At 60.0% G+C, this 57671-nt stretch carries 38 protein-coding genes and 1 tRNA gene (1 of these 39 running past the window's edge); 15 read left to right on the top strand and 24 right to left on the bottom strand.

What is annotated here, in order from left to right; genetic code table 11:
* The 14 genes from HMPREF1022_RS17855 to HMPREF1022_RS00165 form a co-directional block, all read left to right on the top strand.
* A protein-coding gene (locus HMPREF1022_RS17855) for a hypothetical protein (protein ID WP_147568422.1) crosses the window boundary here: on the top strand, positions 1-187 show its 3' end. The gene continues 233 nt to the left of window position 1, outside the view; only the last 187 of its 420 coding nucleotides appear in the window; its start codon lies beyond the left edge, outside the window; it ends in the stop codon at positions 185-187.
* A 59-nt stretch (positions 188-246) separates the two neighbouring features.
* Complete coding sequence (locus HMPREF1022_RS00225; RefSeq protein WP_008683717.1) at positions 247-1044, top strand: thioesterase II family protein; 798 nt, start codon at positions 247-249, stop codon at positions 1042-1044.
* A 45-nt stretch (positions 1045-1089) separates the two neighbouring features.
* Complete coding sequence (locus HMPREF1022_RS00220) at positions 1090-2847, top strand: ABC transporter ATP-binding protein (protein WP_232221508.1); 1758 nt, start codon at positions 1090-1092, stop codon at positions 2845-2847.
* A complete protein-coding gene (locus HMPREF1022_RS00215) occupies positions 2840-4558 on the top strand; it encodes an ABC transporter ATP-binding protein (protein WP_008683713.1) in 1719 nt (572 codons plus the stop codon). The genes HMPREF1022_RS00220 and HMPREF1022_RS00215 overlap by 8 nt, the downstream gene beginning before the upstream one ends.
* Before the next feature lie 103 nt (positions 4559-4661).
* Positions 4662-10373, top strand: a complete 5712-nt coding sequence (locus tag HMPREF1022_RS00210) for a non-ribosomal peptide synthetase (RefSeq protein ID WP_009301360.1) — start codon at positions 4662-4664, stop codon at positions 10371-10373.
* A 165-nt stretch (positions 10374-10538) separates the two neighbouring features.
* Positions 10539-12686 (top strand): TonB-dependent receptor, encoded by a 2148-nt coding sequence (locus HMPREF1022_RS00205; protein ID WP_009301359.1) that lies wholly within the window; start codon positions 10539-10541, stop codon positions 12684-12686.
* Between the two features lie 76 nt (positions 12687-12762).
* Complete coding sequence (locus HMPREF1022_RS00200; RefSeq protein ID WP_009301357.1) at positions 12763-16236, top strand: non-ribosomal peptide synthetase; 3474 nt, start codon at positions 12763-12765, stop codon at positions 16234-16236.
* On the top strand, positions 16236-19283 hold the full coding sequence (locus tag HMPREF1022_RS00195) for a type I polyketide synthase (RefSeq protein WP_009301355.1): 3048 nt from the start codon (positions 16236-16238) through the stop codon (positions 19281-19283). The genes HMPREF1022_RS00200 and HMPREF1022_RS00195 overlap by 1 nt, the downstream gene beginning before the upstream one ends.
* A 77-nt stretch (positions 19284-19360) precedes the next feature.
* Positions 19361-20704 carry a branched-chain amino acid transport system II carrier protein gene (locus HMPREF1022_RS00190; RefSeq protein WP_009301353.1) on the top strand — a complete coding sequence of 448 codons (1344 nt, stop codon included), beginning with the start codon at positions 19361-19363 and terminating at the stop codon, positions 20702-20704.
* 11 nt (positions 20705-20715) lie between these two features.
* The gene (locus HMPREF1022_RS00185) at positions 20716-21984 is read left to right on the top strand and encodes an aromatic amino acid transport family protein (protein ID WP_009301351.1); all 1269 of its coding nucleotides are present in this window, start codon (positions 20716-20718) and stop codon (positions 21982-21984) included.
* A 135-nt stretch (positions 21985-22119) separates the two neighbouring features.
* Positions 22120-23493, top strand: coding sequence for an MATE family efflux transporter (locus HMPREF1022_RS00180; RefSeq protein ID WP_009301349.1), 1374 nt, complete (start codon positions 22120-22122; stop codon positions 23491-23493).
* Positions 23494-23665: 172 nt separating this feature from the next.
* Positions 23666-24355: a MotA/TolQ/ExbB proton channel family protein gene (locus HMPREF1022_RS00175; RefSeq protein WP_008683695.1), complete on the top strand. Its 690-nt coding sequence runs from the start codon at positions 23666-23668 to the stop codon at positions 24353-24355.
* Between the two features lie 2 nt (positions 24356-24357).
* Positions 24358-24819, top strand: a complete 462-nt coding sequence (tolR, locus tag HMPREF1022_RS00170) for a protein TolR (RefSeq protein ID WP_009301346.1) — start codon at positions 24358-24360, stop codon at positions 24817-24819.
* Positions 24820-24821: 2 nt separating this feature from the next.
* The gene (locus HMPREF1022_RS00165; protein ID WP_009301344.1) at positions 24822-25508 is read left to right on the top strand and encodes an energy transducer TonB; all 687 of its coding nucleotides are present in this window, start codon (positions 24822-24824) and stop codon (positions 25506-25508) included.
* A 412-nt stretch (positions 25509-25920) separates the two neighbouring features.
* Here the strand turns inward: HMPREF1022_RS00165 and HMPREF1022_RS00160 are convergent.
* The 24 genes from HMPREF1022_RS00160 to HMPREF1022_RS00050 form a co-directional block, all read right to left on the bottom strand.
* Positions 25921-25996 (bottom strand) — tRNA-Val (locus tag HMPREF1022_RS00160).
* A gap of 45 nt (positions 25997-26041) precedes the next feature.
* Positions 26042-28657, bottom strand: a complete 2616-nt coding sequence (locus HMPREF1022_RS00155) for a PEP/pyruvate-binding domain-containing protein (protein WP_009301342.1) — start codon at positions 28655-28657, stop codon at positions 26042-26044.
* 1 nt (position 28658) lies between these two features.
* Positions 28659-29039, bottom strand: coding sequence for a response regulator (locus HMPREF1022_RS00150; protein ID WP_008683684.1), 381 nt, complete (start codon positions 29037-29039; stop codon positions 28659-28661).
* A 205-nt stretch (positions 29040-29244) separates the two neighbouring features.
* Positions 29245-30987: a sensor histidine kinase gene (locus HMPREF1022_RS00145; RefSeq protein WP_008683681.1), complete on the bottom strand. Its 1743-nt coding sequence runs from the start codon at positions 30985-30987 to the stop codon at positions 29245-29247.
* The gene (locus HMPREF1022_RS00140) at positions 30978-33620 is read right to left on the bottom strand and encodes a PEP/pyruvate-binding domain-containing protein (protein WP_009301340.1); all 2643 of its coding nucleotides are present in this window, start codon (positions 33618-33620) and stop codon (positions 30978-30980) included. The genes HMPREF1022_RS00145 and HMPREF1022_RS00140 overlap by 10 nt, the downstream gene beginning before the upstream one ends.
* Before the next feature lie 373 nt (positions 33621-33993).
* The gene (locus HMPREF1022_RS00135; RefSeq protein ID WP_009301339.1) at positions 33994-35490 is read right to left on the bottom strand and encodes a FliI/YscN family ATPase; all 1497 of its coding nucleotides are present in this window, start codon (positions 35488-35490) and stop codon (positions 33994-33996) included.
* A 48-nt stretch (positions 35491-35538) separates the two neighbouring features.
* Positions 35539-37134 (bottom strand): FliH/SctL family protein, encoded by a 1596-nt coding sequence (locus tag HMPREF1022_RS00130; protein WP_009301337.1) that lies wholly within the window; start codon positions 37132-37134, stop codon positions 35539-35541.
* Positions 37135-37270: 136 nt separating this feature from the next.
* A complete protein-coding gene (gene fliG, locus HMPREF1022_RS00125) occupies positions 37271-38266 on the bottom strand; it encodes a flagellar motor switch protein FliG (protein ID WP_008683673.1) in 996 nt (331 codons plus the stop codon).
* A gap of 186 nt (positions 38267-38452) precedes the next feature.
* A complete protein-coding gene (locus tag HMPREF1022_RS00120; protein WP_223299978.1) occupies positions 38453-38671 on the bottom strand; it encodes a flagellar M-ring protein FliF in 219 nt (72 codons plus the stop codon).
* The gene (gene fliF, locus HMPREF1022_RS00115) at positions 38652-40298 is read right to left on the bottom strand and encodes a flagellar basal-body MS-ring/collar protein FliF (RefSeq protein ID WP_008683669.1); all 1647 of its coding nucleotides are present in this window, start codon (positions 40296-40298) and stop codon (positions 38652-38654) included. The genes HMPREF1022_RS00120 and fliF overlap by 20 nt, the downstream gene beginning before the upstream one ends.
* 401 nt (positions 40299-40699) lie before the next feature.
* Positions 40700-41146, bottom strand: a complete 447-nt coding sequence (gene fliE, locus HMPREF1022_RS19035) for a flagellar hook-basal body complex protein FliE (RefSeq protein ID WP_008683665.1) — start codon at positions 41144-41146, stop codon at positions 40700-40702.
* 25 nt (positions 41147-41171) lie between these two features.
* Entirely contained in the window at positions 41172-41612 is a 441-nt protein-coding gene (gene flgC / locus HMPREF1022_RS00105) for a flagellar basal body rod protein FlgC (RefSeq protein WP_008683663.1), read from the bottom strand.
* Between the two features lie 13 nt (positions 41613-41625).
* Positions 41626-42039: a flagellar basal body rod protein FlgB gene (gene flgB / locus HMPREF1022_RS00100; protein WP_008683661.1), complete on the bottom strand. Its 414-nt coding sequence runs from the start codon at positions 42037-42039 to the stop codon at positions 41626-41628.
* Between the two features lie 214 nt (positions 42040-42253).
* Positions 42254-42781, bottom strand: coding sequence for a 3'-5' exonuclease (locus HMPREF1022_RS00095; protein WP_008683659.1), 528 nt, complete (start codon positions 42779-42781; stop codon positions 42254-42256).
* The gene (locus HMPREF1022_RS00090) at positions 42778-43203 is read right to left on the bottom strand and encodes a hypothetical protein (RefSeq protein WP_008683657.1); all 426 of its coding nucleotides are present in this window, start codon (positions 43201-43203) and stop codon (positions 42778-42780) included. The genes HMPREF1022_RS00095 and HMPREF1022_RS00090 overlap by 4 nt, the downstream gene beginning before the upstream one ends.
* 307 nt (positions 43204-43510) lie before the next feature.
* Positions 43511-43999: a thermonuclease family protein gene (locus HMPREF1022_RS00085; RefSeq protein ID WP_009301331.1), complete on the bottom strand. Its 489-nt coding sequence runs from the start codon at positions 43997-43999 to the stop codon at positions 43511-43513.
* Between the two features lie 209 nt (positions 44000-44208).
* Entirely contained in the window at positions 44209-46440 is a 2232-nt protein-coding gene (gene feoB, locus HMPREF1022_RS00080) for a ferrous iron transport protein B (protein ID WP_009301329.1), read from the bottom strand.
* A 148-nt stretch (positions 46441-46588) separates the two neighbouring features.
* On the bottom strand, positions 46589-46864 hold the full coding sequence (locus tag HMPREF1022_RS00075; RefSeq protein WP_008683651.1) for a DUF2325 domain-containing protein: 276 nt from the start codon (positions 46862-46864) through the stop codon (positions 46589-46591).
* Positions 46865-47030: 166 nt separating this feature from the next.
* Positions 47031-48320 (bottom strand): sensor histidine kinase, encoded by a 1290-nt coding sequence (locus HMPREF1022_RS00070; RefSeq protein ID WP_009301327.1) that lies wholly within the window; start codon positions 48318-48320, stop codon positions 47031-47033.
* Positions 48287-48610, bottom strand: coding sequence for a winged helix-turn-helix domain-containing protein (locus tag HMPREF1022_RS18755; RefSeq protein WP_232221506.1), 324 nt, complete (start codon positions 48608-48610; stop codon positions 48287-48289). The genes HMPREF1022_RS00070 and HMPREF1022_RS18755 overlap by 34 nt, the downstream gene beginning before the upstream one ends.
* Entirely contained in the window at positions 48553-49005 is a 453-nt protein-coding gene (locus HMPREF1022_RS18750; RefSeq protein WP_009301325.1) for a response regulator transcription factor, read from the bottom strand. Before HMPREF1022_RS18750 ends, HMPREF1022_RS18755 begins: the two co-directional genes overlap by 58 nt.
* A gap of 150 nt (positions 49006-49155) precedes the next feature.
* Positions 49156-50583 carry a TolC family protein gene (locus HMPREF1022_RS00060; RefSeq protein WP_009301323.1) on the bottom strand — a complete coding sequence of 476 codons (1428 nt, stop codon included), beginning with the start codon at positions 50581-50583 and terminating at the stop codon, positions 49156-49158.
* Positions 50583-52520 carry a MacB family efflux pump subunit gene (locus tag HMPREF1022_RS00055; protein WP_008683644.1) on the bottom strand — a complete coding sequence of 646 codons (1938 nt, stop codon included), beginning with the start codon at positions 52518-52520 and terminating at the stop codon, positions 50583-50585. Before HMPREF1022_RS00055 ends, HMPREF1022_RS00060 begins: the two co-directional genes overlap by 1 nt.
* Positions 52520-53752 (bottom strand): efflux RND transporter periplasmic adaptor subunit, encoded by a 1233-nt coding sequence (locus tag HMPREF1022_RS00050; RefSeq protein WP_008683641.1) that lies wholly within the window; start codon positions 53750-53752, stop codon positions 52520-52522. The genes HMPREF1022_RS00055 and HMPREF1022_RS00050 overlap by 1 nt, the downstream gene beginning before the upstream one ends.
* Before the next feature lie 601 nt (positions 53753-54353).
* Between HMPREF1022_RS00050 and HMPREF1022_RS00045 the strand changes: the two genes are divergently transcribed.
* Positions 54354-57671: filamentous hemagglutinin N-terminal domain-containing protein (locus HMPREF1022_RS00045; protein ID WP_009301320.1), on the top strand; the 3318-nt coding region annotated here is incomplete at its 3' end.

Raw genomic sequence — 57671 nt, 5'->3', positions numbered from 1 at the left:
GGCGCCGCAACGGCAAAGGAGGGCTGACACCCCGAGTCCATTCGGTTACTGCCGTCCAGACACCAGGCAGTCACAAAAAACCAAGTTTTGTTCGCACGATAGGTCATTAGACATTGAAAGTCAATTTCATTTACACCTCAAGATTATTTCCTCTCTCCCAAACTGGATATTTTTATTGCCCTTTTGAGCAGAGGGAAGCGGCATTTTTGGGATAAGCCTACTAAAAACACAAACAGCAGGATACCTATGTCCCTTACCAAGACGTCTGCCTTTCCGGGCACGGCTTCGGACAAATGGCTGACCCAGGCGCCGGACGAGAACGACCAGGCCGCAATCATCGCATTCCCATACGCAGGCGGAGGGCCATCCGTATTCCATGGGTGGGACAAGTCACTGCAACCTTACCGTTTGCGCCTCTGTCCGGTGTCCCTGCCAGGCAAGGAAAAACGCCGTGCCGAAAAACTGCCCGACGACATTCATGAACTGGCACAGAGCATTGCCGCATCCGTTCTTGCCCACATCCATAAGCCCTATGTCATGCTCGGCCTCTGCTACGGGGCCGGCCTCGCCTACCTGACAGCCCAGCTCACCACCGCAGCCGGACGCCCTCCCGTGGGCATCATCGTTGCGGGCGGCAGGGCCCCGCACACTCCCCCACCTGTACCCGTCAGCGGCATGACAGATGATGATTTTATCAGCACATTGCACCGGCTTGGATTTATTTCCGATATTGTGCTTAGCAACAGAGAACTTCTCGATCTATACTTACCAATGCTTAAATCAGATTTTATAATGGACGAAAAATTTATTTTACCATATCCAAAATGCAAATTTTTATTCCCAATATCAGTATGTTATGGAGAAAAAGATGCAATAACTCCTGAGCATGATATCCTTGAATGGAGTATATACACGAGCAATCTGTTCATGGCTCAAAAATTTAAAGAGGATCAGTTATTTTTCGCAAAAGAATATGACAGATTCATTGAGTACATTGTTGAAAAAAGTCTTTCTCTTGTTGAGAACCCCAATTTTATAGAATAATCAGGGAGAGAAAACATGTCTTGCATATGCGCTATACGTCATCTCATGAAACTGGCACCCGAAAGCGTTCCTCCTATGCGCCAGGCCGTCTTCTTCGCCGCAGCGGCGGCGTTTTTTTATCCTATTCCCATCTTTATGGCCTGGATGGTTTTCCGCAGCCTGCAAAACGGTACGAGCAACAGTTTGCTGGCGCTTTTTTTCGCCATTGCAACTATTGCTATCATCCTGGTCTTCATTTGCAGGGCGCGGTGCACGGCCTTTGCGCATAAGGCTTCTTTCATATTTGGGACAAAAATCTGTGCGGTATTGATGGACCATTTGGGAAAAATCCCCCTGCACTGGTTTTCAAATAAAAGTACTGGAGAATTAAAGAAAATTCTTAAACATGACATCGAATTAATGGAGTATTTTATTGCTCATAACATATCTGACAGCATAGCCTGTGTCTTACTTCCCATACTGTGCATATGCATCCTTTTCTTTATCAATACAACACTTTCCTTTGTAATCCTTTCAATAATAATAATTGCAATATATATTCATTATATAACATTTAAACTCATGAAGAATACAACTCTTAATGATGAATATTTCAAAACAGTATCAATACTTCATTCTGATACAATAGAGTTTATACATGGAATGCAGGATATAAAGATATTTAACAGAACAAATGAATCATATCGAAGAATGGACGATGCAATAAAAAATTTCAAAAAAATACAAATAGATATACAAAAAGTTTTTTTACACAGGTGCATGTATTTTCTTACCATAACCGCAATGGCCTTTGTTATTACAGCCATGGCAGGCGCCTATTTATACAAGTCCGGTTACATTCAGCTTGATATCATGCTGTTGTTCATAATGGTGGGGTGGATATCCTTCGTCCCTCTTACGCGCATGCCCCGCTTCATCACTTTTTTGTGGAAGGCGGGTGTCGGTTACCATGGCATGAAACAGCTTCTGGACGTGCCGGAAGAAGTACGGGGCGACCGCAAATACGACAGCTCCATCGTGCCGGACCTCAGGGTTGAAAATCTGTCAGTGAACTATGACGACAAACCTGTGCTGAAAAACATAAGCTTTGAGGCCAGCGCATCCGCCATAACCGCCATTGTCGGCTTTAGCGGTTCCGGTAAGAGCACTCTGGTCGCGGCCCTTGCAGGCATGGAGCGCCTGAGTTCCGGCCGAATCACCGTGGGCGGCATAGATCTGCAGGAGTTCGCAAGCGGCGAGCTCGGCAAACTGATGGCTCTGGTTTTTCAGAATCCCTTTATTTTTTCGGGAACAGTAAGGGAAAATCTCTGCCTTGGCCTGGACAACCCTTCACAGGAACAAATTGAAGCCGCCGCCCGCATGGTCCAGTGTGACAAATTCATTAAAAGCCTGCCCAACGGTTACGACACCCGGATCGGTTCCGGCGGCGAAGTCCACCTCAGCGGCGGCCAGCGCCAGCGGCTGGCCCTGGCCCGCATGGCTCTGCATAATGCCCCGGTTGTTTTGCTTGATGAGGCCAGCGCTTTTGTCGATCCCGAAAGCGAGGAAGCCATTCAGAAAGGACTGTCAAATTTTCTGAAAAACAAGACCGTCATCGTCGTCGCGCACCGGCTGTCGTCCATCGCCCATGCCGACAACATCATCGTGCTGGACAAGGGAGCCATTGCAGAAAGCGGAACCCATGCGGAGTTGCTACAGCAGAACGGCGTATACAGCCGCATGTGGGATGCCTGGCAAACCACACGCTCGTGGGAACTCTGTTCTCCTTCTGAAAAAAACAGCTCCGGGGGCAAAGATGCTTAAGAATATACTTGCCTTTATCCAGGGAAAGCAAAAGCCCCTGTTACAGGCCATTGTACTGACTTTTTCCGTTCAGGCAGTACAGACCGCAGCCTATCTTCTGGTATTCTTTTTAATGCTCTATCTGACGTCAGATCCCACATACATCGGCATTCATGCATTCAGCCTCGCTCTGCTCCTGCTCGCGCTGGGGTACTACTTTGTCAGCTTCGCGGCATCATCCGCTTCGCTGAAATCGGGCTATGATATTGTCGCCGACATAAGGGTTCGCCTTGCCGCCCATCTGCGCACACTGCCGCTCTCGTACTTCAGGCGCACCAACAATGCCAAGATCAGCGGCTGCTTTCTGCACGACATGGTCGACGCTGAGTCCATTTTTTGCGTATACATTCAAGAGATGGCCGCCTGCATAGCCATTGTTCTCATGCTGGGAATCGCCACGGCATTCGTGACCGGCCCCCTGAGCCTCATCCCCCTGGTGGGGATTGCAGCCTCTTTGCCCATCCTTTACAGGGCCTACACCGCCACCGGCTCAAAAACGCAGGGGTTCCTGGACAGCAGAGCTCTGGCGGACAGCACGCTCCTGGAATACCTCGGCGGCATCGCTGAGCTCAAGGCCAACGGCATCACGGGACGCGGCTTTACGCCCTGGACAATGGCCAACGCCCGCTTTCGCAAGCTCGCCCTTGAGCTGGAAATCAAGGTCGGCGACCTGTGCCGCTCCTATATCTCTCTGTTGGATATAGTCTTTATCGCTACCGTGGCTGTCGGCGGGTGGGCCGTTTCCACTCACAGGGCTGATGCTGCCGTACTGCTTTTCATCCTTCTTATCAGCGGCAGGTTTTACGAACCATTGCAAAATATTGGCGTCTTTTTGACGGAATTCAGATTCGCTACGGAATCCTTGCGCCGTATTACGTCGATTTTTCAGGAAAAGAGCTTACCCCAGTTGCCCGGCTACACGCCACCAGCTGATCTGAACATTACTTTTGACCGTGTATCATTCTCCTATGGGCAACGCCAGGTCCTGAACGATATATCATTTCACATGCCTCAGGGTACGGTTACCGCCCTTGTCGGGGAGTCCGGAAGCGGCAAAACCACCACAGCCAACCTCCTGCTGAGATTCTGGGATGTCAGCGGCGGATCTATCCGTATCGGCGGAACCGATATTCGGACGTTTTCGCAAAACGATTTCTACAAACTGTTCAGCGTGGTATTTCAGGATGTATACCTGTTCAACGATACCGTGCTGAACAATATACGCATGGCCTCTCCCCAGGCGAGCGAAGAAGAAGTGATGGAGGCGGCCCGCAAGGCTCACTGCCATGAATTTATCATGGAACTGGAAAACAAGTACGACACCATGGTCGGGGAAGGCGGGGCTCGCCTTTCCGGCGGCGAGCGCCAACGCATTGCCATAGCCAGAGCCATTTTGAAAAACGCTCCCCTACTGGTGCTTGATGAGGCCACAGCCTCCGTGGACCCCGAAAACGAGCTCCTGATCCAGGAGGCGCTCAAGACCCTCGTCAAGAACAAGACTCTGCTGATCATCGCCCACCGGCTGTCCACCGTGCGCGGGGCGCATCAGATACTCGTGCTCAAGGAAGGCGGCATTGCTGAAAAAGGAAGCCATGAGGAACTAATGCGCCGCAAGGGCATTTACTATCAATTCTGGCAATGCCAGGAACGCCTGAAGTCCTGGAGCATTTAGCCGCGACCGGCCATGGGAGAATCATTCCATCGGCCCAGGCACTTAATGAAAATGAAATTAAAATTCTTTTCTATAACATCAAAGATTACTTCCCGAGGTCGTCATGGACTTGCCCCCCAATATTGAAGAGGTTTTCCCCGTAACTCCGCTCCAGGCCGGTATGCTCTTCCACGACCTTAAAGAGCCGGGCGCCTCTGTCTATATCCAGCAGTACGCCTTTGCCGTCAGGGGTCGCTTTGACATGCGAAAACTGGACGCGGCCTGGATGCTGACGCTCCAAAGGATCCCCTCCCTGCGTACTTCCTTTCACTGGGAAGGACTGAGCAAACCCCTGCAGGCAGTGCATGCCAAGGTTGACTACAGATTTCACCATGAAGACCTGCGCGCCCTGCCTCCGGATGGACAGGAAAAAAGACTGCGCCGCTTTATGGAGGAAGACCGGGCCGTGAGCTTCGCACTCGACAGACCTCCGCTGGTTCGTTTGGCATTCCACCACCTCAAGGATGACCATCTGCATATGCTGCTGACATTGCATCATATTGTGGCGGATGGCTGGTCAATCGGTGTGCTTTTCGAAGAGTTTTGCAAAGCCTATTCCTGCGGATCTTCTCCACTACCGACCGGCAGAGGCAACCTCCCCTCCATGCGCGCATATGTGGCCTATCTGGGAGCCAAAAACAACGAAACCTCCTTGCGCTGGTGGGCCGCCAAACTTGACGCCGCCCAATGCCCTCCCCTGCCACGGAGGAAAAAACATCCCCGGGGCGACGGAGAAGAAGTGGATCAAAGCGGCATGCCGGGCAGGCTGGAGCATTCACTGACTGAGGACGAAACGGCGTTTCTGACACGATCCGCCGCCGGGCTGGGCCTGACCCTGAACGTCTTTTTTCAGGCGGCATGGGCGCATGTTCTTTCCGTAAACTCAGGCCGTGCCGACGTGCTTTTCGCCTCAAGCTTTGCGCTCCGCCCAGCCGAAATTCCCGATGTTGAAAAAATCTTCGGCCCGCTGCTGAACGTTCTTCCCATTCGCATTGCCTTCAACGGGCAGATATGCCGCGACTGGCTGCAATCCATCCAGAATGACATGATTGAAGCAGCCGAGCACGGCCATGTGTCAGTCACCGCATTGCGTGAACTCTGCACCGCCAGTGCCGACGGCAGTTTTATCAATACCATGACCGTATTCGAGAATATTTCCGGCCAAGGCAACGGGGAACTTCCCTTTGAGATGACCGTTGAGGAAAGCTTTGAAAAAACCAGTTACCCCCTGACCGTCATGGGCTTTCCCGAACATACGCTTCGCCTGGCGCTCATCTATGACCGTCGACTTTTTTCCGACTTCGATGCGGAAACCATGCTTCTGCAAATGAAGGAGTTCATGCTCGCCCTGGCGCATGGCCGGGATCTCCCTCTTTCCCAGATCACCACCGCTCTTTCCGCAGCCCCTGCGGACAAGGCCGTTATACTTGCCGGGGAGGAGCATATTTTTCCCCCCTTTGATCCCTGGCTTGTTTTTGATTCCCTGGTGAAACGGAAAGAGGACGAACCGGCCCTTATACTGGCGGCAGATCCGGCGGACAAAAAAAGTGGCAAAAAGCGGGATATCATTGTCAGCTACGGCGAACTGCACAAGAAGGCGGATCATATTGCCGCCCTGCTTCATGGCCGAGGATTCGCCGCCGGAGACAAGGCCGGAATCCGCGCTGTACCCGGCGCGGACATGATCGCCGCCATGCTGGCCGTATGGCGGCTGAACGGCGCATGGATGCCCCTGCCCCCAATCTATCCTGAAAGACAATCAGTGAGAATAATTGAAGATTCCGGGATAACCGTTCTTATTGCCGGACAAGGCCTGTGGAATGACCGACACATGCCCGGCTCCTTGAACAGCGTTCTCTTTATTGACGGTTTCGACAGCGACACCACGGACGATGCGGGACACTCTCTACCCTCGCATATTGCGGCAGACCAGAGGGATGTGGGCTGCTTACTGTATACCTCCGGCTCAACGGGGCGGCCCAAAGGGGTTTGCCTGAGCCACGCCGGTCTCGGCAACCGCCTTCAGTGGATGTGGAAAGAGTACCCCTGGCAAAAAGGCGAGCGGGCCTGCGCCAAAACGACCACTGCTTTCGCAGACTTTTTCTGGGAAATTTTTGGCGCTCTTTTGGCGGGCACGCCCGTGGTGATTCCCAGCGCCGACTCCGCCAAGGACATTGCCTCTCTCGCGGAACTTGTCCACGAGCATGCTGTCAGCCGTCTGGTCATCACGCCCTCGCTGCTTTCCGCCCTGGTGGGCTCCGGACTGTTCGGCAGGTGGATGAACCGTCTCAGCCTTTTGTCCTGCAGCGGCGAGTCCCTTTCACCGAGGCTGGTGGAAAGCATACTCGCCCAAGTTCCGGAAGTGCGCCTCCTGAACCTCTACGGCTCGACAGAAGTGACGGCGGACGCGACCTGGCATGAAGCTTCCGCTTCCGGTAGCCTGGGCGACACGGTCTCCATCGGCAAGCCCATTGCGAACACCCTTGTCGCCGTCGTGGATGAAAACGGACGCCCCCTGCCACGCGGGGAAGAGGGAGAGATTCTTGTTTCCGGGGCCTGCCTTGCCACAGGCTACCACAATAACGAAGACATGACCCGCAAGTGCTTCCGCAAATTTCCGGCACTGGAGGCATTCAGTCCCGGCGCGACATGGTTCTCCACCGGCGACCTGGCCCATATAGGTCAAGATGGCCTCCTCTATTACAAGGGCCGCAAAGACAGGCAGGTCAAGATACGTGGCGTACGCGTGGAGCCTGATGAAGTGCGCCACATCCTTGAAAAGCACCCCGCCGTTTCAGAGGCCGTTGTCTACGGCGTTCTTGACAGGACGGAACAAAAACGGCTTGTGGCCTATATCGCTCCTGACAGCCGCCGTAATGATCATGTCAATGCCGGTACAAGCCATCTTGAGCAGTGGAAGCATCTTTACAACGCGACTTATGAAAAGATCGCGCAAAAAGGCAACTTCACCGCAGACTACCATATATGGGTCAGCAGCTATACCGGCCTGCCGCTCACGCGGGAGGAAATGGACGAGTGCATGGCTGAAACCGTGCGTTCCATCACGGCATTGAATCCGGAGCGCATTCTTGAGATCGGCTGCGGGCAAGGTTTTCTGCTCTTCCCCCTGAAGGCCGTCTGCCGCCAGTACACAGGCACGGACAATGCGCCGGAAGCCTTGCTGCGCCTGTCCCAGGCCCTGGAAACCCCGTGGCGGGACGGGCAGGCATCCACAAAGGGCGTTTGCCTGTACGAAGGGCATGCGCACGATCTTTCCATGATCAGGGACGAGCCCTATGACACTGCGGTATACAATTCCGTTGTTCAGTATTTTCCCGACAGGAAATACCTGCTCACGGCCCTGGAACAGGCCATAGGAAAGCTGGGCCACGGCGGAAGGATATATCTTGGAGATCTGCGCAATTATGATGCGGAAGATATTTTTCGCTACAGTCTATTGATACATAGCCACAAGGACCAGCGCGGCACGGAAAACGAGTTCCTGGTTACGGACGTGCTGAGCCGTACGGCCAGGATGAAGAGCGGCGAAAAAGAACTGCTGGTGTCTCCGCGCTTTTTCCATCAACTGCCCGGCAGCCTGCCTCGCGTCCGCGCGGTGGAAACCATGCCCAAGCGCGGACATGCCGACAACGAACTGACACGGTTCCGCTATGAGGCTTTTCTTTACCTGGATACCATCCCGCTGCGCGAATTTTGCGGCAGCTCCGTCCAATGGGACGCGGCAAGGCACGGGCGGCGGGAACTTGCCCGAATGGTCCGCCAGGCCACGCAAAAGGGGATGGATTTATGCGTCCGGCGCATGGCCAACGCGCGCCTGACCCCTTGGCTGCGTTTCAAAATGGCGCTTGAAGATGCCGTGGCTTCAGGCGAAATGTTCTCCTCCATGTCCATGCTGTTACAAAAAAGCGAAGCTCATGAAGAAAGTGCGGGATTTACCCGCGAAGCCCTGCATGATCTTGCCCAGGAAACGGAATGCGAGGTGGATGTCCATTTTGCTTCTGACGGACTTTCCATCGACGCGCTTTTCCGTCCCAAGGGCAGCGGCAAAGCCGCACTTCCCCTTTCCGGCGCTGATGATCGCACGGAAGGCCCGCTATCCAACTCTCCCGTTGAGAACCGCGTACAGATCAACTTGCGCACAGAGCTTGAAAAATATCTTGAGGAGCAATTGAGCGCTCCCATGAGACCGGAAATATTGCTGTTTTCAAAATTCATACCCAAAACCCTCACCGGGAAAATTGACGTCAAGCAACTGCCCAATCCCTTCCGCCAGGAACAGGATGCAAAGGGCAGTCTGCCGCAAACAAGCGAAGAGAAAAAGCTGGCCGAGATATGGCGCGGCCTGCTCGCAGTGCGGCATGTTTTCAGGGAAGACGACTTTTTCAGGCTGGGCGGGAACTCCATCTCCATTACGCAACTGGCTTTTATATTGCGAGGAGAATTCGGCAATCATGTGAACTTCAGGGATCTTTACCAGGTTCCCACCCTTCGCGACATGGCCGCCTATCTTGCCGGAAACGTGAAGCCCGGGTGCGTCGAGGGCCTGTCCGACGCCCATCTCAATATCCCCGAGGGGCTGCCCGAGGAAGACATTCACATGGCTGACGCCGCTGTGCCGGACTCCCTGGCGGCTCATCCCCTGCTCCCCGGCCAGCGCATCCTTGTGACAGGCGCTCCTGGAGCCATCGGGCTTTGGGTGTTGTCTCATCTGTTGGAGCGGCGCGATTGCACCATCCTTTGCCTGGAAGAGCCGGAAGGCTCCACCGGCAATGCCGGTCCGCTGGAGTGCCTGCAACAGCGCATGCGCGAATCCCATTGCTGGCACAGCGACTACGCGCGCCATCTGCGCATGGTTCACGGGCGGCTGGGCGAGGAGCGTTTCGGACTGGGCGAGGCAGAGTGGGCGCGCCTGGCCGACAACATCGATCTTGTTGTGCACAGCGGCCTCAAGGTGAATCTGGCGCAAAGCTATCGCAACCTGCGCCGGATCAATGTGGCGGGCACAAAAGAGGCCATTGCGTTCTGCTGCGCGGGCCGGTGCAAGCCTCTGCATTTTATCAGCAGTCTGTCCATTGCCGACCACAGTGCGCGTGAAGAGAGCAGCATCATCCGGGAAGACGATGATTTCACATCCAACAAGGGACTTTCAAGCGGCTATATCCTCAGCAGATGGGTTATGGATGCCATGGTGCGCAGGGCCGGGAACCGGGGGCTGCCGGTAGCCATTTACAGGTTCAACACCGTCGGCGGCGACACTGTCAGCCATCATTGCGATACGACGGAAATTTACTGGCGGCTCCTGCGGGTCTGCTGCCAGATGGGTCTTGTGCCTGAAAGCCGTCGCCTTGTGGACATTGTTCCCGTTAATGTGGCGGCCTCTGTCGTTCCAAGCATAGCGACCCGCGCGGGAAGCTACGGCCGCGCCTTTCATATCTGCAATCCGAGACCGGAACCGTGGGGCTGCTGGACAGACTACCTGAACCGCCTGGGCTACAACGTTTCACTTGTGCCCTCCTCGGACTGGGTACGGCATCTCAATCGGGAGGCGGAAGGCAGCAATGACGACAATCTGCGAATACTGCTTTCCATGGTCAGGCAGGACGGCGGCGACAGCATAAAGCCCCTGCGCATCGACATGAGCAACACCCTCGGCATGGCCGCACCGAAAATTCCCCCGTTTTCCTTTGAACTTTTTAAAAAATACCACAGCGTTATGCTCAGGGAGGGATGGCTTCCCAATCCCGGAGCGCAATAGGATAATTTTTTTACATTTCCGGGGGTGCTTTTTTGTATTGCTATCCATATCCTTGAACAGGTTGACGTGTGTTTGGGCAGTTCTGTGTCCAAACACACGTATTGGGGGTGGACGCACGTCGTCCAATTGAAAAAGAAATTCATTTTTATTTCTAAGGAGGAACCCATGTCGCCAGCCAAGAGCAAACTTGGCAACTACTGCCTGTACCTTATGATCACCGCATGCCTGTGCGCTGCGCCAGTCGTCGCCATGGCGGAGGAAGACGACGCCAAAGAACCCCGGCAAAATTCGGGCACGGATGAGGCAAAAACCAATAATGCCACGCCGTACGGACTGCCGCCGGTTATCGTGACGGTGGATAAAAGAAAAACCGAGGTACAGAAGACGCCCATGACCTTGACCGTGCTGGATTCACAACAGCTTGACGACAAGGGCGTCACCAAGATTGACGACGTGTTGCGGCGCGTACCCAACCTCTCCGTCAACCGGGGCATGGGCGGCATGAACTATATGTCCTTTCGCGGCGCGCCCACGGTCATCCCCACGGAAACCAACCCACTGGTGATCTATGTGGATGGCGTTCCCGCGGACACTTTTATGAACATGGACGCCTCTCTTCTGGACATCGAACGGGTCGAAGTGCTGCGAGGTCCGCAGAGCGTCATGTACGGCAAAAACTCCTTCGGCGGCATTATCAACGTCATCTCCAAAAAGCCGGACAATACTATCAGGGGGAAGGTCTTTACCCGCGCCGAGTCATATGAGGGCTACGCCCTCGGCGGAACCGTGAGCGGCCCTCTGAAAGAAGACCTGTTCTATATCTCCCTGTCCGCCATGCATGATCAGTCGGAAGGCTACATGGACGTCTCGGGCCGCGACAGAAGCAATACCAGTCAGAAAGACAGGTTCAAGGGAACGCTTCGCCTCACGCCTACAAAGCAGGTTGATATTTCCCTGCACGGCGACTACACCCGCTCGCGCGAGCGGCCCGCCTACATCAAGGGAGACGAACCGACTCTGGACTCCTTTTCCACCAACAAGGACTACTCCGACAGCGACACCCTGAACCTGGCCCTGACCGCCTCGGTGGACATGGACTTCATGACCTTCAACTCCGTAACGACCTATCGCACTGAAACCATAGACTTCCAGGCATATCTCAATCCGGTGATGCCTATGGCGGACACCTCCGGCCGTAATATCGTACGCAAAGAAGTCACCCAGGAATTCCGGCTCAATTCCCCTGAAGACAGTAAAGTGCAGTGGCTGCTCGGGCTGTACGGAAGTTATACCGACCTGGACATCAAAAACATCTACGCCAATTACATGCCCATGTATGGCTTCGACAACATATCACTGAATCAGCCCTTCAAGCAAACCACTCAGGAAATAGCGCCCTTCGGCCAGATTGACATTCCGCTTACGGAATCGGTCCATGCCATCGCCGGATTGCGCTGGTATAACGCCTACAAGTCCGCCACCATCAAATATGAGCCCAACAGCGACATGCAGGCGCTTTTCGGTTCCAAACCCATGGAGACCAGCCCGGACAAGAGCTGGAGCGAGCTGCTGCCCCGTTTTGCGCTCACCTGGCAGATAAACCCCAGCGACATGATCTACGCGGGCGTGAGTCGCAGTGCCGTGCCCGGCGGCTTCAACTACGGTGCTTCCACGCCGACCGAGCTCACCTACGATTCCCAGACCGCCTGGAACTATGAAATCGGCGCCAAAACCGGCTGGTTTGACAACAAATTCCTGGCAAATCTGAGCTTGTTTTACTCGACCTTCGAAAATCTCCAGATCATGGAATACAACCCCACCCTTGCCGCGTATGTGGCGAGAAACGCCGGCAGGGCTTCCAGCTACGGCGCAGAACTGGACCTTACCTGGAGGATACTCGAAGGCCTCGAATTCGATCTGAGCGGCGGCTATACCTATGCGCAGTATGACGACTACAGAACAATGGATACCACGACCGGCAGGGACGTCTCCTATGACGGCAAGCGCATTCCCTACACGCCGACCTTTTCCGGCACCGCCGGGTTGCAGTACAGGCATTCCTCAGGAGTCTTCGCCCGCATGGAAGCCATCTATGCCGACAAGCTCTACTGGGATGACGCCAATGACTATTACCGTGATCCCGTAACCGTCTTCAACGCGCGTCTCGGATATGAAGGGGACAACTTCGACATCTATCTGTACGGAAAAAATATTTTCGGTACGCGTTACCTTCAGTCCTATGCATCCACAACGTCCATAGGCGTCATGGCGCCTCCGCAGACCTTCGGCGTGGAGCTGGCCTACCGCTTCTGACCGCATTGGGAACCCGCCGGGGAAATCCGGCGGGTTCCTGTCAACGACGCTTTCCTTCCCGCCATGGAGGTTCAACGTGACCATATCCGGGAAAAATCTGCGGGCTCTGTCCCTTGAGGAACTGGCTGCCCTCGCGGCTTCCATCTACCCTCAAAAACAGGCCGCCGCTGAAAAAGGTCCGGCCGAACCGCATGATGCGCCGCCGTGGGAAATGATCCCGGAGAATGAAGGCGCAAACGGGCTTTCTCTTGCTCAGGAGCGCCTCTGGTTCATGGATCGTCTCTCCCCGGAAAATCCTTTCTACAATATCCCATTCGGCCTTGAAATTACAGGAAGCTTGAATCATAGGGCTTTCTGGCAGGCATGGCTTGCGGTCATTGCCAGGCATGAATGCCTCACAAGTGTCTTCCCCGCCACGCCGGACGGCACGCCGGAACTGAAGCATATTGATGCGGAACAATGCGCCCTGCGCATGGTCGACATACGAGCCTCCGACCGCGCGCAGCGGCAAAAAACGCTTCGGGAAGCCATGAAAAAAGAAGCTGCGACCGGTTTTTCCCTGGCTTCCGGCCCTCTGGCGCGCGGCACGCTCTATCAACTTGAGGATACCAGCCATACACTGCTTTATACGTTTCATCATATTATTTTTGACGGCTGGTCGCTGGCTGTCTTTCTTGATGAACTTTTCGCCGTCTACGAAGGCATATGCACGGGAAACGTCCCGGACCTGCCGAAACCGCCAAGCTATGCGCGCTTCGCCCGATGGCAGCGGGCCGGCATGGACGGGCCGCATGCCCGGCAGGAAAGAGATTGGTGGAAAAAGCACCTGGACGATCTGCCCAGTCTGGAAGTGCGCCCAGATTTCCCCCGGCCCGACGTGCAGAGCTTCAAGGGGCATACCCTTTCCTTTTCCGTACCGCACAAAGTCAGTTCCGCCATCGACGCACTGGCCCACCGGCATGGAGCCACCCCCTTCATGGCCTGGCTGGCAATATACGCCCTTATCTTGGGCCGCATGTCCGGACAGTCCTCCTTTGCCGTCGGCAGTTCCATATCCGGCAGGGAACATCCGCTGACAGAGCGGATGGTAGGATTTTTTCTGAACAATCTTGTGGTCAGGACGGATATTAACTCCGACGCGGACTTTATCTCCCACCTCCGGAACATCCGGCAAAGCGTGCTGCTCTCCCTTGAGCACGCCGGGTTGCCCTTCCAGTTTATCGCCGAGGGCCTGGGACAGAACCTCGACATAAGCCGCAACCCTGTATACCAGGCGGCCCTCACCTACCAGAACGCGCCTATGCCGCGCAATCTGCCTGCAGGTCTTGAACTGCGCTCCATCTTTGTTCCCTCAAACTCGACCCACCTGGATATGGAGCTGCTTGTCGAGCCCGGGACGAAAGGACACACCCTCTACCTGACCTATGCCACGGATATTTTTTCCCTTCAGACCGCAAAGGCCGCCTGCCGGGCCTTGTCCGTCATGGCGGAAAAGTTGGCATCCGATCCCGCTCCCCCCTTGCGCGTGCTGCTGCGTGACCCCGAAATTTTTTCTTTTCCCTTCAGCGGTCATGAATCCGTCATTTCCGGACCTGAAAAGCCCCATGCATTTCGGGATGTCTGGAGCAGGTTTATGGGCTGCGTCCACACCCGCTTCGAATCCGTGGCCCTGAAAATCCGTCCACCCAGGCATGCGGATGCGCCGGAACAGGATATCACCTATGCCCGGCTTGCGGCCATGGTTGACGGCGCGGCACGCCTTCTGAGCGGACAGGGCCTTGGTCCCGGAAAAATCGTGGCCCTGATGCCAGCCTCGCCCCTGGATCTGATTGTCGTCATGCTCGCCGTATGGCGCACGGGAGCGGCCTGGGTTCCTCTCGACCCCGACCATCCGTCCACCCGCAACAGAGATATTATTTTATCTTCCGGCGCATCCATTCTTGTTGCCGTCCCCGAGCATCTGGAAGCCCTGTGCCGGAGCGGATTGCCCGATGGGGCCGTCCGCCTGCTGCCCGCTCCCCTCCGGTTGGATTACGCCGCCCAACTCCCTCCGCCTCCGCCCGCGTGCACGACCTCCGCCGAAGACCTGGCATGCATTCTCCACACCTCCGGCAGTACGGGCATTCCCAAGGGGATAGAACTTACGCACGGAGCCATGGCCCATCGGTGGGAATGGATGTGGCGTCGCCTGCCCTGGCAGGACGGCGACCTGGCCTACCTCAAGACGTCTCCGCTTTTTGTGGATTTTTTGTGGGAAGTTTTCGGCGCGCTGCTGGCCGGAACGCCGCTTCTGATCACAGACCGCGCCCCGGCCCGGAATGTGCCCGCCATGGTGGAGGAAATGGAACGCCACGGGGTAACGCAGATCGTCCTTGTCCCCTCCCTGCTCTCAGCCATGACGCGGGTCCCGGGAGGAATCGCGGGAAGACTGCCCGGTCTGAAAACCATTCTGAGCAGCGGCGAACCCCTTGCCCCGGAGCTGGCGGTTTCTGTCGTCAGGGCCATCCCCGGTATTCTCATCGTAAATCTCTACGGCTCCACCGAAGTCATGGACGCCACGTATTTCTGCATATCCGGGGACAATGCGGAAGATGTCGCCGCCATGAAGGACGTGCCGCTCGGCGTCCCCATTGACGGGACCAGTGTGGCTCTTATGGACGATTTCTCCCTGCCGGTCGCGGCCGGAAGCACGGGCGTCATTCATATCGCCGGGCCGAGCCTGGCGCGGGGTTACAGGACGCCTGACCATAACAGAGCCTTCCTGCGCCTTGACGGCGAGGACGGCCAACGCCGCTGGTTCCGCATCGGTGATCTGGGCCGGATAGATGAGAACGGTAACCTCCACTATCTGGGACGCAGGGATCAGCAGATAAAAATACGCGGCGTTCGCATCGAGGCCGATGCAGTCAGGGATGCTATGCAGGCATACGTGGGCGTGCAGGAGGCCGTTGTCGGGATTTGGAGTGACAGATTCGGGCATCAGCGTCTGGCCGGTTTCATTATCATGGAAAATCACGTTCCGGAAGAACAACAGGACCGCTATGCGCAGGAGTTACGCGGTTTTTTGCTCGAAAGGCTTCCAACCGTAATGGTGCCGGACAATATAAGGGTGGTCGCCCAGTGGCCCCGGACGCCCTCGGGAAAAATCGACAGGCAAACTCTTCTGAAATCTCTGGAGACGGAAAATACGGAACGTCCGTCCGGTATGCCGACGATCGGGGACAGCGTCAAAAGGACTCTTGAAAGGTTGTGGCGGGAAGCCATCGGCCTTCAGAACATCTGCACGGAAAAAAACTTTTTTGAAGCCGGCGGCAATTCTCTTTTACTCGTCCAGCTTCACGAAAGCATCCAGAAAGAATTCCACACGGAGTTCCCCCTCACCGAGTTGTTCCGACACCCCACGATTGAAAGTCAGGCGGCCCTGTTGCGCAGGCGTGAGGTAGGCGGAAGGCCTCAGGCATGCGCGCCCGCGCAGGGGCAGCCGCCTTCCGGCATGCGGGCGCGCAGAATCGCCGCGAGAGCGGCTTCTTTCCGGCGGGAGCATTACTGATGGACTGCAACAAAACACAAAATGATTTTCTGGCCGTGGTGGGCATGGCCTGCCGTTTTCCGGGCGCGGCCTCGCTTGAGGAATTCTGGGAAAATCTTCTGGCCGGTCGGCAGGCCATGAGCCCTGTCGGTGAACAGGCGCTCAACGCGGGTCCGCATAAAAACGTCTGGCGGCTTCCCGGATATGTCCGCATGTGCTGCCGCCTTGAGGATGTGGAGTTCTTTGACCCGGACTTTTTCGGCCTTTCCACGGCTGAAGCCGAAATTATGGACCCGCAGCACCGCCTGCTGCTGGAGACGGCCTGGCGCGCGCTGGAAAATTCCGGCGACACGCGGCCCGACGCCGAAAAAAAGCGAACCGGCGTCTATGCCAGCGTCAACATAAGCTCATACATGCTGGGCAACCTGTACAGCCACATGCTGACGGGAACGCTCGATCCCTTTGAGGTGCTGCTCGGAAACGACAAGGACTATCTCGCCACCCGCATAGCCTACAGACTGGGGCTGCGCGGCCCAGCCGTCAGCGTCCAGACCGCCTGCTCATCGTCGATGGCCGCCCTGCATATGGCTTGCCAGGCGCTTGTTTCCGGCGAGTGCGACAGAGCCCTCGCCGGCGCGGCGACAATCCCCCTGCCCGCCGAACTTGGCTATATGTACATACCCGGCGGCATGCGCTCGCCGGACGGCCGCTGCCGACCTTACGACGCAAACGCCGCCGGAACGATCTTCGGCAGCGGCGTCGCGGCGGTTGTGCTGAAGAGGCTGGAAGACGCCGTGGAAGCCGGAGACGGAATCTGGGCCGTCATACGCGGCAGCGCCATCAATAACGACGGGCGGGAAAAAGTCAGCTTCACGGCTCCCAACCTGGCCGCCCAGGCCGCCGTCATACAGGAGGCCATGCTCATGGCCGGGGTATGCCCGTCCGACATGGCTTTTGTGGAGGGGCACGGCACAGCTACACCTCTGGGGGATCCGATAGAAGTGGCGGCCCTGCGCGCGGCCTATGCCGGTCATGAGAAAAAGAGCGCTGTATATCTGGGTTCTGTCAAGGGCAACGTGGGGCACCTTGACGCCACTTCCGGCATGGCCGGATTCATCAAGGCAGCGCTCAGTCTGCACCACGGCGTATTTCCCGGCACCGCCAACTTCACCCGCATCAATCCCCGCTTCGGCGACGGCATCGCCCCGTTCGAGGTCAACGCGGAGCCGCGTCCTCTTGACGACGACCCGCAAAACCGTATCGGCGGAGTCAGCTCATTCGGATTCGGCGGCACCAATGTGCACATGATCCTGCAGGGCGCACGGCAAAAAACGTCCACCCCGGTATCCTCCCCGCCCGAGCCCCAGCCTCTCTTCCTGTCGGCGGACACGGAGCGGGAAATGGAGAGGCTTGAGCAGGCCCTTTCCACCTGCCTTCAGCGTGAAGAGCCAAGCCCTCCCCCACTGCGGGACCTCGCCTTTACCCTCGCCACCGGGCGTCGGCACGGGCGTTTACGGCGCATTGTCACAGGCCAGGCCCCACAGGACGTTCTCGCCGCGCTCGGCAATCATGATCGCTTTCCCGTAAAAAGCGCGGACGGCAAAAAAGAAATCTGCTTCCTTTTCCCGGGCCAGGGTTCGCAGTCGCCCCACATGCTGCGGAGTCTTTACCGGCAAAACCCGCGCTTTCGTGAACTGCTGGCCGAAAACCGCAGGCATATTCTTGCGGCGGGGGGTCCGGACATTCTCAATCTGCTGCGCGAGAGCTGGGATGACGAGCCGGGTTCTTTTGGGCGCATCACACGGACCGACATGATGCAGCCGGTTCTTTTCGCCCTTGAGCTTTCCCTGGCCACCCTGCTCGAGGAAGCGGGAGTCCGGCCTGCATGCCTGCTGGGACACAGTTTGGGCGAAATTGCCGCCGCCTGCTTCGCCGGAGTGTTCACGCCGGTGGACGCGGCCCGGCTGGTTACAAAACGCGGAGCCCTGATGCAGCAGGCCCCCGAAGGAAGAATGCTCGCGGCCCTGCTGCCGCGCGAAAAGTTGAGCCTGGCCCTTGGCCCCCTTCTGGACCGAATGGAAACAGTCGTCATCAACAGCCGGTCCAATTGCGTGCTTTCCGGGCCGGAGAATATTCTGGAGCAGGCGCGGGAGGCGCTGGAATGCGCAGGCGGGGCCGGTATTTTCCTGCGCACGTCCCATGCCTTCCATTCCTCCGCCATGGACGGCATTCTCGAAGTTTTTGAGACTGTTGCCGCTTCCATCCCCATGAACGCCCCGTCCATTCCGGTCATCAGCAACGTCACCGGCCGCTGGGCGGGAGATGAAATGGCGTCGCCCCAGTATTGGGTACGCCACATCCGCTCCTGCGTGCGATTCGACGCATGCCTCGAGACGGCCTTCGCCACCCCGCGCATGGCGCTGGAAATCGGTCCGGGCAGTGTGCTGTCTTCCCTTTTGCGGCAGCATGTCGGCCCGGACATTATCGCCTTCCCTCCCTTTGCCGAAGACGGCGGGCATCAGGTCCCGGCATCGATAGCGGAAGAATTGTGGCTCAACGGGGCGGACATAGATTGGCGGGGCATCCGCGCTGACGCGCGCCGCTGCCCCCTGCCGCAGCTTCCCATGCGGAAAAGGCGCATCTGGATCTCCCCGGAAGAAACGCCCGCTGTCCACCCCCCGGCCGAACCCGTCGAACATGCCGGAATATCCCAGCCGCAGGGCGGGGAAAGCCGCGCCGGGGCGCGCCGGATGGAAGATGTCATTGCCGCCATCTGGGAAAAAATATTGCGCATGCACCCGGTGGATCGTGACACGTCCTTTATCGAACTTGGCGGCAACTCCGTGCATGTGCTGCATATGATACGCCTGGCACAGGAAGAGGGCATCACCTTCAGCATGAAGGACGTGTTTGAGACAAAGACCGTCAACGCCCTGTGCCGACGCATTGATGAAACGGGGAAAATCCCCTCCGCCCCGTCTTCGCCCGGCACGCACGCTTCCACCGACGACATCGACAGCCGCGACATGGCCGTACTGCGACGCGTGTTCGACGCCGGGCAGGCCTGATCTTTTTCACAACAAGGCGATATTTCAAATAAAACCAGCAGCAACATTCACTCCCTGCCCCGTATGGCGGAGGTAGCATGGGCAAAATACCACGCGCCAAATTGTCTTTCCGCGCTCTCCTTCTGGTCTCGGCGACCATCTTTTCCCTGCATTTTGGGGCGGCTTCCATGCTCTGGCCCACAACCTGGGGGCGGGATTCCGGCCTGAGCTACCCCGTGGCCTTCATGGGCTTTTTCCTTTCGGGCATTTTTCTGCCATGGCTGGGATATCTGGCCGTCAGCAAGGGCAAGGCCACATTTTACGGCCTGACGCGAAACGTCGGCCGCAAATTCTGCCTGATCTACGGCGGCATCACTGTATTGGCTCTCGGGCCGCTCTTTGCCGTGCCCCGCATGAGCGCGGCATCCTGGGACGCCGTCAGCAGGCTTTTTTCCATAGAGGCCGGGGGTCGCGCCTTTCTGCTGTCCATATTGTTCATGCTTGCCTTTTACCTTGTGACGCTGTGGTTCTTCTATCAGAAGGGCGCCATTGTTAACCGGGTCGGGAAAATACTTGTTCCCGTCTTTCTGCTTATGGAAATCATTATCATAGCGGTCTCCATATACATGCCTGTCGGCGAGGCCGCCGGGAAAAACTATGCGCTTCACCCGCTGGGCTACGGATTCATCAACGGCTACCAGACCATGGACCTTATCTGCGCCATCATGTTTTCGGGCTTTATCATCTATGACCTGCAAATGCGTCTGGGCAACGATACGCGGTCCGTCAATCGCGCTCTGGCCGTGGCGGGCCTGTTGGGCTTTCTGATCATGGCCTGCGCGCAATTCGGCGAGATGTACAGAGGCAGCACGGCCAGCAGCGTCTTTCCCGATCTGAGCTATGCCAAACTCTCAGCCACCCTCGCTTTGGTGCAACTCGGTGTGGCGGGAGGCATAGTCTTCAATTTTTGCCTTTTCATGGCCTGCCTGAGCACAGCCATAGGACTGCTTGCCGGAACGGCTTCCTTTATCGAAGAGGCTTCAGGGGGGAAAATATCCTACAAAACTGCCTCCCTGCTCTGCTTTCTGACGGCATTCATCGTCAGTTGCGCCGGATTTGAAGCCATATTCACCTGGGCTACGCCAATACTGCAATTCATCTATCCGCCGTGCATAGCTCTGGCCCTGTGCCATGCCTTTCTCAGCAGATTTACAGGAGGCCTCAGAGCCGCCTGCTACGCGGCGGCCCTCTGGGGGATCGCGGACGCCGCGGCTGAATACCTCAAACTCTTCGGCGTCCAAGATCCGGGCCTGCTTCTGGCGCTGGTTCCCGGATATGAATACGGGCTGGCCTTCATATGGCTGACGGTCGCCGGATGGCTGTGCGGGCAAACGCTCGAATATCTGCATGCCCGCGCGCATGAAAACGTGCCCGCAATATAGGAGGCTTTCCCTTGGAAACCCACGTGCGGCCATATGTAGGTTCTGCTTTGGACAGCAAAAACATCCCTGTTCGTGACTCCGGCCTCTCCCTGCACAAACTCACTCTTGCGGAAAGCATAGGAATCATCGTCGGCACCAATATCGGCGCAGGCATACTGGGACTGGCCTATGCCTCGCGCAAGGCCGGTTACTTGCCCCTGCTGCTCTGGCTTGCCGTCGCCGGTATTTTTACATGCATTTCCATGCTGTATGTCGCGGAAATATGCCTGCGCACCAAGGGCAACCACCAGCTCAGCGGACTTGCGGAGCACCATCTGGGCAGGGCGGGCGCATGGCTGCTTTTCGCGGGCGTGGCGGCCAACAGCTACGGCGCGCTGACGGCCTACATAGCAGGCAGTGGAGAAATCATGAACAGTTTCTTCGGCTCAATGGGCGTCACCAGGCCCATCGGCAGCCTGCTGTTCTTCATCCCCGCCGTCATCATACTGTACACGGGCCTGAAGGCTGTGGGCAAAGGCATAACATTGATTAGCGGCTCCATGGTGCTGCTCATCGCCACTCTCATTGCGGCGACCATCACCCATGAAAAATCCACCCTGCAAAACCTGTGGCAGGCGCAATGGCCGAATATGCTGCCGGTTTTCAACATTGCGGTTTTCTGTTTTTCAGCCCAGTACATGGTTCCTGAAATCGCCCGCGGCAACAAGGACACGCCCCGCAGGCTCGCTCCTGCCATCATCGCGGGAATCGCGGGCAGCTTCATCCTGCTGGCCGCGGTGCCCGCCGCCGTCATCAGCCTGGACGGCATGGAAAATCTGAGCCAGGTGGCGACCATCACCTGGGGAACCACGCTTGGCGTATGGGCGTACTACACGGCCAATGTTTTCGCGCTGCTGGCCATGCTGACCTCATACTGGGGCCTGAGCGGCAGCCTTGTAAGCAATATTTTTGACCACTTTATGATCGGAAGGGACACCATCCCGGCAAAGCGTCTTTTCGTGCTCACCCTGGTCTGCATTCCTCCCTTTTTCATGGCATATTCCAATGCCGCGAACTTTGTGGACGCGCTTTACTTCGCCGGAACCTTCGGGGGCGTGTTTATAGCCACCCTGCCCATATTCATGCTGAACCGCGCGCGCAAGGCCAACCCCGAGCGCCTGCCGTGGCAGTGCGGCTGGTATGCCTGCCGCCCGGTGCAGGCCATCATTCTTCTGCTGTTTCTGGGCAGCGCCGTATACGCCGTGGCGGCGGCCGCGGGCTATATCCCACCGGCATGGTAGCCGGACGGCCGGGAACCCGTGACGCTTTTGTACATATTTTCTGCCGAATGGAGCAGTTTTAAGAAGCCGGGACGGATAGACTTGTTCAGATTGGCTGGGAATGACAGCATTCAACCCGTTTTTTTGGAGAACATGATGCCCTATTTCAGAGCCCTGCGTCAGGAAGCTCCGCATATTTTCAAAATATTCGGACCGTTGCTGATCTCCCAGTACGCCCAGATCGCCAACGGCATCATTGATACGGCCATGGCCGCGCGCTTGGGAACAGTCGAGCTTGGCGGCGTGGCTGTCGGCGTGGCCATCTGGATGCCCGTCTATATGTTCGTGATCGGCATACTCATCAGCGTGTTGATCCTCGTGGCGCAAAGTCACGGCGCGGGAAACCGGGACGGCGCGGTGGTTCTGGGCCACCAGGGACTCTGGATGGGCGGCGTTCTGGGGCTCGCGGCCTCGTGCATCATCATCCCGCTTTCGCAGTACGCCGCTTGGTTCGGCGCGGACGCCCAACTCATGCAGACCTCCCGCGCGTACATATGGTCCGTGGCCTGGGGGCTTCCGCTGGGCGGCATGGCCGTCAGCCTGCGCTTTTTCTGTGAAGGGCAGAATGTCGTCTTTCCCGTCACGGTCATGGCCGTCATCATTGTGGGCTGCAAAACCATTCTCAATTACGCCCTCATGTTCGGCAACCTTGGAGCACCGGCCCTGGGAGTTCAGGGCTGCGGCCTCTCTTCGGCCATATCCATGGGCCTTCTGTTGCTTATGCTCGCCTTTTATATCAGCTTTTCAAAGCACTTCGCCGCAAGACGATTTATGCGCCACATCCAGTGGCCGCGCTTTCAGACCATAAAACAATTTTTCAAGCTGGGGCTGCCCGTTGCTTTCGGTATAACATCCGAATATCTCGTTGCCTCCGTCATCACCATTTTTATCAGCACAACAACAGTTACAGCCGTTGCGGCCCACCAGGTGGCCTTCAGCTGCATGATGCTGTTTTTCGCCACCCCCGCAGCACTTTCCATGGCCGCCTCAATACGGGTGGGCAATTTGTGGGGAGAAAAGCACGTCGCGGAATCACGCGACGCCATCAAGGGCATCATGGCCCTGAGCGTCATCATCGGACTGGTTTTTACTGTTCTTATGCTGGCAGGCGCCCCCAGTCTCGCATACATGTTCTCAAAAGACACGGCGGTAGCCCTTCTGGCGGCTTCGGCCCTGCGCTTCGGCGCCTTCTTCCAACTGGCCGACTCCATGCAGGTCTGCCTCAACGGCGTATTGCGCGGAGTGGGGGATACCACAGCTCCCTTTGTAATCACGGCAATCGTCTATTGGCTTTTCTGCATACCGGTCGGCTATGTGCTGTCAGGCATGCCACTCCCCTGGGGTCTTGGACTTTCTCCCGATCTGCTGGGCATACGGGGCTGGTGGCTGTCTCTGACCATAAGTCTTTTTATCGTGAGCTTTCTTCTCGCGCGAAGGGTCAGGCACACTTTCTGGCTGGTCGCAAAATGAAACTCCGTGCAGACAAACCGCTCTCACCGGATTTTACGGCCATTGCGGGCAGACCGGCATAGCACCTTCGCAGACGCCATGCCGGTCATGCGGCTGCGTGTCGGGTGAAACGGCTTGTCCTTTTATGAAAAGAGATTTAAATTTCAATTTCATATAGAGGGGGAATGACAGAATGGATTCCTTGATTCACGCAGTACTGCAAGCGACTCTTATTTCCAAATTCGTCTTGGTACTGCTGCTGGCCATGTCCATCGCCAGCTGGACATACATGTGCGGCAAATGGTTGACGCTACGCGCTGCGCAGCGTCGTGCGCATGAAGGCCTGTCAGCCTTCGACAAGGCCGGCGAGCTGAAACGGGCGCTGCCCATAGTCGCAGCTGACGAGCGCTCTCCTCTCTACGGCATCACCCGGCGCGCGGTACGCGAATACAATCGCATTACCCGCACTGGAGATACGGAACGCCTGCTTAACGACAACGTTCGCCGCGCCCTGCATTTCGGCATTGCCGAGGAAATTGCGAAACTCAAGTCGTCCCTGGCCCTGCTGGCCACTGCGGCCAACACCGCTCCTTTTATCGGTCTCTTCGGCACGGTATGGGGCATTATGCATTCTTTTACCGCCATTGCCAAAATGAAGAGCGTATCACTGGCAACGGTCGCTCCAGGAATCGCGGAAGCCCTCATCGCCACGGCGGTCGGCCTGTTCGTGGCCATTCCCGCGGTATGCGGCTATAATATGTTTCGGGCCAAGCTGACCGGCATTGAGGGCGTATGCATCAACTACGCCGGGCAATTGCTCAACCGCCTGCAGCACGAAGCCGCCGAACACGGCGACGGCATCAGCTTCGCAGGAAAGGACTAGGCATGGCCGCTTCCTCTGACGACGATTTCGTGGCCGACATCAACGTGACTCCCTTTGTGGACGTCATGCTGGTTCTGCTCATCATCTTCATGGTCACGGCTCCCATGATGACCGAAGGCCTGGACGTGGCGCTGCCCAAGGTGGAGTCCTCCGAGGTACTGCCCACCGAAGACGATCACCTCATTCTGACGATCAAAGCCGACGGAGCGCTGTTCCTGGACGAATACGAAACGGGCCTGGCCGATCTGCCCGATGTGCTGGCCGTCCAGGTCAAGGGACAGGACCGGCAGCTTTTCGTGCGCGCTGACAAGGACGTACCCTACGGCATGGTGATGCAGGTCATGGACCGCATCCGCGGAGCGGGCATCGCCGATGTGGGACTGGTCACCACATCAACGCCGGTCGAAGAGCCCCCGGCGACTCCCGCAATGCCGGTTACGCCGACAGCCAGGGGAGGGAATTAGCCATGCGGACCGCAACCCGCGGCACAGCCCTGGCCTTCTCGCTGGGCATGCACGCCCTGCTGCTGGGCGGCTTTTTGCTGCTGGCGCGGGATGTTACCACCAGTACGGAAAGAGTCTATCGCGTGGCTCTGGCTGAACTGGCCCCAACCCCCAGCCAACCGGCACCCGTACAGGCAGCTCCCGAACCGCCCGCACCGCCTCCGCAGCCCCCGGAAGAGCCGCAACCGCAACCCAAAGAAGCGGTACAGGAAGTCCTAAAGCCGCTTCCCAAACCGGACGTGAAAAAAATCAGCCCCAAAAAGCGTGAAAAAGCAGCGCCCAAGGCGAAACCCGCCCCCACGCCCGCAGTCTCCTCCGCGCCTGCCGGACCCGTCCCCCGCAATGTGGGAGGGCTCAGCGCATATGACAACGACGCGCTGGACCAGCGGCCCAGCATCACCCGCCGGGTGGCGCCGGAATATCCCACCAAGGCGCGCCGCATGAACGTGCAGGGGACTGTAACCGTGCAACTGGTCGTGGATACCGCGGGCAAGCCACGCAACTGCGTTGTGGTCAAGGCGACCCCCGGCGGCTACTTTGAGGAAGCCGCCCTCGATGCCGCGCGCAGCATGCGCTTCGTCCCGGGCAAACTCAAGGGGCAGCCTGTGAATACGCTGGTCCAGCTGCCTTTTGCCTTCCGGCTACGCTGAACCTCCGGCAGACCTGTCAGACGAGAGACATACAGATAATGCCTATGGTCAGCAGGATTATGCCAATAGGTTTACGGCGGGAGATTTTCTGGTGGAAGGCCAGGAGGCCAATGACAAGCGCCCCGAAAATGCCGAACACGCACCATTAGGCATAGGCTACGCCGAACGGGATATCCGGCTTTGAGCTGCGCCCGATAGGCGAAAACCTCGCCCGCCCGCTCAATCTGCTCGATACGGTCTGCTCCCAACTGGCGGATTTTAACCTGGTACAGAAAACAAGCGTACCGGCATATGCGTCAGCCAAAGATATAGAAAAGCCCCTGGCAATCATGATTGCCAGGGGCTTGTGCCGTCTCATCACCCTAAAACAACAGGAGCTTGTGGTTTTACTCCCAAGCTCCTGATTTATTTATGGTAGGCAGTACAGGACTTGAACCTGTGGCCCCCGCCTTGTAAGGGCGGTGCTCCACCAGCTGAGCTAACTGCCCGTGATGCGTCAACGGCCATAGTAATATGGCAGGGGCCGGGCGCTGTCAATGCGTCTGTTTTTTCCCGGCGTTCAGGGACGTTTCGGCCAGGGCGGCCATATCCCCGGCCAGCTTTTCCCTGAGTGCCTCGGCCCTGGCGCTTTCCAGCATGATCATGTCCACCTGGCGGCTGTGAATCAGCAGATAGCCCAACAGACGTGTTTTCTTCAGAGTCTCCACAGCGCCGAAGCCTTCGGCCACGGCAAAAAGCGAATCATCCTTGACGTCCGCGCGGAAGCCGTGCCCTTCCAGCAGCCCCGCCAGCATCCGGGCGCGCAGGCGGCGGCGCTCTCGGTCCGCCGCGCCGCCCTTGAACTGGAAGTTTACGAAGTTTTCATGGCTGTCTTCTCCGGCCAGGCATTCCACGGTGCAGAAATGATAGCCGTAGCGCGCCTGCAGAATCATGTAATGCTCGCCGATGATAAAGAAGTTGCGTTCCGCCATGGTGGTGGGCGCGGTGCTTTCCAGTTCCGGATTCATGGCGCTTTCAAAAACCACGCTCATAAAGCCTGCGGCCCCGCTGACGGGCGGCCCGGCCCAAGGCACGGCCACCATGCCTTTCCAAAGGGCCAGCATGGGCCCACTGGCGATTTCGGACAAATCCACCACCGGGCCGCTGACCTGCCGGGTGAAACCGCCGCCCATGTCCACCACCCAGTACTGCAATTTGACACCGGCCTTGAGCTGCTTGCCCATGCGCCGGCCGACGCCCGCATCGTCGTCGAACATCAGCCGCACCGCCTTTTCATGGCAGAACCGGGTGATATCGTGCAGGCTCCGGCAATGTTGCGGCGCGAATTCCGGCGCGTCCGGGTCCAGCAGATGCAAGGGAGTCATGAGCCGGGCCAGCGCCTCCAGACGCAGATACACGGGGCTGCCCGCCATGAGGTTGGGCGGCGCGCTCACGGACGGGATCAACTGGGCCTGACGCCCGGCCAGAACCACATTGCGGTCCGCATCCAGGGTCACGTCACCGGCTTTTTCCAGGAGGCCGCAGGCGTCCGGCAGGCTGAAAATGGCGGGCAGACGGTATTCACGGGCCACGGAGGCCAGATGCCCGGCCATGCCGCCGGTTTCGCTGACCAAACCGGAGGCCCGCGCCAACAGCGTGGCCCAGCGGGGATAGGCCCGCTCCACCACCAGCACGCCGCCTTCGGGAAACGAGAGCATGTCCGCTTCCTTGCGGGCCACAAAGGCCGGTCCCATGCCCACGCCGGGGCTCACCGGCACGCCGCCGCCCGCCAGCACGGTCAGTCCCGGCGGCAGTTCCGCCGCCTGAACGCCCGGATTCCGCCCCCTCTCGGCCTCGCGCTCACCGTAGGCTTCGTGCCCCCTGTAGGCTTCGTGCAAAGGCCGACTCTGCAAAACCACAATGCGTCCATCCCCGGCTTCCAGGGCCCATTCCACGTCCTGCGGTTCATTGTAATATTCTTCCAGGGCCAAGGCCACGCGGGCCAGTTTGGCGGCCTGGGCGTCGGTGAGGCTGGGTGCGGCTTCCGCATCCGCCGGATGCTTTTCCAGCAGATGCGGCGGATTTTCACGGCTGAATGCAAAAACATCAGGCGTGACCGCCCCGTCCACCACGGCCTGGGGCAGACCGGACACGGCGTTGAGCACGACCCTCTCCCGCCCCTGGGAGGCGGCCACCGGATCACGGCTGTAGGCCACGCCGCCCGCCGCAGCCCGAACCATGGCCAGCACGCCCACGGACATGGGAGCCGCGTCATCCGGAATGCCGCGCTGATAGCGGTAACTCATGGCCGTGACCGCATATTTGCTGGCCACGATTTCCTTCCAGACTTCGCAGGCCTCTTCGGGAGGCACGTTGAGTTCCGAACGATACTGCCCGGCAAAGGTCACGCCCAGGGCATCCTCGCCCACGGCGCTGCTGCGCAGCGCCAGAAGCAGGTCGTCCCCGGCCCGCGCTTTCATGGCCGCCACGGCTTCGGTAATGGCCGCTTCCAGGTCCGGAGGCAGAGGCGCCGCCAGCACGCATTGCTGTAGGGCCGCGGACAGGCTGAACACTTCGTCCAGGCTGCGCATGTCCGTGGCCTGAATACGGCGCTCCAGCTCGCTCTGCAGGCCATTGTACGCCATGAAACGATAGTAGGCTGCCACCGTCACCGCAAAGCCGTCGGGCACAGCCAGGCCCACATTGGCGGCCAGCTCGCCCAGATTGGCCATTTTACCGCCAACCCTGGGCAGATCGGCCAGCCGCACCTCGGACAGAGGCAAGATCAGCGGCCCTTGCGCGAGATGCTCCGGCTGGGCCAGCAGGCGTTCCATGTCCCCCCGGATGCGGTCAAAAGCCTCCTGCAGGCGGACGTAGCCGTTGTCGGACAGAGCGTTCAGCTCGCGCACCATTTGGAACACGGCGGTCACCGCGCGGGTGCTCACGGCGCGCACATAGTCCATGCCGAAGGCTTTGGCGCCGCCGAGGCGCTCTTCCACATCGCTCATGGCTTCCAGGGCGCTTTTGTTGGCTGAAAGCAAACGCCGGAAACGCGCGCAACGCTCACGCAGGCGGGCTTTGAATTCCTCCTCGCGAGCCAATGCGGCCGAATCAGGCGCGGGCGGTTCCCCGCGGCCCAGCCAGCGGCGCAGGTGCTTCAACATGGTCATATCAGGCAGCGGAACGGGCCGCTTCCTCCATTTTGATGATCAATTCGCTGATGGACACGGGCTTGAGCATATAGTCGTAGGCGCCCAGATCCATGCCCTGCACGGCCACGCCCATGCAGGCGTGCCCGGTGAGCAGGATCACCGGCAGTTCGGGGGCCTTGGCCTTCATATGCCGCAGGGTTTCCAGGCCGTCCATACCGGGCATGCGCACATCCATGACCACCACTTTGAACATTTCCCCGCCTTCCGCCAGGACGGCACCCAGCATATCCAGGGCGCTCTGCCCGTCCGGGGCAGTGCTCACTTCCATGCCGCGCCGGGAAAGGCGCTTTTCCATTAATTGCAGGAATTCCACTTCATCGTCCACGAACAATACACGCATAGGCGCTCCTGGCTCAAAACGTTCATCTGACTTCCGACTCTGCCGTCCGCTACCGCAACGGAAATTTCAAGCCCTGAGGGTGCCGCCATGAGATGGATTTTCGTGTTATATCAAGGAGAAAGAGCCTTTTATAAAGGAAGTGTACTCTTCTGGTACTCGACCGGAATAAAAGGCGAATTCAACGTGGAAATAACCGAAAGGGCACTCATGACGACAACCTCTGATGTTGGCTGTACTCCTCAACGTCCTCTTCCTGCGGGCTTTCAGCCGGTTCAAGCGGCAACGTAATGCAAAATGTGGTGCCCTGGCCCGGTTGGCTTTGAACCTCAATCCTGCCGCCCAGCTTTTCCAGAATGGTAAAGCAGATGGCCAGCCCCAGGCCCGTGCCCTCTCCCACCTTCTTGGTGGTGAAGAAGGGGTCGAAAATGCGTTTCAGGGTTTCCTCGTCCATGCCGGGCCCGCTGTCCGTAAAAAAAATGCGCGCGCCCTGCTCGCAGGCTTCGGTGCGGATGCGCAGGCTGCCGTCCTTGCCGATGGCGTCAATGGCGTTGTCGATGATATTGATGAAGACCTGCTCCAACTGGGCCGGGTCCGACAGAATCACGGGCAGCTGCGGATCAAATTTCTTGCTGATGACGATATTACGGCTGGCGGCCTCTGTTTTGAGCATTTCCACGGCCTGGTCAGCCAGGGAATTGAGCAGTATTTCCGTCCGGCTGGGATTCATGCGGCGGCCGAAGCCCAGCATGCGCTGGGTAATGCCCTTGGCGCGCTTGACATGCTGCTCGATCTTTTCCGTGCTTTCCAAGACCTCCTGATAGTTTTTCATGCTCTCCGGTTTTTCGTCTTCCAGCAGATCCCGGATCCAGCCCGCATTCTCCTGAATCAACATCAGGGGATTGTTGACCTCATGGGCCACACCGGCGGCCATCTTGCCCAGGGCCGCCATCTTGCTGGATTGCAGCATCCGGGCGTCAATATGGGCCTGCTTCTGGTCCGAAGCGGCCAGAGAGGCCACCAAATGCCGGGTGCAGACCACCGCGCCCACACTGACCACCGCGCTGCCCAGCAGCACGAAGAGCAGGATCAGCACCTGAAGCTGGCGCAGGGGTTGCAGGCTCTCGCCCACATCGTCCACCACCACCAGCACCCAGGGCATGGAATCCAGACGCATCATGGCCGCCAGCAGGTTCTGGCCGCCCTCCTTGCCCGCGGGCGCGTCCAGGGGCATGGTCAGCATGCCGTTGTGCGCGGCCTTGAGCGAAGGCAGCTTGAACTTGCCCATGATCTTGCCGTGATACAGGGAATCGGTCTGGAGCACGCCCTGCTCGCTGACCAGGAAGGCGTCGCTGTGCTGGCCGGAATAGACCCGGCGCAACAGGGCGTCGATGGCTTCCATGTCGATGGTGGCGCGCATGATGTAGCTGCGTCCGCCTTCGTGCCGGAGCACCGCGATGATGAAATGCGGCACGTGCCGGTAGCCCATGAACACATCGCTGACATAGACGCCTTTGCGCAGCACTTCGTGGAACCAGGGGGTCTCGGCGTAATTGGCGTCGTTCAGATCATAGGGGCCCACATAGGCCACATGGCGGCCGTCCATGCCGATGATGCCCAGATCCACAAACGAGCGGCTGTTGTTCTGCATGACGCTGAAAATCTCGCTCAGTCGGGCGGGATCGCTCAATTCGGCATAGGGGTGAGTGAAGGCCAGGGTTTTGATCTGGGCCACCCGCTCCACAATGAAGGTGTCCAGGGCACGGTGCTTGCTGCTGGTCACGGCCTCCAGGCCCGCGCTGATTTTCTCGTCGTAGATATTGTTGATGCGGTCCAGGCAGAACACACCCAAAGCCGCCAGCGGCGTAAGCGCCAGCAGGAGCAGGGTCAGCAGCAGGCGGCGGTAGATGGCTCTGTAGCCCCGCAGAGGGGCGGGCGACGTCAACGGCATGGGGGCGCCTCCTGAGCGTCGGTTGCGGGCAGCGTCCGGCCCGTGAACAAATCCCGGCAATGGGCGAGCATTTCCTCGCGCCGGGCCGCCACCTGGGCCGTATCCTGCATGATCATGTCCAACTGGCGGGTATGAATGGTCATATACCCGGCCACAGCCAGCAGATGTTCGCCTTCGTCAGGGTCCATGCCTTCCAGGCGGGCGCTGACGGCGTCGTTGCGCAGCACGGGCGCGAAGCCGAATTCCCAGAGCAGATCAGCCACGAAACGCACCCGCAGGATGCGCCGTTCAATGTTTGCCGCCCCGCCGCGCAACTGGAACAGCAGATAATTTTCCTTGCTGCGCTCGCCCAGGCGCGCTTCCACCGAGACGAAATGAAAGCCGAAGCGCGAATGCAGGCTGCAATAATCACGCGAAATCATGAAATAGTTCTTTTCAGAAAAATACGCGGTCTGGGCCGCCGGGTCCAGATGCGGATTGGCCGTGGCCTCGAACAGCACGGACAAAAAGCCCTTGCCGTCCACGGGCGGCGGCCCCTGCCAGGGATGGGCGTTCATGCCGCGCCAGAGGGAGAGCATGGGCCGCGAGGCGATCCGCTCCACATCAATGACCGGCCCGGCAGGGGTGGCGGCAAAGCCGTCGCTGAGATTGACCACCCAGAATTGCTTGAGCACCGTATCCCGCAGCTGCTTGACCCGCTGGGGCGCGTACTTTTTTTCCGCGCCCAGGGCGAACATGGCGCTGACCGCCTTTTCATGGCAGTAGCGGGCGATGTCGTGGTAGGTGGCGCAGTTGGCGGCTTTGAAGTCCACGCTGTCCACATCGATGGTCAGGGGCAGAATATGGGTGGCCGCGTGCTGGAGAATGCGAAATACCGGGCTGCCCGGCATGAAGTCGCGCGGTTTCGCGGCTCCGGCCAGCAGTTCGTCCCGCCGACCGTCGTACACGCGGCCCAAATCCGCGCAGAGAGTGACTTTCCGTCCCTTGGGCAGGGTTTCCAGAGCCCCGTTCAACCCGAAAAGGGCCGGTTTGCCGAATTCGCGGGCCAGAGAGCCCAGGCGGGAGCCCAGCAGGCCGCGCTCGGCAACCAGGCCGGCGGCCCGGTCAATGAGCGAAGCCCAGAGATATCTGTCGTCGGGCAGCACCAGAATGCCGCCCTGCGGGAAGCGGCGCGCGTCCTCCCAGGTCCGGACCGGCACCACGGGCCCGCAGACCCGGCCGGGGTTGGCCGTCATGCCGCCCGCCAGCAGGGGCGACGGCAACGCGGCCTCGTCCGGAACGGGCAGGACCGACGTATCCGCCTGCGACGCCAACATCATGGGCCGTACCAGCAAAAGCCGCACCGGGGCGCCGGGGGCGCAGACCCAGGTCAACGAAAGCGGGCGGCCTTCGACATCCTCCAGGGCCAGGGCCAGTTCCGTGACCCGCAGGGCTGTGGCGTCATCCAGAACCGGATGCTCCGGGTCGTGCGGTTCGCGGCCGCGCACCTCGTGCGGCGCGCTGCGGCTCACGCGCAACAGGTCCACAGGCAGGGCGGAATATTCCATGTCCTGCGGCAGGCCGTCACAGGCATAAACATGCACATTGACGCCATGCGGCTGCAGGGGATTGCCCGTGTGGGCCAGCCCGCCCCAGGCGCCCTCCTCCACGGCCAGACAGGTCACGCAGACGCCCGCCCCGGCCTCGGTAAGGCCGCGCGCCCGCCGGTAGATCAGGGCCTGCGCCCGCTGCTTGCGGGCCAGGGTGACGTGCAGGGCATTCAGAATTTCCTTGTCCGGCGCGTCCAGCGGCACGGAGGGCCCCCAGAGCAACAGGCCGGGATCCATGACGTTTTCCGCCGCGCCCGGATCGTCGCTCTCGTTTTCACCTTCAGGAACCGGGCGCGGCCAGAGGCGACCCCGCAGCAAAAGACGCATGGGCCGTTGACATCGGTCGCGTAGAGCGCGCACCTCGGCCAGTACGGCTTCGGCCAGATCTTCGGGCAACAATGTGTTTTCCACCAGACTGCCCAAACTTTCGGACAGCTTGGACAGATGCTCCGGACCAAAACCACCCGCCGCCTGAATCCGGCGATTGATCTCGCTTTGCAGGTCGCCGCTCTGGAAAAAATGCTGACAGCCCGCCGCCGTGACCACAAAGCCGAGGGGCACGGCTTGCGGAAAACGCCCGCGCAGGCTCTCCAGACGGGCCGTGGCCGGGTCCACCAGGGCTTCCTCTCCGGCGTCGTCCAGATTCCCGTGGCCCAGCGGCAGCACCAGCGGCCCCAGCAGACAGGATTCCGGCTCATAGACTTCGGCGGCCACGGTCTTTTGCAGCTCCGCGAAACGTGCATAGAGCGCCGGGCCGGGGGTGGGATCCAGGCGTTCCAATTGCTGGATGCACTGAAAGACCTGGGTGGCGACCCTGGTGCAGAGCGCGCGGACGCGGTACAGGCCGAAGGGGTGATCGCAACAGAGCGTATACTCCACTTCGGTCATGGTTTCCTGAAACTTATTCCAGGCGGTGAGAAAGAGCTTGAAGGAGTGATGGCGCAGGGCGAAAAAACGCTCGGCTTCGCCGACGTCGGACGCGGCCCCGCCGGAGGCTTTTTTTGTGGAGCGCGTGAGAAAACCCAACAGACGGGAAAGGGACATGGCGACTCCGTCGGCGGTTCTGCCGCCCCGTGAGGGTGGATGCGCATGCCGCGCGCCAAGCCGCGCCGCGTTGCTCCGCCGGATTGCGGGGATTGTTTTTTCTAGCACAATCTCCGAACCGCTTCAAGAGAGGTCCCGACGAAGAGAGAGGGCACATCTGTGCGAAGGCCGTCAGGGCTTGCCGCACGGACGCGGCATGCCCCCAAGGCGGGCCGCCCAGGCTGCTCAGGGGGTGTCGTCATGAGATGGATTTTTGTGTTATATCAAGGAGAAAGAGCCTTTTATGAGGAGAGTGCACTCTTCTGGTACTTGACCGGAATAAAAGGCGAATTCAACGCAGAGATAATCGAAAAGACACTCATGGCGACATCCCCTAGCCCTGCGGCAGGGGCGCCACCCGGGCGCCTCCGGGCAACGGCGCGGGTGCCTCGGGCCGACCCACCTCGGCCAGGGCCCGCATCTGCGCCATGCACTGCTCCAGAAACTGCGGGTCGCCCACATCCTGGCAGAGAAAGGCGTTGATGTCCGGCATGGCGGCAATGGCTTCGTCTATTTCCGCATTGCTGCCCCTGGCATAGGCCCCGATATTGACCATGTCCTCCACCCGGCGGAAGGTGCTCATGCGCCGGGTGATCACCCGCCCGGCCAGCACATCTTCCCTCTGGCAGATGTCCGAACGCAGACGACTGATGGAGCGCAGCACGTCGATGGCCGGAAAATGCCCCTGGTCCGCCAGATCACGGGTGAGCACGATATGCCCGTCCAGAATGGAACGCACCGAGTCGGCAATGGGTTCGTTGAAGTCGTCGCCGTCCACCAGGACGGTGTAAATGCCGGTGATGGTGCCTTTGGCCGAGCGCCCGGCGCGTTCCAGCAGTTTGGGCAGCTGGGCGAAGACCGAGGGGGTGTAGCCCTTGGTGGTGGGCGGCTCGCCCACGGCCAGGCCCACTTCGCGCGCGGCCATGGCAAAACGGGTCACGGAATCCATCATCAAGAGCACGTCCATGCCCTTGTCGCGGAAATATTCGGCCACGGCCGTGGCCGCGTAGGCCGCGCGCATACGCACCAGTGGGGACTGGTCCGAGGTGGCGATGACCAGCACCGAGCGGGCCATGCCCTCGGGGCCCAGGTCCCGTTCCATGAATTCCACCACTTCGCGGCCGCGCTCGCCGATCAGGGCGATGACGTTGACGCCGGCCCTGGTATAGCGGGCCATCATGCCCATGAGCGTGGATTTGCCCACGCCGGAACCGGCCATAATGCCCACGCGCTGTCCCTTGCCCAGGGTCAGCAGGCTGTTGATGGAGCGCACGCCCACGTCCAGAATGTCCGTAATGCGCGGACGCTGCAACGGGCTGGGCGGGTCGGCGTAAATGGGGGTCAGCTCGGGATGCCACTGGGCTCTGGCCTTTATGGCCCATTCCGGCGTGAAAGGGGCCTGGATTTCCAGCTGGCGCTGAAAGTCGGCCTGGCCCCGATCCCCGGCGGGCAGGGGCGAGGTGTAGATTTCCGCGCTCACGGGCGGCCCGGCGTCCAGGGGCGTGCCGAAGGCGTCAAAAGCCCGGCCCAGCAGCTCCGGCCCCACGGGAAAAACCGGCGGCAAGCTGGTATTGCGGATGAGGCTGCCCGGCCGGATGCCGCGCATGTCCCCGTAGGGCATGAACAACAGATTGCCGTCACGGAAACCCACCACTTCGGCGGCGATGCCCTCGCTTTCCCCGTCGGGGAGCATATGGCAGACCGCGCCCAGGGGGGCGCGCAATCCGCCGCCCTCGGCCACCAGGCCAACCACCTTGTTGACCTTGCCGAACAGCCGGATGGGATTGCTGGTGCGCAACAGCTGGGAACAGGCGCGCGGGTCCAGTTTCATGACGTTCTTACTCCAGATCCGCCGCTAGAGCAGTTCAAGTGTTAAATTCTACTTGCCATCCGCGCCCGGCAAAAAACCGCCATTGGAAAGCACCTCGCGCTCGTCCCCGTTCTCCACGGGAAAGAGCTCTTCCTCCAGCTCCGCGAGGCTGGGATTTTCCTTGGCCGAAGCGTCGGGCGTATCTGGGGCCGCGTCAAATACGGCCGCAGCCGCCGTACCTTCGTAGCCGCCCGTATCAGCTTCGGGCCGGGCGGCGGCAGAGGGAGCGGCTTTGATACGGGGCCCTTCCTCGCCCAAAGGGGGCAGCCAGGCTTCGGGTAAATCTTCGGGCAAATCCTCGGCCAAAACATTGGGCTGTACGCCCGCATCCATGGGCGGCGCGGGTTCGGGCCGTACTTCCTGTACCTGGGGGGCAGGGGAAATTTCGTCTTCCGGCTCCGGTGCGACCGAGGTCGGCGGCGTTGCCGCGCGGCCAGGTTCGGACTCTTCCGCAGAAATGGAGGCCGCGCCGGGCTCAGGCGCTGACGGGGCCGCAGGGACGGGCGCTGGAGGCTGTATCGCCCCGGGAACGGCAGCTTCCTGGGGCAGGTCCGGTTCGAAGTCGGATTCAGAGGCCGTATCAACAGCGGGCACAGCTTCCGGCTCAGGGATAATCTCGGAAGCAGCATCAGGGGCGGCCTCAGGCGAATGGTCCGGCTCGGGCGCGAGCGTCGCGATTCTGCGTACTTCGCGCTCCACCAGCTCATGCACGGCGGGCGCGTCCTTTTCCTCGTCCTCGCGCACGGGCAAAGCCAGATGGCTCAGAATGCCGTCCACCAGATCCCGGAAATGCTCGCGCCGACTGTCCACGCTGCCGCTGACGCTTTCAGCCACCAGGCCGCCGCGTTCAACGGCCGTGTCGCCGTTGACGATCCATTGCTTGAGTTCCGGCGCGCGCTCGCGCGCGGCCATGAACATGTCGCTGACCGTGGCCTCATCCTCGGGATTGACGCGTACGGTCACGGTAGCCCGGTCTTCCAGCAGATTCAGGGCCTCCAGAACCAGGGAGCGCAAAATGGCCACATGCTCTTTGTCCAGCAACCAGCCCGTGCCCGCGCCGACGGCCGTCCGCACCAGCTCCACCAGTTCCTCGCGCCAGGAATCGCCGATGGCCTGCCGCTGGGCGTCAATAGCGCGCAGCACCACGGCCAGGGACTGCCCCAGATCCGCGCGGAATTCCCTGAGTTCATCCCCGGCCTGATCCATACCGGCCTGAAAGCCCTCGTCGTGGGCCGCCTCGCGGATGCGTTCGGCCTCTTCACGCGCGGCCCTGGCCGCGGCCAGTTCCGCAGCGGCCTGCTCCTGGGCGGCTTTGCCCGCCGCCTTGAGGGCTTCGCCTTCGCGGACCAGTTTTTGGCGCTCGGCTTCGGCCTCGGCCTTGGCCTCTTCCAACACTTTCTGGCGTTCGGCATAGGCAGCGCCGAGAATCTCGCGCGCCCGGTCCGCCGCCCTGGCGCGCACCCGCTCCAGATAATCTTCCTGCTGCTCCCGCTTGAGCCGCTCGCGGCGCATGGGCTCCTGCATGGCGTCCAGTTGCTCCACGGTGGCTTCGCGCTCCCCCATGAAGATGGTGCCCCATTTTTTGCGCAATTCGTCTGACGCCATGGCCGCTTCCCGCAGTTACAGATTGAGCCGCCGCCGGGGCCGCACGAAGATTGGAGCATTTCAACGTTGAAAATGTTGAAATGCTCTGGTGGCGGCGTCAGCTTTGAAATGCAGTGCATTTCAAAGCTGATCCGCTCTAGACGAAAACCTCGCCCGCGCCCCGGCTGACCACCACCTTGTTTTCGGCTTCCAGGCGGCGCACGATCTTGACGATGTTCTGCTGGGCGGTTTCCACGTCCGAGAGTTTGGTGGGCCCCATGAATTCCAGCTCCTCGCGGATCATGTTGCCCGCGCGCTCGGACATGTTCTTGAAAAACTTGTCCTTAAGGTCGTCGCTGGCGCCGCGCAGGGCCAGGGTAAGATCCTCGTTGGAAATCTCCTTGAGCAGTTCGCGCACGCCCCGGTCGTCGATATTCTTGCAGTCCTCGAAGACGAACATGAGGTTGCGGATGTCCTCGGCCATCTGGGCGGAGTCTTCCTCGATTTCCGACAGCACTTCCTCTTCCGTGGCACGGTCCACGGCGTTGAGGATTTCGGCCACGGACTGCACGCCGCCCACCTTCTTGCCTTCCTTGCCGCCCATGGCGATAAGCTGGCTGGTGAGCACCTTGTCCACTTCCATAAGCATGTCTTCGGGCACGGATTCCAGTTTGGCCAGACGCGTGAGCACTTCGGAGCGCACGCCGGCGGGCAGGCTTGTCAACAAATTGGCGGCCTGGTCCGGATTGAGGTGGCCCATGATCAGGGCCAGGGTCTGGGGATGCTCATTGCGCAGGATCTGCGAGAGCAGACGCGGGCTGACCTGTTCCAGTTCCCGGAAAGGCGCGGGGCCGGTATCCAGACTCAGGGAGTCCATGACATATTTGGCGGTTTCCGGATCCAGATTCTTGACCAGCAGACGCTTCACGGTATCGCTGCCGCCGGAGATCATATCCACGCCGTCCACCAGGGATTCATGGAACTCGCGCAGCACTTCCTCCACGGTTTCCCTGGGCACGGGCTCCAGTTCCACAATGGCTTTGGAGACGTCGGCTATTTCCTGCCGCTCCATGCGCTTGAAGACGTCAGCCGTAAATTTGTCGCCCATGGCGAGCAACAGCACGGCAATACGCTGATGGCCGGTCAACTCCATCCCCTACTCCTTAAAAGTAATTACACTTGAGATTTCCGCTTGACGGCGGGCAAAGCCCGCCTACGGAAATCTCGCGAGCCTTGCTCCACTTCGTCTCGCAAGGCCGAGCATTTTAACAGTAAAGAGAATTTCATGGTGAAAAATGCTCTAAAGCTCGGGTACACGCGCACAGGAGGGCGTCCGTTGTTATTTTTCCCTGTCCTCAAGCCAGCGCCGGATCAGCCGGACAGCCTGGTCCATGTGCTGCTCCGTGAAGTGGAAGAGGCGCAATTTCAACTCCTCCACCCGCTGGTTGGTTTCCTTCTGGGCATGCCGCAAAGCCTTGAGTTCGGCCAGGGAAGGCAGGCGGGACGTCCCCCCGCCCCCGGACGGCAGCGATTTAAGATCAGGCCTTTGCTGTTTCATCATTCCTCATCCATCCGCGCACCAAGGTCACCACCTGTTCCATGTGATTGTCGGAAAGGGTAAAGATGTGCGCTTTCAGGGCTTCAATATCCTTGAACACCAACTCGCCGTCATCCTCTTCCTGTTCGGGACCTTCCTCGTCGGCCTTGGCCGCTTCCTCCAGGGCTTCGTACAGGGCAAGCTGTTCCTCGGCCGCGGGCAGGCCTTCCAGGCCTTCCACCATTTCCCCGGCTTCCACCTTGGGCCGGATCAGTGCCAGCACCACGGGCCGCACGATCAGCATCAGGAAGAGGAAGGCCAGCAGGGCATTAAGCAACGGTTTGCCCAGACGCTCGGCGTAATCGGCCAGCAAGTCGGCGAAATTGGGGTCCTTGGGCGGTTCCGAATCGGTAAAGGGAGCGGAACTCACCTCCAGCAAGTCGCCGCGCCCCTTGTCCAGGCCCACGGCGTTGGAAACCAGCTGCCGCACGCGATCCAGCTCTTCCGCCTTGCGGGGCACAAAGGACCATTTGCCGTCAGCCTTTTCATACGTCCCATCAATGATAACCGCAACGGTCAGGCGGCGCAAATCCCCCACATTGGCGACGATCTGCTGCTCTTCCTTGTTGATTTCGTAGTTGGTGGTGCGGGTTTCGCGGGTGCCGTTCTGGTCCGAAACGGAGCCGGTGATGCCGTCGCCGCGAAAATTGGTGTCCGGCGCGCCCGCTTCAAGATTGGCCCGGCCCTGCTGGCTTTCCTCACTGCGCTGTTCGCTGCGCACGGCGGTTTTTTCAGGGTCGAAAAATTCCCGGCGAATGGTTTTCTGGCTGAAATCCATGTCCGCGTTGACCTTGGCGATGACCCGGCCCGGCCCGAAAAGGGGTTGCAGCATTTCCTCAATGCGCCGTTCCAGATTGCGCTGCACCTGAAGGCGATGCTCCATCTGGGTGCTGCTGGCCCCGGCCAGACTGTCTTCTTCCGGCTGATAGAGCACCTTGCCGCCGTTATCCGTGATGGACACATGGCCCTTGTCCAGGCCTTCCACGGCCATAAGCATCATATTCAGGATGGCGCTGATTTCTTTCTGATCGGGCTTGCTGTTGGGATTGGTCAGTTTGAGCACCACCGAGGCCGAGGGGGACTGGCGCTCCTCCACAAAAAGACTGCGCTGGGGGATGACCAAATGCACACGGGCGCTTTCCACGCTGGGGAATTCACTGATGGTGCGCGAAAGTTCGCCCTGGAGCGCGCGGGTGTAGTTGATTTTCTGCACAAAGTCGGTCTGGCCCACCTTGACCTTGTCAAAAATTTCAAAGCCGATGCCCTGCCCCACCAGACCGCCTTCTCCGGCGATCTTGATGCGCTGGTCGTAGACCACTTCCTTGGGCACCATGATGGTGGCCCCGTTGTCGGCCAGCTGATAGGGAATTTTGTCGGTCTGCAGGGCCTTGACCACATGGCTGGCGTCTTCCGCCCCCAGATTGGAATAGAGCACGCGGTATTCTGGTCGGCCCACCCAGACCGAGAGTCCGATGACAGCCGCGAGCAGCGCCACCGCGCCGCCTGCCACGGCCACGCGCTGAATGACGCTCATCTTGCTCCAGATTCCCTTCAGAGTGTCCACGAAATTCGCAATGAAAGCGGGCATGGCGTTTCCCCCGGTCCTTTCTCAGTCTTTCCGGCAGCAAGCCGGGCATTGCCCAGGAATAGCAATTGCCATGCCAATTCTTAACTCATTGAAAAACAACAATATTTAATAAAATACAAGGCGAGTCGTCCCGATTGTTCAAATTTGTGACGCAAGACCTGAAAACAGTCAGCCTCGCGCCGGACACGGACGCGAGGCTGACTGTTGTGCGGAAAGAAATTTTTTTATCGTGTGGGAAATGCGGACCTGTCGTAGGAAAGCGTCGTCACGAGATAGATTTTCGTGTTATATCAAGGAAAACAAGCCCGCTTTAAAGGAGTGTACTCTTATGGTACTCGACTGAAAAAGCGGGCGAAAGTTTGACGCAGAGATAACCGAAAAGATACTCGTGACGGCACTTTCTAGAATTGCATCTTGGAAATTTCCTTATACGCCTCCAACACCTTGCCGCGCACGGCGCTGGTCAGCTTCATGGCCAGGCTGGATTTCTGCATGGTGATCATCAGCTCATGCACGTTCTGGCTACGGCCCGAGGCGAAGTCGTCAATGGCCTGGGCCTTGGCGCTCTGCAGCTCATTGACCTTGTTCAGCGAGCCTTTGATCGTGTCGCCGAAGCTGTTGGACGGCGTGACGGGCGTGTGCTGCTGGTCGGGGTAGCGGATGAAATCGGCCTGCGCGCCGAAAGTCTCCCCTTTGTCCACGCTGTCACGCAGCAGGCTCTGGTCCAGGGTGTGGGAAAACAAGGTCTGTTTGCCCACGGGCATGCCCTGCTTGAGGGAGCCGTCCACCTTGTTGAAGTGCTGCAACGCATCGCTGTAGGCCCGCAAGCCCAGTGCCTGAACGCTCATGACATACTCCTATCGACTGCACGGCCTATGACTTGCCGATTTCCAGAGCCTTGTTGTACATGCCCTTGATGGCTTCCACGGTGGTGACATTGGCTTCGTAATTGCGCTGGGCGCTCATCAGATTGGCCATTTCCTCCACCACATTGATGTCCGGATACGAAACATAGCCCTCGGCGTTGGCGTCGGGATGCCCAGGCTCATAGACCTGCTTGAGCGGGCGCTTGTCCATGGTCACGGCCATGACGCGCACGCCCTTGAGCTCGCGGTCCAGGGCCGAGCGCATGTGCACGGAAAAAGGATCGTCCACGTCCGTTGCCGCCTGCACCACGGTGCGCCGCCGGTAGGGGCCGCCCTGGGGCGTGCGCGTGGTTTTGGCGTTGGCCAGGTTCATGGAGATGGTGTTGATACGGGTGCGGTCCGCCGTCAGTCCGGAAGCGCCGATATCGAGTGCGGTCAGAAAATCCATAACGATCTCCCGGCTAAGCCTGCTTGCCGTCCTGGATTATGGTGGACATGCCTTCGAAGGTTTTGCTCATGATCTGGGTAAGCGCGGTGTATTGCAGCTGGTTCTTGGCGTGCTTGGCCATTTCCTTGTCCAGGCTGACGCGGTCCTCGCCGTGGATCTGGCGCGGCTTGAACTGCTTGGACCATTCAGGGCCGAAATTGTCCGGATTAAAGGCCGCCGGCATATGCCCTTCGCTGGTGGCGCTCATGCGCCCCTTCATGTCCAGGCCCAGCGCGCTTTGCAGTTCTTTTTCAAAAGCCAGCTCGCGCGGCTTGTAGTTGGGCGTTTCCACGTTGGCCAGGTTGCTGGTGATCACGTTCTGCCGCTGCAGCTGCATATCCATGACCCGGCTGACAAGACCGATCTGGCTGTTGAACATACTTTTCATAAAGCCTCCCGCATTCCCGACAGGAATGCCTGCCCCGGAGAAGCAAAGTTTGTTCCACAGTCTGTTTTATGTGCGAATTCAGATAATTGCAGATAAAAAATAAAAGCCGCGCCAAGGTTTTGGCGCGGCCGAAGTTCCTTCGGAACGGGAACAGGATGCGGCGAGAGTCAGGACTCCGGCAAGGGCGTTTTTCCGAACAGGCACATGGCGCCGCTCAGAGGCGCATCTGGGCGTCCGTGACGCCCAGGCCGCGCAGCCGCAGATAGACTTCGGCGCAGGCCTGCGCGTCGGAGGCGGCGTTGTGGTGTTTGAGCGCGATGCCGAAATACTCGCAGACCAGATTGAGTTTTTTGGACGGCAGGGGCAGGCTGCGCCGCGAACCTTTCAGGGTGCAGAGAAAAGGCGCCTCCGGCGCGGGCAGACCGGCGGCACGGCAACAGGCAAGGAGCACGCGCCGGTCAAAGGAGGCGTTGTGCGCCAGCAGAAAATGCGCTCCGCACAATATCGCGCCCGCTTCCGGCCAGGCCTGGGCGAAGGAGGGAGCGTCCCTGAGCATGGGCCAGGTCAGGCCGTGAATTTCCGTAAACAGCACGCGCGCGGACGGCGGCCGCAACAGACGGTAAAAGCAATCCGTAACGCGGCCGTCCTCAATGCGCGCAAGGCCCACAGCGCAGGCGCTGTGGGCCGCATAGCCGGACGTTTCAAAATCAATGGCCACACAGGGGCCGCTCAGTACGCTCATGCCCCGGCGGCAGCGGCACGGGCGGCTTCGGCCAGACGGGCGGCGATATACGCGCGCATGGCCGCGTCGTCCTCATCCAGGTTGAAGCAGCAGGCGTCCTCGCCCATCAGGCCCTCGGGCACGTAATCGCCCTTTTCGTCCGGATCCGTAATCATGTCGGCGTAAAAGCAGACGGACAGCCAGCGGCTTTCCGGTTCGTCGTCCACCACGTCCACCAGCACGAAAAGCTCGCGCTTCCGCTGCGCCTCATGCCGGGCGCGCAGGGAATAACTGATGCCCGGCCGGGCCTTGAAATCCAGGCTCACGCCGGACAGGCCCACGAGAAAGTCCTTGTAGACCACGAAAGCCTCTTTGGCCTTCAACGGATCAGCCTGCCAGTTGTCCAGAAAATCCCGCACGTCCTGCGGGCACACAGCGCTCATATCCACTCCTTGCATTTTAGAACAATTTCATTTTGAAATTGCCCTGCTGACGCGAAAACGGCAGCCGCCACAAAGACCGACCCGACGGGCGGCCCGCAGGGCCGTGCCTGTAGCCCAAAGGGCGTACAGGCATCGAGAGCAACGCGGCTTGGATTCCGGCGAAGCGACCGAAGGCAGCCCGAAGGACTTCCCCGTTGCGACAACGGAGCCATACGGGGAGCGACAGCAACGATAACCACGTTTTTCGCCAGAATGCCGACTTTGAAATTTATAAAATTTCAAAGTTACTCTGCTCCAGGCCCGCCGCTCACCGGCTCCACTGCCAGGGCGGCGTGCTCATATTCAGGCCCCAGAGACCACGCCGGTCCACAACGGCCTGATGCTCCTGAATGTACCAGCGGCGGCAGAACATGGCCTTGCACGTCGAACGGTTCACCCAGGCCAGGCCCTCGACCAAAAGCTGGTAATTGACGGATGTTCCGGCAACCTGGACAAGGGCGCTCACCGCGCCCTTGTCGTCCTCGCCCACGCTGTCCACGCCCACCTTGGTGCCCTTGGGCATCAGGCGGAGCAGAAAGTCCCGCGCATCGGGGCCGAAGGGCTGGCTCAGGGAGGGCGCGTCAATGCCGTAAAAACGGAGAATGGTGGTAGGTTCGTCCCTGTCCGCCTTTTCGCTGACCGAGACGGTGTTGCCGTCCTCCACCCGCACCACATAAGCATCCCAGGCGCGTGCGTCAGGGCAGAGCCAAAGGAAAAGAAAAATGACCAGCAAACAGGCTCCGGCCCGCATACTCATGCGCCCTCCTCTGCCGCCGAAATATCGGCGGCGACGTCGCGTGATTCCGTCCGCGACGCGGATCGGCGGCGGGCGGAACGCAATGCCGGAAATAATGCCCGCGCCGCAACGCCTTTGTCAAGGCATGCGGCGCGGGGCGTCACCTGTGCCGCGCGGGCGGCGAAAGCCGCCGCCCGCGCGGCCAGATCTTTGCAAACAGGGAATTGTCGCTAGCCCCAGACGGTCCGGCCGACCTGGTAGGCCCCCACAGCTATGGCATAAGCCAGCGCCGTGTTGAACAGGATGCTGAAAGCCACCCAGCCCCAGCTTCCGGCCTCCTGCCGGATGACCACCAGGGCCACGAAGCAAGGCGAATAGAGCAGCACGAAGAGCATCAGGGACAGGGCCGTGGCCTTGGACCAGGAGGGATCGCTCTTGAGGCGTTCGGCCAGAGGCGCGGCGTCTTCGGGGTCCTGCTCGCCCAGCGCATATGCGGTGCCCATGGTGGCGACCACGGCTTCTTTGGCGGCAATGCCGGCCAGCAGGGCGATGTCCGTACGCCAGTCGAAACCGGCGGGTTTGGTCACGGGCTCCACGAACCTGCCGAGACGCCCGGCCACGGAGTAGGCCAGCTCCTCTTCGCCGAGTTGGTCGCGCGCATCGGCCAGTTCCCCTTCCAGGGCCTCGCGTCCCTCGGCGCCTTCAGGCAGCGCGTTGACCTGCGTTTCGAGCTGTTCGATCTTCTGCTCAAAAGGAGCGGCGGCTTCTTCAGGCAGGGACGGGAAGGTCATGGCGGCCCAGATCACCACGGAAATGGCCAGAAGCACGGTACCGGCCTTTTTCAAATACATCCAGGCGCGTTCCCAGCAGTGCAGCAACACGCTGAACAATGTGGGCATGCGGTACGGCGGCAGTTCCATGACAAAAGGCGTGGCTTCGCCCTTGACGATGGACGAACGCAGCAGGCGGGCCACCACCAGAGCCGCCACCCAGCCGGTAATCATGATCAGGAACATGACCGTGGCCGCGTTTTCCGGGAAAAAGGCCCCGGCCAGCAGCAGGAAAACCGGCAGTTTGGCCCCGCAGGTCATGTACGGCAAGGTCAGCAGGGTCGCCAGCTTTTCCTTGGGGCTGCGCAAGGTGCGGGTGGCCATGGCCCCGGGAATGGCGCAGCCGCCCGCGATGCCGCCGGAAATGACATAGGGCATCACCGAGGCGCCGTGCAGACCGAAGAAGCGGAAAATCCGGTCCATCATATAGGCCATGCGGGCCATGTAGCCGCTGTCCTCCAGAAAGGAGATCAGGGCGAACATGATCATGATCAGGGGCACGAAACTGACCACGCCGCCCACACCGGCGATGATGCCGTCCACGACCAGGGACTGGGCCAAGCCCCCGGGCAGCACGCTGGTGCAGAAGTCGCCCAGCCAGGCAAAACCGTCTTCCACCCAGCCTTGGGGATACGCGCCGACCTCAAAGGTGATCTGATAGATCATGTAGAGCACGCCAAGCATGATCAGCGGGCCGAAAAAGGCATTGGTCAGCACTTTGTCCAGCTTGTCGGAAAGAGCCAGACGGCTCTTGCCCGGATCCTGGCTCACAATGCCGTCACGCAGAATGCTGCGGATGTAGCCGTAACGATGGTCCGTGATCACGGATTCCATACTGGTGTTGAGCGTGTCGCGGACATGCGCCACCGCCTTTTTGCAGATGGCTTCCAGTTCGACCGTGGTTTTGGCGTCGGCGGCGCGGGCTTCCTTGAGCATGTCCCCATCGCCCTCAAGCAGCTTGAGCGCCACCCAGCGGGACTGGTACCGCGCGGCCAGCAGTCCGGAACTCTCAATGCCTTTTTCCAGCTCCAGAAGCGCGGTATCCAGGTCCGCGCCGTAGGAAAGGCGCAAGGGGTCCCGTTTGCCCGCCCGGGCCAGGCTAACGGCCAGCTCCATGGCTTTTTTAAGTCCCTCGCCGGTACGGGCCACCATGGGCACCACCGGAATGTCCAGCATCCGGCTCAGCCGGTCCATATCAATATGGATGCCCGCGGCGCGGGCCTCGTCCATCATATTGCAGGCCAGCACAACGGGCATGCCCATTTCCAGCATCTGCACGGTCAGCAGCAGATTGCGTTCCAGAGCGGAGGAATCCACCACATCGATGACGGCCTGCACATTGTTGGCCGCCAGTTCGCGCCGGGCCACCAGTTCTTCCTGGGAATAGGCGGTCAGGCTGTAGGTTCCGGGCAGGTCCACAAGTGTCACCGGCTCGCCGTTGAAGACGAACTGGCCCTCCTTTCTGTCCACTGTCACGCCGGGGTAATTACCCACATGCTGACGGGCCCCGGTGTACCCATTGAACACCGTGGTTTTGCCGCAGTTGGGATTGCCCGCCAGCGCAATGCGCACCATCGCGGACGATCCGCCGTGCATTTCCTCCACCGATTTGAACTGCCTCACCGCACTCATGCCGGAACCTCCCCCATGGCATAATCGGCGGCAGGGACCACCTGCCGCCCACAATCCGTGACCCGAATATCTCTCATTGCCGGGACTCCATAAAAATGAAATTCATTTCCGAAATGAACTAGCTACTTGTCCTCCGGATGTCAAGCATTCATGACGAACGCAGGCATTCCCGCAATGAGGAGACGCCGCACGAATGCACCATATGGATGGGAATATTGCGCGACCTTGCCAACTGCATGGCTTTGCGCTTGGCCTCGTGGGAAATTTTGTTGGTGAACACGATCACCCTGTCCGGATTGCCGATCTTGTCCATGAAATTCCGTTCATTGCGGCTAATGCACTTAAGACTGTGGCCGCCTTCCTTAGCCGCCGCGATATACTCGGGCTTCAGCCTGTCCATGCCGCCGATCAAGGTAACGCACATAGCTTTTCTCCTGGCTATGGCCTTCCCGCTGACCCCCGTGGCGAAAAGAACCGTTTGTATCCGCTTTACGTGACTTCTTTATAATTGAAAATGAATTTCAAAGTCAAGATAATTTTCATAACTCCTGTCGATTTGCTGAAAAATCCGCCGCAACGGCTGCCGTGCGTCAACAGGGCAAAGCCACCGTTTCCGACAGGCGCACAGTCACCACGTTCCGGCCGGGAAAAGCCTGGCTTGTGTAAAGCCAGTCGAGCCGGGCCGTCAGCCGCCGCGTCAATTCCAGTCCAAGCCCGAAACCGATGTCTCCCGCGAGATCGCTTTCTCTGGCCATGTAATTGACCACTTCGACCACGCCGCCGTGCTGGCTGATGTGAATGATGCCGCGCAAGGTATGCTGGAATGCGTTCCGCACAACATTGCCCAGGACTATACGTGCCGCGGCCTCCGGCAAAAGCATCCGGCAGGGGGCCGTTTCCAGAACGAACTTCAGATCTTTTTCAATATATAATTTATTTGTATCATGGACTATCTCCTTCAGCAGCGCATCGACATCCACCATGCCGGGCGCGGGCATTTCCGCCACATCCCGTCCAAGCCATAACAGCGTTTCCACCAGATGGGTCATGGTATGCCCGGCGCGGTCAATGCGCTGGACAATGGATTTTTTCATTTCCCGGTCCGTGCCACGGCGGCTCATAATCTTTCGCAGCAGTTCCGTGGCCGCGAGCACAACGCTGATGGGCGTACGCAATTCGTGGCTGCTGTACTGCAAAAACAGCCGTTCACGCTCCAGGCTTCGATGCTCGGCCACAAGGCTTTTCCGGATCAATGCGGCCAGCTTGTTCAATTCCGGATAGCAGAAGTCCGGCGGCGTCTCTTTCAGGCGTTGCTCGTCCAGTTCGGCGGCCCAGTCCGCCAGGGCCTTGGCCGGACGGGAGACTTTCCTGATCAGCAGGCGGGTGAACAGAAACAGCGCCGCCACTGTCACGGCGCTGACGCCCAGGAGAATCCGTACGGTTTCGGCCATCTGACGTCCCACCAGAGGGGACGCGTCCTCCTGTCTGACGCCCTGGCGCACGTAGTAGTCCTGCCCATCCGCGCGTACGCGCATGACAAAGTTGAGCTGTTGCGGCGGATCGGGCCATGAGCCCAGATCATACTTGTAGAGCGCCCCTTCCCGCAGCGGCGGCGTAAGATTGTCGCGCACCTCGGCGGGCATATCCTCCCAGCGGGGGGCTATCTCCAGGCCGTTGACGTTTTGCAGGCCCCGCCTGCCCGCAGCAGGAATGTCGGCCGCGTATAGCTGCACGGCCTGCGCCAGATTGGCCGAGATGATGCTGTCCAGTCCCTTGCCGAAAAAGCTCAGACTCAGAAAGGCATAGCCGACTACCGGCAACAGGGCGATGCCCAGAAAAGAAAGACTCAAAAACCATGAGAGGCTGATTTTCCGGTCCACCAGGAGGTTCCCTCGCGCAAGGCCACGCCGTGGCCGGGCATGGTGTGCAGCAGATTCGTGTCAAAAGGGGCGTCAATGCTCTTGCGCAGATGAAAAAGATGCACCTTGAGACTGTCGCTGTCCGGCGGATCGTCCCCCCATACGTCGAAAAGCAGCTTCTGCCTGCTGACCGCCTCGGGCGAGTGGCGCAGCAGTACGTGCAGGATGCGCCAGCCGATGGGCGAGAGTTGTATCAGTCTGCCCTGCCGCTCTCCCTGTGCTCCCTGACATCCATGAACAGATCTCCGCAACGCAATATTCTGGCCTGGCCGCTGCGCCGCTGGGACAGGGCCTGCAGCCGCGCCACCAGTTCGCGCATTTCAAAGGGCTTGATCAGATAATCGTCGGTTCCTGCCGCGAAACCGGCGAGCTTGTCGTCAATATGTCCGCGTGCCGTAAGCATCAGAACAGGGGTGTCGTCGCCCTCCTGCCGCAGCCGGGCGCAGAGCGAAAGCCCGTCGAGAAGCGGCAGATTGAGGTCGAGCACAATGGCGTCGTAGGCCGTGCCGCATGCCGGAGCGCCTGCCAGTTGCAGGCCGTGCGCGCCGGTCCGGGCATAGTCGCAGTGCATGTTTTCCAGTGCGAGATATTCCACAATGGTTGTGGCCAGGTCCACATCATCTTCCACAAGCAGGATGTGCAGCATGCAGCGCCCCTCCCTTATCCGGAAGCGCAGGGCAATGAAGATTTTTGTTCTCTGCCCCCAAAAAAGAACTCCGCGCGGAATGAACCATATCAAGACATGGATGCGTTTCGCACAGGCTGATCCTGACGCAGGCGGAGGGCAAAAAGACCATCAATCAGCGCTTCCTTGTTGTTTGGGCTCATAACGACCGCCCATGGCCTTGTATATTCCATTCTCCCAGGTGAGCAGCGTATACCGCGCCGAAAGCACGGACAATGCGGAATTGTCGGCTGTCGCCAGGGCCTCCAGATAATCCTTGAGCGACTCCCGGCCTTGGGCATGGCGCGTGCCGTAGTAGGCGGCAATGCGCCGGTCGCGTTCATGGACCTGCTGCGTCTGCTCCAGGGTCTGCCGTGCCAGAACGTAGGACGCGCAGGCGGTGTCCACCTCGTTGAGCGCCGTGGTCAGGCTTTGCACGAGGCTCAGCCGTGCGCTTTCAAAATCCGCTTCCGAAATTTTGACGTTCCAGCGCAGGGTATTCCAGTCCAGAAAGGGCAGGCTCAGGCTCGCCAGCCCCGTGAGCAGGGGCACATTGAAGAAGCGTCCGGCCGTGTCCGAACTGAGGTTGAGCGTGGAGCCCACGGTCAGGCGCGGGAACCAGGCGGCCCTGTCCGCCTCCAGGTTTTTGAAAGCCCCCTCCAGCCGCGCCTGGGCCGCATGGATGTCCGGCCTGGCGGCCAAGGCGGCAATGGGCACGTTGAGGTCCACGGGCACGGCGGCCACGGCCATGATGTCAGCGCCGTCGGGAGGGGGCGGCGTTTCGCCGGGCCGCATATTGCACAGATTGCGCAGCGTTTCCAGAGTTTCGGCCCGTTGCGTGCGCAGCTCCGTCAATATGTTCCCGGCATTGAGCAGGGACTGCTCGGCCTGAAGCGGCTCCACCACCGTGGCCTTGCCTTCCCGGTATCTCGCCCGGGCGATTTCAAGGATGCGCCGGTATGTCTCGGTATTGCGTTCCACCAGGGTGATGGATTGTTCGGTATACATCAGCCTGAACCAGGCGCTCACCACACTGTTGACAAGAGCCAGGCGCGCACCGGCCAGATCTTCCACGCTGGCGCGGTATTCCCAGGCCTTGGCGTCATAGGCGTCGCGCAGACGCCGCCAGAGGTCCAGCTCATAACTCATGGCGGCCTCGCCCTGCCAGCTCTCCCGCCAGGTTTTTCCGTCCTCCAGATGGTGGCCCGGCTTGAGATTGCGGGAGACGGAAGCCGAGCCCCCGGCGGAAAAGCCCGGCAGCAGGTCCGACGTTATGAGCCGCGCTTCATACTGCGCCCGGTTGACGGCAACGGCGCTGGCCGCCAGGTCCGTGTTCCGCTCCAGGGCCAGTTCCACTGTCCGGTCCAGGGCCGCCAGACCATAGCCTCGCCACCATTCCGTATTCAGATTATAGCGGGCGGCCGTCTGCCGTTCAGAGATGACCGCGCTCATGATCTCCGCCCCGGAACGCTCTTTCGCGGCGCAGGCCGAAAGCAGGCCGGCCGGGACCAGGGCCAGCAGCAGGACCGGAACGCAACGGAACATGCAACGCTTTGCCATCATTCCCTCGAGAGCGCCTCAATGGGGTTGAGCCGCGACGCGTTGCGCGCCGGAACAAAGCCGAAGCAGGTGCCGATGAGAGACGAACAGGCCACGGCCAGCAGGATGGAATCCATGGAAAACCGCAGTGAAAATCCCAGGGAGAGCATACTCGCGGCCACGCTGATCAGACCGGCCAAAGCTATGCCCGCCACGCTGCCCACCAGGCAGATCAGCACGGCTTCCAGCAGAAATTGTTCCATGATATTGACGCGTCGCGCGCCCACGGCCATACGCAGGCCGATTTCGCGCGTGCGTTCGGTGACGGAAACCAGCATGATGTTCATGACGCCGATGCCGCCCACCACCAGTGCGATAAGGGCTATGCCCGTTATAAGCAGGGTCATGGTGCCGGTGGCGCTTTCGATGGTCTGCCGGATGCTGTCGGTGTTGAAAGTGGAAAAATCCTTGCTGCCGTGGCGCGCGGTGAGCAGCCGCGTGATGTTCCGCTCCGCCATGAGCGGCATGACGCCGTCCGCGACCTTGACCGTAATGGAGGCGATGCTGTGGGACCCCGTAATCCTGTACATGACCGTGGTGTACGGAGCCCAGATATTCAGCGTGTCCGAAGGGCCGAAGCCCATATCCTTCTTTTTGACCACGCCCACGACCCGCAGGGGGCGGCTGTTGAAGAGCAGAATCCGCCCTTCCGCCTGCCCGATGGGAAACAGGCGCCGGCGCGTGTTCTCGTCGATGACCACCACGGACTCGTTGCGGCGCACGGCGTTCTCATCGAAAAAACCGCCCGAGGCCGGTTCCAGGCCCTTCACGTCAAAGTAACCGGCCCCCACACCGTTGAGCTGCGCCGTAACCGAGATATTGCGGTACCGCAGCGTGCCGCTGGATGAAGCATTAGGGGTGCTGCTGGCGATATAGGGCTGCTGCGCCAGAATATCCGCATCGGCCACGGTCAGGGTGGTTATCTGGGCGGCCCGCTGGTCTCCGAAGCCCCTGCCGGGAAAGATGTCGATGGTGTTGGTGCCCATGGCGCTGATGTCGGCGATGATTTTTTCCTGCGAGCCCCGTCCCAAAGCCACCACGGAAACCACCGAGGCAATGCCGATGATAATGCCGAGCATGGTCAGGCAGGAACGCAGCTTGTGCGCCCAGATGGCTTGCAGGGACATTTTGACCGCCTCGCGCAGCTGGTCAAGACGTCCCGTCATCCTGAGCACGGGACGGACCGTCGCGCCGGGGGGCGCGGCCGGGGCATGGGGCCGGGTGCGCTCGTCGGAAACGATGCGCCCGTCGCTGATACGGATGACCCGCGCCGCATGCGCCGCCACCTTGAGATCGTGCGTCACCACAATGACCGTATGGCCGCGCGCGTGCAGCTCTTTCAGAATCTTCATGACATTGTCGCCGCTGGCGGAATCCAGCGCGCCCGTGGGTTCGTCCGCCAGGATGATGCGCCCGCCGTTCATCAGGGCGCGCGCGATGCTCACGCGCTGCTGCTGGCCGCCCGAAAGCTCGGCGGGCAGATTGCGCAGCTTGTCGTTCAGATCCAGGTCCGCAAGCAGGGCGCGCGCCCTTTGCAGGCGTTCCGCCTTGCCTTCTCCGGCATAGACGGCGGGCAGGGCCACATTTTCCAGGGCCGACAGCCGGGACAGCAGATTGTAGCGCTGAAAAACAAAGCCCAGATGCGCGCAACGCAGGACGGACAGGGCGTCCGGATCCAGATCGGCCGTATCCTGGCCGTTGATGCGGCATATGCCGCTGCCGGCTTTGTCCAGGCAGCCCAATATATTCATGAGCGTGGACTTTCCCGAGCCGGACGGCCCCACGATGGCCACGAACTCCCCGTCCTCAATGGAAAAGCTCAGTTCGTGCAAGACCTGAACGCGGTTTTCGCCACTGCCGAAAAATTTGCTGACCGCGCTGACTTCAATGATCGGCATCAGTGCGGTCCTCCGGGGCCCGGTCCCTTGAGTTCGGTCCGGGCGTCCATTTCCTCCCTGGTGACGCGTCCGGCCACGACCTTTTCCCCTTCGCGCAGGCCGTCCACAATTTCCATGCGCACGCCGTCTGAAAGACCCGTGACCACCCTGCGCGCTTCCGTCCCCCCATTGTCCGCCAGTACCTGGACTATTTTGCCTTCAGGGCCGTCTTCGACCGCCAGCAGCGGCACGGTCAGTGCGTCCGCCTTTTCCGCCGTGACGATGACGGCCTGCACGGTCATGCCGATGCGCAGGCGGGCGTCGCCATTGTCCACCAGGGCCTTGCCGTAATAATACACGGCCGTGCCGGATGAGGAGGACGAGGAAGATGCGGACCCGGACGAGGAAGACGAGGAACTCTCATAGGTGCCGTCCGACAGGGTGGTCAGACCCGGATCAATGGACGTAAGAACGGCATGAGCCGACACGTCCGGCTCGCCCAGGATGGTGTAGGACACGGCCATGCCGGGCCGCACCGCCGGAATGTCGCCTTCGGAAATCTCAAGGCAGATCTCCATACTGCCGAGATCGGCGATCTGGGCAATGGTGGGGGTGGACTGCGCGGCGTTGACCGTCTGTCCTTCCTCCACGGGAACCGACACTACCGTACCGGCCAGAGGCGCGGTGATTCTGGTATAACCCAGATTTTCCATGTCCGTGTTCACGGCCAGTTCCGTCTGGCGTACCAGGGCTTCCAGTTCCGCCACTTCGGCCCTGGCAAGGGCCCAGGCGGTTTCCGCGCTTTCCAGATCTTCCTGCGAGGCGGCCTCGCGGGCGCGCAGGGCCTTTTCGCGCCGATACTGCCGCTCGGCGATGCGGCGGCTGACCTTTTTGGATTCCAGGCGCTCCTGATAGGATTGCAGCAGGGCCTTGTCCGTCTCCAGCTGGTTCTGTTGCGTGGTGGCGTTGATTTCGGCGATCAGTTCGCCTTTGTTCACCATCTGTCCCACCCGGACATGGATTTTGACGATCTGCCCGGAAACCTGTGCGCCCACCGTGACCAGCTGGGCCGCCTTGACCTCTCCCGTGGCGTTGACGACGTGACGCACGGCGCTTCTGCGGGCCGCATCACTCAGATAGATTATATCCGGACGCGAGGTGCCGCTTGTCCATAAGCCCAGGCCCACGGCCAGAACCGCGACTGCCAGAGCCATGCCCAGAAGCCGTTTTCCACCCGCTGTTTTGAGCTTCACGCCCGTCCGCCTGTTTTTCTTGTTGCTTTCATTGCGGTTCAAGCTAGGACGGCATGGGTTAAGGCAAGGTTAAGAGTCGCATCTGGTTGCAACTATTTTTACAAACCTTTCCCGCCCAGGCGGAAAGGCTTTCCCCGGCCCTGTTTGGGACTAAAAAAATTACTAATTAATTCGACCCGCTGCCGGGCGGAATCAATACGTTACAATTAAAATAAATTTATTTATATTTACTTTTATTTTACATCTTCCTATATATACTTATGAATAAAATTCTGCTTGCCGCAGCTGTTTTGGCAGTTCTGGCGTCGCAGCTTTTTCCGGCATCAGCTATCCAGGCCGCCGGGCCCGTTGCGCCGTTTGATCTGCCCGCCCGCGCTGTCCAGGCGTATGAGCAGCGCCTGCGTGAACAGGAGACCCCGCCCGCCGTCTATGCGGGGAAGGCAGGACGGAACGCCTGCAAAGGACGCGCGCCCTGCTTGCGGACCTGAATCTGGATGACTTGACACACAATCTTCCGCCGCGTCGGCCCCCAATTCCGGCGCGCGGGGCGTAAAGCGCTCAGGGCAAGGAGCGCGTTTTGCCGGGCTCAAGGGAGGGAATCATGAAGAGGAAAGGGGAAGCGCGCAATGTCCTGCTGTGCGCCGTGCTTGCGGCGCAGTTGATCCTTTTGCCCGTACTGGGAGCCAACGTCCGGGCCGCCGGTGTGACGCCGGACCCCAATGCGGCGGCCAACAAGCGCCCGAGCATGGAGACCGCGCCCAACGGCGTGCCGGTGGTCAACATCACGGCGGCCAACGGCTCGGGGCTGTCGCACAACCAGTACCATGATTTCAACGTCCACCAGCAGGGCCTGATCCTGAACAACAGCAGCGGAGCCGCCAATTCGCAGCTCGGCGGCATTGTGGCGGGCAATCCCAACTTCCACGGCAACCGTGGGGCCGAGGCGCGCACCATCCTCAATGAGGTGACCAGCGCCAACCGCTCGCGCATTGAAGGCTATATCGAAGTCAACGGCCGGGCGGCGGACGTGATTCTGGCCAACCCCAACGGCGTGACGGTCAACGGCGGCGGCTTCATCAACGTGCCGCGCGCCACCATCACCACGGGCAAGCCGGAGGTGGACCCCGGCGGCGCGTTGCGCGGCTATGAGGTGCGCCAGGGCGACATCCGCATTGAAGGCGCGGGCATCAACGCCGACAACACGGACGCCTTTACCCTGCTGGCGCGCACGGCCCATGTGGAAGCCCAGGTGCGCGCCAGCAGCCTGGCCGTGGTCACGGGCAAAAACAGCGTGGCCGCCGACGGCACGGTGACGCCCCTGGCCGATCCCTCCCCTGCCCCGGCTGATCCCGGCGATCCCTCCCTGCCCCCCGCCGCCGAGGAAAAACCGGAAGTGGGCATTGACTCCTCGGCCCTGGGCGGCATGTACGCCAACCGCATCACCCTTATCGCCACGGAAAAGGGCGTGGGCGTGAACCTGGAAGGCACGGTACAGAGCGCGGACCAGATGGTGATCACCGCCGACGGCAAGCTGCGCCTGCGCGAGGCCGTCTCGGGCGGCGACGCGGTGCTGGCCGGCAAGGGGGATATCGAACTGACCGGAGCCACCGTCACGGCGGCGCGTGACCTGTCGGTGACGGCTGACAACCTGCGCCTGGAAAAGGGCGTCTTTGAACCGCAATATGAAGCCCGCAAGGCCAAAAAACAGGCCGGAAGCGTAACAGCCGGTGCGGCTTCCGCACCGGCGTCGGGTCTGACAGACCCGACGCCCGAGCCGGAACCGGAAAAATCCTCCGGACTTTATGCGGGCGGCAATCTGTCGATCAAAGCCAATACCCTGGTTCTCGGCGAAGACGCGCAGGCGGCGTCCGGGGTGGACAGTTCCGGCGGCCTGACAAAAGACGGCAACACAACTATCGCCGCCGGTACAGTGGAGGCAAAACGGGCCAAAGTCCTGTCCGGCGGATCAATCAACATCGCGGCCGCCACGGCCGATGCCGCCTCTTCAACCATTGCGGGCCGGGGCGACGTCGTGCTGTCCGGCGGGGAGCTCGCCCTTCTGAACACCCTGGTACAGGGCGGACGCGTGGGGCTGGACCTGGAGCACGTGAAACTGACGGAAAAATCCAAGGCGGAAGCCGTCACGGATCTGGCCTTCCGGGTGGCCCAAGCGGAGCTGAACGACGCAAGCCTGAGCGCCGGTTCCGACTTGCTTCTGGATGTGGGAAAAGCCCTCTTTGACGTTCAAAGCAGCCTTTCTTCCGGCAATGACCTGACCCTGCGCGGCACGGATGTAACCCTGAACGGCGCATTTCTGGCGGCCGGGCAGGACCTTGAATATTCCGGCGAAAGCCTGAGCAATATGAACGGCGTCCTGTACGCGGCGCGGGACCAGCGCCTGTACACATCCGGCCTGCTGCTCAACGACGGCGGCGAAATTTACGCCGGGCGCGACATTCTGATCGCCGACGCCGACGGCAAGGGAGAGAACGCCGTGCGCAATCTCTCGGGCACGATCTCCGCCGGGAACGAGCTTTCCATCAGCGCAAAAACCGTGGAAAACAAAAAACGCGAATTTGAAGTGGCGGAACGAGGCAAGCACATTTCATACAACGAATGGTATGAATGCAACAAGCCGTTGCTCGGTCACGGTTGCGACAGAAGGCAATTGTGGTATTACGTCAACGTCTATGAAGACTACATCCTGAAGGATTCGCCGTCCGCCCAGATGCTTGCGGGCGGAGACATTCTCATCAACGCGGATCTGCTTGAAAACCACTACAGCACCATTGCCGCCGGAAATAATCTCGCCGTCAAGGCGACCAACGTCGACAACAAGGACGCCGTGCTGCAACGGACGCGCACGGTCAGGGAAACCATGAAGGGCTGGGACTCCGATGATGACTTCACCGGCGAATATTTCCGGTCCTACAATGAAACCTACGAAGAGATCGGACGTTCCCCCGTCGTGCTTTCCGCCAAGTCCGGGTTGTATATGGACGTTGCGGATACCTTCAACAATTACAGCGACCGCCAGGGCATTTCGCTGCCCAACGGCAATTCGGAGAGCGCGGGCTATCCTTTTGCGGGCAGTCCCATGTTCCGCCCGTCCACGTCGCCGGGCCATCATTACCTCATTGAAACCAACCCCATGTTCACGAATATGGGCCTTTTTTACGGTTCGGATTATTTCCTGAGCCGCATCGGCCTGGACCAGGACCGCCAGCAGGTGGTCCTGCTGGGCGACGCCTTTTATGAAACGCGCCTTGTGCAGCAGCAGATTCTGGCCGCCACGGGTCAGCGCTTCCTCAACGGCTACAGTTCGGACGCGGACCAGATGCGCGGGCTCATGGACGCGGCGGCGGCCCAGGCCCAGGGGCTTGATCTCAGCGTCGGCGTGGCCCTCACCCCGACCCAGGTGGCGGCCCTGACCCAGGACATCATCTGGCTGGAAGAGGAAGAGCACATGGGCCAGAAGGTGCTTGTGCCCCACCTCTACCTGGCCTCGGCCACCCAGCAGGACATCGCGCCCGGCGGCGGCGTGCAGGCCAAAAACGTCTACATCAATGCCGGTAAAGGCATTCTGAACGAAGGCCGCATCAACGGCGAAAACGTGAACCTGGCCTCGGTCAATATCGAAAACACCGGCGGCCTGCTGCGCGGCGGCAGCCTGAACCTCACGGCCCTGAACGACATTGCCAACAACAGCGGCTTCCTCCAGGGCGGGGACATCAGCCTGAAGGCCGGGGGCAACATCGTCTCGCAAACCCTGACCCGCCCGACGCGGGCAATGCCGCCACCAGCACGTGCTGGCCCAGGGCGGCATCGAGGCCACGGGCACTGTGACGGCCGTGGCGGGCAACGACCTGGCCATCCGGGGCTCCACGCTCAGCGCGGGCGGCGACGTGACCCTGGCCGC

It is taken from the genome of Desulfovibrio sp. 6_1_46AFAA, from assembly GCF_000224635.1.
GTDB classification, from domain to species: domain Bacteria; phylum Desulfobacterota; class Desulfovibrionia; order Desulfovibrionales; family Desulfovibrionaceae; genus Desulfovibrio; species Desulfovibrio fairfieldensis.
The sequence above is the reverse complement of the archived record's forward strand: the minus strand, read 5'-3'. Positions and strand labels throughout refer to the sequence as shown.

Excerpts from the sequence above, each read along its gene's own strand:
- HMPREF1022_RS00225 (WP_008683717.1), top strand. The coding sequence starts at position 247 with ATGTCCCTTACCAAGACGTCTGCCTTTCCGGGCACGGCTTCGGACAAA.
- HMPREF1022_RS00220 (WP_232221508.1), top strand. The coding sequence starts at position 1,090 with ATGAAACTGGCACCCGAAAGCGTTCCTCCTATGCGCCAGGCCGTCTTC.
- HMPREF1022_RS00215 (WP_008683713.1), top strand. The coding sequence starts at position 2,840 with ATGCTTAAGAATATACTTGCCTTTATCCAGGGAAAGCAAAAGCCCCTG.
- HMPREF1022_RS00210 (WP_009301360.1), top strand. The coding sequence starts at position 4,662 with ATGGACTTGCCCCCCAATATTGAAGAGGTTTTCCCCGTAACTCCGCTC.
- HMPREF1022_RS00205 (WP_009301359.1), top strand. The coding sequence starts at position 10,539 with ATGTCGCCAGCCAAGAGCAAACTTGGCAACTACTGCCTGTACCTTATG.
- HMPREF1022_RS00195 (WP_009301355.1), top strand. The coding sequence starts at position 16,236 with ATGGACTGCAACAAAACACAAAATGATTTTCTGGCCGTGGTGGGCATG.
- HMPREF1022_RS00190 (WP_009301353.1), top strand. The coding sequence starts at position 19,361 with ATGGGCAAAATACCACGCGCCAAATTGTCTTTCCGCGCTCTCCTTCTG.
- HMPREF1022_RS00180 (WP_009301349.1), top strand. The coding sequence starts at position 22,120 with ATGCCCTATTTCAGAGCCCTGCGTCAGGAAGCTCCGCATATTTTCAAA.
- HMPREF1022_RS00175 (WP_008683695.1), top strand. The coding sequence starts at position 23,666 with ATGGATTCCTTGATTCACGCAGTACTGCAAGCGACTCTTATTTCCAAA.
- tolR (WP_009301346.1), top strand. The coding sequence starts at position 24,358 with ATGGCCGCTTCCTCTGACGACGATTTCGTGGCCGACATCAACGTGACT.
- HMPREF1022_RS00165 (WP_009301344.1), top strand. The coding sequence starts at position 24,822 with ATGCGGACCGCAACCCGCGGCACAGCCCTGGCCTTCTCGCTGGGCATG.
- HMPREF1022_RS00155 (WP_009301342.1), bottom strand. The coding sequence starts at position 28,657 with ATGACCATGTTGAAGCACCTGCGCCGCTGGCTGGGCCGCGGGGAACCG.
- HMPREF1022_RS00150 (WP_008683684.1), bottom strand. The coding sequence starts at position 29,039 with ATGCGTGTATTGTTCGTGGACGATGAAGTGGAATTCCTGCAATTAATG.
- HMPREF1022_RS00145 (WP_008683681.1), bottom strand. The coding sequence starts at position 30,987 with ATGCCGTTGACGTCGCCCGCCCCTCTGCGGGGCTACAGAGCCATCTAC.
- HMPREF1022_RS00140 (WP_009301340.1), bottom strand. The coding sequence starts at position 33,620 with ATGTCCCTTTCCCGTCTGTTGGGTTTTCTCACGCGCTCCACAAAAAAA.
- HMPREF1022_RS00135 (WP_009301339.1), bottom strand. The coding sequence starts at position 35,490 with ATGAAACTGGACCCGCGCGCCTGTTCCCAGCTGTTGCGCACCAGCAAT.
- HMPREF1022_RS00130 (WP_009301337.1), bottom strand. The coding sequence starts at position 37,134 with ATGGCGTCAGACGAATTGCGCAAAAAATGGGGCACCATCTTCATGGGG.
- fliG (WP_008683673.1), bottom strand. The coding sequence starts at position 38,266 with ATGGAGTTGACCGGCCATCAGCGTATTGCCGTGCTGTTGCTCGCCATG.
- HMPREF1022_RS00120 (WP_223299978.1), bottom strand. The coding sequence starts at position 38,671 with ATGAAACAGCAAAGGCCTGATCTTAAATCGCTGCCGTCCGGGGGCGGG.
- fliF (WP_008683669.1), bottom strand. The coding sequence starts at position 40,298 with ATGCCCGCTTTCATTGCGAATTTCGTGGACACTCTGAAGGGAATCTGG.
- fliE (WP_008683665.1), bottom strand. The coding sequence starts at position 41,146 with ATGAGCGTTCAGGCACTGGGCTTGCGGGCCTACAGCGATGCGTTGCAG.
- flgC (WP_008683663.1), bottom strand. The coding sequence starts at position 41,612 with ATGGATTTTCTGACCGCACTCGATATCGGCGCTTCCGGACTGACGGCG.
- flgB (WP_008683661.1), bottom strand. The coding sequence starts at position 42,039 with ATGAAAAGTATGTTCAACAGCCAGATCGGTCTTGTCAGCCGGGTCATG.
- HMPREF1022_RS00095 (WP_008683659.1), bottom strand. The coding sequence starts at position 42,781 with ATGAGCGTACTGAGCGGCCCCTGTGTGGCCATTGATTTTGAAACGTCC.
- HMPREF1022_RS00090 (WP_008683657.1), bottom strand. The coding sequence starts at position 43,203 with ATGAGCGCTGTGTGCCCGCAGGACGTGCGGGATTTTCTGGACAACTGG.
- HMPREF1022_RS00085 (WP_009301331.1), bottom strand. The coding sequence starts at position 43,999 with ATGAGTATGCGGGCCGGAGCCTGTTTGCTGGTCATTTTTCTTTTCCTT.
- feoB (WP_009301329.1), bottom strand. The coding sequence starts at position 46,440 with ATGAGTGCGGTGAGGCAGTTCAAATCGGTGGAGGAAATGCACGGCGGA.
- HMPREF1022_RS00075 (WP_008683651.1), bottom strand. The coding sequence starts at position 46,864 with ATGTGCGTTACCTTGATCGGCGGCATGGACAGGCTGAAGCCCGAGTAT.
- HMPREF1022_RS18750 (WP_009301325.1), bottom strand. The coding sequence starts at position 49,005 with ATGCTGCACATCCTGCTTGTGGAAGATGATGTGGACCTGGCCACAACC.
- HMPREF1022_RS00060 (WP_009301323.1), bottom strand. The coding sequence starts at position 50,583 with ATGGCAAAGCGTTGCATGTTCCGTTGCGTTCCGGTCCTGCTGCTGGCC.
- HMPREF1022_RS00055 (WP_008683644.1), bottom strand. The coding sequence starts at position 52,520 with ATGCCGATCATTGAAGTCAGCGCGGTCAGCAAATTTTTCGGCAGTGGC.